This is a genomic window from Streptomyces sp. NRRL F-5122 (genome assembly GCF_001507435.1).
Taxonomy (GTDB): Bacteria; Actinomycetota; Actinomycetes; order Streptomycetales; family Streptomycetaceae; genus Streptomyces; species Streptomyces lannensis.
Genome location: NZ_LMWH01000240.1, coordinates 1 through 55,541 on the forward strand (window position 1 = coordinate 1; position 55,541 = coordinate 55,541).

General features: G+C 71.0%; 54 protein-coding genes and 4 pseudogenes (1 of these 58 running past the window's edge). 31 read left to right on the forward strand and 27 right to left on the reverse strand.

Going from position 1 to position 55,541, the window contains the following annotated elements:
- The first annotated feature begins 641 nt into the window (after positions 1-641).
- Complete coding sequence (locus ADL25_RS25925) at positions 642-3,053, forward strand: SpoIIE family protein phosphatase (RefSeq protein ID WP_267889277.1); 2,412 nt, start codon at positions 642-644, stop codon at positions 3,051-3,053.
- Positions 3,054-3,131: 78 nt separating this feature from the next.
- Here the strand turns inward: ADL25_RS25925 and ADL25_RS25930 are convergent, their stop codons facing one another.
- The 17 genes from ADL25_RS25930 to ADL25_RS26010 all read right to left on the reverse strand — a co-directional run bounded on the left by ADL25_RS25930 (position 3,132) and on the right by ADL25_RS26010 (position 22,110).
- Positions 3,132-3,476 (reverse strand): hypothetical protein, encoded by a 345-nt coding sequence (locus tag ADL25_RS25930; RefSeq protein WP_059130237.1) that lies wholly within the window; start codon positions 3,474-3,476, stop codon positions 3,132-3,134.
- Positions 3,477-3,836: 360 nt separating this feature from the next.
- Entirely contained in the window at positions 3,837-5,192 is a 1,356-nt protein-coding gene (locus ADL25_RS25935; protein WP_059130238.1) for an NAD(P)/FAD-dependent oxidoreductase, read from the reverse strand.
- Positions 5,193-5,489: 297 nt separating this feature from the next.
- Positions 5,490-6,467 (reverse strand): sugar kinase, encoded by a 978-nt coding sequence (locus ADL25_RS25940; RefSeq protein WP_059130239.1) that lies wholly within the window; start codon positions 6,465-6,467, stop codon positions 5,490-5,492.
- A 10-nt stretch (positions 6,468-6,477) separates the two neighbouring features.
- Complete coding sequence (locus ADL25_RS25945) at positions 6,478-7,383, reverse strand: SMP-30/gluconolactonase/LRE family protein (RefSeq protein ID WP_059130240.1); 906 nt, start codon at positions 7,381-7,383, stop codon at positions 6,478-6,480.
- On the reverse strand, positions 7,380-8,015 hold the full coding sequence (locus ADL25_RS25950; RefSeq protein ID WP_059130241.1) for a bifunctional 4-hydroxy-2-oxoglutarate aldolase/2-dehydro-3-deoxy-phosphogluconate aldolase: 636 nt from the start codon (positions 8,013-8,015) through the stop codon (positions 7,380-7,382). The genes ADL25_RS25945 and ADL25_RS25950 overlap by 4 nt, the downstream gene beginning before the upstream one ends.
- 26 nt (positions 8,016-8,041) lie before the next feature.
- Positions 8,042-8,839: a hypothetical protein gene (locus tag ADL25_RS25955; protein ID WP_059130242.1), complete on the reverse strand. Its 798-nt coding sequence runs from the start codon at positions 8,837-8,839 to the stop codon at positions 8,042-8,044.
- The gene (gene dgoD, locus ADL25_RS25960) at positions 8,833-9,978 is read right to left on the reverse strand and encodes a galactonate dehydratase (protein ID WP_059130243.1); all 1,146 of its coding nucleotides are present in this window, start codon (positions 9,976-9,978) and stop codon (positions 8,833-8,835) included. Before dgoD ends, ADL25_RS25955 begins: the two co-directional genes overlap by 7 nt.
- Positions 9,975-10,736 carry a FadR/GntR family transcriptional regulator gene (locus ADL25_RS25965; protein WP_059130244.1) on the reverse strand — a complete coding sequence of 254 codons (762 nt, stop codon included), beginning with the start codon at positions 10,734-10,736 and terminating at the stop codon, positions 9,975-9,977. The genes dgoD and ADL25_RS25965 overlap by 4 nt, the downstream gene beginning before the upstream one ends.
- A gap of 49 nt (positions 10,737-10,785) precedes the next feature.
- Positions 10,786-11,544 (reverse strand): SDR family NAD(P)-dependent oxidoreductase, encoded by a 759-nt coding sequence (locus tag ADL25_RS25970; protein ID WP_059130245.1) that lies wholly within the window; start codon positions 11,542-11,544, stop codon positions 10,786-10,788.
- Between the two features lie 56 nt (positions 11,545-11,600).
- Positions 11,601-13,712, reverse strand: a complete 2,112-nt coding sequence (locus ADL25_RS25975) for an alpha-galactosidase (protein ID WP_059130246.1) — start codon at positions 13,710-13,712, stop codon at positions 11,601-11,603.
- Positions 13,709-14,623, reverse strand: a complete 915-nt coding sequence (locus tag ADL25_RS25980) for a carbohydrate ABC transporter permease (protein ID WP_234381039.1) — start codon at positions 14,621-14,623, stop codon at positions 13,709-13,711. Before ADL25_RS25980 ends, ADL25_RS25975 begins: the two co-directional genes overlap by 4 nt.
- Positions 14,623-15,519: a carbohydrate ABC transporter permease gene (locus ADL25_RS25985; protein ID WP_059130247.1), complete on the reverse strand. Its 897-nt coding sequence runs from the start codon at positions 15,517-15,519 to the stop codon at positions 14,623-14,625. The genes ADL25_RS25980 and ADL25_RS25985 overlap by 1 nt, the downstream gene beginning before the upstream one ends.
- Before the next feature lie 2 nt (positions 15,520-15,521).
- Entirely contained in the window at positions 15,522-16,814 is a 1,293-nt protein-coding gene (locus ADL25_RS25990; RefSeq protein WP_059130248.1) for an ABC transporter substrate-binding protein, read from the reverse strand.
- Positions 16,815-17,161: 347 nt separating this feature from the next.
- Complete coding sequence (locus tag ADL25_RS25995; RefSeq protein WP_059130249.1) at positions 17,162-19,273, reverse strand: glycoside hydrolase family 27 protein; 2,112 nt, start codon at positions 19,271-19,273, stop codon at positions 17,162-17,164.
- 387 nt (positions 19,274-19,660) lie between these two features.
- The gene (locus ADL25_RS26000; protein ID WP_059130250.1) at positions 19,661-20,251 is read right to left on the reverse strand and encodes a flavodoxin family protein; all 591 of its coding nucleotides are present in this window, start codon (positions 20,249-20,251) and stop codon (positions 19,661-19,663) included.
- A gap of 468 nt (positions 20,252-20,719) precedes the next feature.
- The gene (locus tag ADL25_RS26005) at positions 20,720-21,727 is read right to left on the reverse strand and encodes a DUF6745 domain-containing protein (protein ID WP_059130335.1); all 1,008 of its coding nucleotides are present in this window, start codon (positions 21,725-21,727) and stop codon (positions 20,720-20,722) included.
- A 56-nt stretch (positions 21,728-21,783) separates the two neighbouring features.
- Positions 21,784-22,110, reverse strand: a complete 327-nt coding sequence (locus tag ADL25_RS26010) for a hypothetical protein (protein WP_059130251.1) — start codon at positions 22,108-22,110, stop codon at positions 21,784-21,786.
- A gap of 469 nt (positions 22,111-22,579) precedes the next feature.
- On the opposite strand from ADL25_RS26010, the gene ADL25_RS26015 reads away from it, so the two are divergent.
- The 9 genes from ADL25_RS26015 (at position 22,580) to ADL25_RS26055 (ending at position 31,093) form a co-directional block, all read left to right on the forward strand.
- On the forward strand, positions 22,580-23,533 hold the full coding sequence (locus ADL25_RS26015) for an STM4015 family protein (RefSeq protein ID WP_059130252.1): 954 nt from the start codon (positions 22,580-22,582) through the stop codon (positions 23,531-23,533).
- A gap of 7 nt (positions 23,534-23,540) precedes the next feature.
- Positions 23,541-24,506 (forward strand): STM4015 family protein, encoded by a 966-nt coding sequence (locus ADL25_RS26020; protein WP_059130253.1) that lies wholly within the window; start codon positions 23,541-23,543, stop codon positions 24,504-24,506.
- Entirely contained in the window at positions 24,487-25,644 is a 1,158-nt protein-coding gene (locus ADL25_RS26025) for an STM4014 family protein (protein WP_059130254.1), read from the forward strand. Before ADL25_RS26020 ends, ADL25_RS26025 begins: the two co-directional genes overlap by 20 nt.
- Position 25,645: 1 nt before the next feature.
- The gene (locus ADL25_RS26030; protein ID WP_059130255.1) at positions 25,646-26,452 is read left to right on the forward strand and encodes an STM4013/SEN3800 family hydrolase; all 807 of its coding nucleotides are present in this window, start codon (positions 25,646-25,648) and stop codon (positions 26,450-26,452) included.
- Positions 26,449-27,807 carry an STM4012 family radical SAM protein gene (locus tag ADL25_RS26035; RefSeq protein ID WP_059130256.1) on the forward strand — a complete coding sequence of 453 codons (1,359 nt, stop codon included), beginning with the start codon at positions 26,449-26,451 and terminating at the stop codon, positions 27,805-27,807. Before ADL25_RS26030 ends, ADL25_RS26035 begins: the two co-directional genes overlap by 4 nt.
- Positions 27,808-27,817: 10 nt before the next feature.
- Positions 27,818-28,678 carry an STM4011 family radical SAM protein gene (locus tag ADL25_RS26040; protein ID WP_059130257.1) on the forward strand — a complete coding sequence of 287 codons (861 nt, stop codon included), beginning with the start codon at positions 27,818-27,820 and terminating at the stop codon, positions 28,676-28,678.
- Positions 28,679-28,787: 109 nt separating this feature from the next.
- A complete protein-coding gene (locus ADL25_RS26045) occupies positions 28,788-29,153 on the forward strand; it encodes a hypothetical protein (protein WP_234381040.1) in 366 nt (121 codons plus the stop codon).
- Positions 29,140-29,625: a hypothetical protein gene (locus ADL25_RS26050; RefSeq protein WP_059130336.1), complete on the forward strand. Its 486-nt coding sequence runs from the start codon at positions 29,140-29,142 to the stop codon at positions 29,623-29,625. Before ADL25_RS26045 ends, ADL25_RS26050 begins: the two co-directional genes overlap by 14 nt.
- Before the next feature lie 319 nt (positions 29,626-29,944).
- Complete coding sequence (locus tag ADL25_RS26055) at positions 29,945-31,093, forward strand: glutathione-independent formaldehyde dehydrogenase (protein ID WP_059130258.1); 1,149 nt, start codon at positions 29,945-29,947, stop codon at positions 31,091-31,093.
- Between the two features lie 124 nt (positions 31,094-31,217).
- On the opposite strand, the gene ADL25_RS26060 is transcribed toward ADL25_RS26055, so the two are convergent.
- Positions 31,218-33,038: a thiamine pyrophosphate-requiring protein gene (locus ADL25_RS26060; RefSeq protein ID WP_059130259.1), complete on the reverse strand. Its 1,821-nt coding sequence runs from the start codon at positions 33,036-33,038 to the stop codon at positions 31,218-31,220.
- Positions 33,039-33,345: 307 nt separating this feature from the next.
- Positions 33,346-33,578: pseudogene (locus tag ADL25_RS48295) on the reverse strand (hypothetical protein); the annotation flags it as partial.
- Positions 33,579-33,969: 391 nt separating this feature from the next.
- On the opposite strand from ADL25_RS48295, the gene ADL25_RS26070 reads away from it, so the two are divergent.
- Entirely contained in the window at positions 33,970-34,656 is a 687-nt protein-coding gene (locus tag ADL25_RS26070; RefSeq protein WP_059130261.1) for a hypothetical protein, read from the forward strand.
- A gap of 131 nt (positions 34,657-34,787) precedes the next feature.
- Here the strand turns inward: ADL25_RS26070 and ADL25_RS26075 are convergent, their stop codons facing one another.
- Together ADL25_RS26075 and ADL25_RS26080 are read right to left on the reverse strand one after the other, a co-directional pair.
- Positions 34,788-35,348, reverse strand: coding sequence for a hemerythrin domain-containing protein (locus tag ADL25_RS26075; protein WP_059130262.1), 561 nt, complete (start codon positions 35,346-35,348; stop codon positions 34,788-34,790).
- A gap of 134 nt (positions 35,349-35,482) precedes the next feature.
- The gene (locus ADL25_RS26080) at positions 35,483-35,821 is read right to left on the reverse strand and encodes an STAS domain-containing protein (protein WP_059130263.1); all 339 of its coding nucleotides are present in this window, start codon (positions 35,819-35,821) and stop codon (positions 35,483-35,485) included.
- Between the two features lie 183 nt (positions 35,822-36,004).
- Here ADL25_RS26080 and ADL25_RS26085 point away from each other — a divergent pair, with 183 nt between their 5' ends.
- From ADL25_RS26085 to ADL25_RS26100, 5 genes and pseudogenes are all read left to right on the forward strand, one after another.
- Complete coding sequence (locus ADL25_RS26085) at positions 36,005-36,349, forward strand: helix-turn-helix transcriptional regulator (RefSeq protein WP_059130264.1); 345 nt, start codon at positions 36,005-36,007, stop codon at positions 36,347-36,349.
- Between the two features lie 242 nt (positions 36,350-36,591).
- Positions 36,592-36,879: pseudogene (locus tag ADL25_RS46495) on the forward strand (hypothetical protein); the annotation flags it as partial.
- A 1-nt stretch (position 36,880) separates the two neighbouring features.
- Positions 36,881-37,075 (forward strand): annotated as a pseudogene (locus ADL25_RS49860) (4Fe-4S ferredoxin); the annotation flags it as partial.
- A 23-nt stretch (positions 37,076-37,098) separates the two neighbouring features.
- Entirely contained in the window at positions 37,099-38,034 is a 936-nt protein-coding gene (nrfD, locus tag ADL25_RS26095; RefSeq protein WP_234381041.1) for an NrfD/PsrC family molybdoenzyme membrane anchor subunit, read from the forward strand.
- Between the two features lie 167 nt (positions 38,035-38,201).
- Positions 38,202-38,765 carry a cysteine hydrolase family protein gene (locus ADL25_RS26100; RefSeq protein ID WP_059130338.1) on the forward strand — a complete coding sequence of 188 codons (564 nt, stop codon included), beginning with the start codon at positions 38,202-38,204 and terminating at the stop codon, positions 38,763-38,765.
- A gap of 40 nt (positions 38,766-38,805) precedes the next feature.
- Here ADL25_RS26100 and ADL25_RS26105 read toward each other — a convergent pair whose 3' ends face one another.
- The 3 genes from ADL25_RS26105 to ADL25_RS26115 form a co-directional block, all read right to left on the reverse strand.
- Complete coding sequence (locus tag ADL25_RS26105; RefSeq protein WP_059130266.1) at positions 38,806-39,603, reverse strand: Fpg/Nei family DNA glycosylase; 798 nt, start codon at positions 39,601-39,603, stop codon at positions 38,806-38,808.
- A gap of 56 nt (positions 39,604-39,659) precedes the next feature.
- On the reverse strand, positions 39,660-40,688 hold the full coding sequence (locus ADL25_RS26110; protein ID WP_234381042.1) for an SDR family NAD(P)-dependent oxidoreductase: 1,029 nt from the start codon (positions 40,686-40,688) through the stop codon (positions 39,660-39,662).
- Between the two features lie 135 nt (positions 40,689-40,823).
- On the reverse strand, positions 40,824-41,957 hold the full coding sequence (locus tag ADL25_RS26115; protein WP_059130268.1) for a carboxylate-amine ligase: 1,134 nt from the start codon (positions 41,955-41,957) through the stop codon (positions 40,824-40,826).
- Between the two features lie 252 nt (positions 41,958-42,209).
- On the opposite strand from ADL25_RS26115, the gene ADL25_RS26120 reads away from it, so the two are divergent.
- From ADL25_RS26120 to ADL25_RS26145, 7 genes and pseudogenes are all read left to right on the forward strand, one after another.
- A complete protein-coding gene (locus tag ADL25_RS26120; RefSeq protein ID WP_234381043.1) occupies positions 42,210-42,539 on the forward strand; it encodes an ANTAR domain-containing protein in 330 nt (109 codons plus the stop codon).
- Positions 42,540-42,646: 107 nt separating this feature from the next.
- Positions 42,647-42,826, forward strand: coding sequence for a hypothetical protein (locus ADL25_RS26125; protein ID WP_159045006.1), 180 nt, complete (start codon positions 42,647-42,649; stop codon positions 42,824-42,826).
- Positions 42,826-43,782 carry a TIGR03557 family F420-dependent LLM class oxidoreductase gene (locus ADL25_RS26130; protein WP_059130271.1) on the forward strand — a complete coding sequence of 319 codons (957 nt, stop codon included), beginning with the start codon at positions 42,826-42,828 and terminating at the stop codon, positions 43,780-43,782. The genes ADL25_RS26125 and ADL25_RS26130 overlap by 1 nt, the downstream gene beginning before the upstream one ends.
- A pseudogene (locus tag ADL25_RS46500) lies at positions 43,769-43,903 on the forward strand (HAD family hydrolase); the annotation flags it as partial. The gene ADL25_RS26130 and the pseudogene ADL25_RS46500, both read left to right, overlap by 14 nt.
- Before the next feature lie 148 nt (positions 43,904-44,051).
- Positions 44,052-44,753, forward strand: coding sequence for a HemK2/MTQ2 family protein methyltransferase (locus ADL25_RS26135; protein ID WP_059130272.1), 702 nt, complete (start codon positions 44,052-44,054; stop codon positions 44,751-44,753).
- Entirely contained in the window at positions 44,737-44,970 is a 234-nt protein-coding gene (locus tag ADL25_RS26140) for a CDGSH iron-sulfur domain-containing protein (RefSeq protein ID WP_059130273.1), read from the forward strand. Before ADL25_RS26135 ends, ADL25_RS26140 begins: the two co-directional genes overlap by 17 nt.
- Positions 44,967-46,013: an iron-containing redox enzyme family protein gene (locus tag ADL25_RS26145; protein WP_107116706.1), complete on the forward strand. Its 1,047-nt coding sequence runs from the start codon at positions 44,967-44,969 to the stop codon at positions 46,011-46,013. The genes ADL25_RS26140 and ADL25_RS26145 overlap by 4 nt, the downstream gene beginning before the upstream one ends.
- 8 nt (positions 46,014-46,021) lie before the next feature.
- Here ADL25_RS26145 and ADL25_RS26150 read toward each other — a convergent pair whose 3' ends face one another.
- Together ADL25_RS26150 and ADL25_RS26155 are read right to left on the reverse strand one after the other, a co-directional pair.
- On the reverse strand, positions 46,022-46,498 hold the full coding sequence (locus ADL25_RS26150) for a hypothetical protein (protein ID WP_059130274.1): 477 nt from the start codon (positions 46,496-46,498) through the stop codon (positions 46,022-46,024).
- Between the two features lie 16 nt (positions 46,499-46,514).
- Positions 46,515-47,408, reverse strand: a complete 894-nt coding sequence (locus tag ADL25_RS26155) for a Rieske 2Fe-2S domain-containing protein (RefSeq protein ID WP_402527353.1) — start codon at positions 47,406-47,408, stop codon at positions 46,515-46,517.
- A gap of 317 nt (positions 47,409-47,725) precedes the next feature.
- Between ADL25_RS26155 and ADL25_RS26160 the strand changes: the two genes are divergently transcribed.
- From ADL25_RS26160 to msrA, 6 genes are all read left to right on the forward strand, one after another.
- Positions 47,726-48,049, forward strand: a complete 324-nt coding sequence (locus ADL25_RS26160; RefSeq protein WP_059130275.1) for a hypothetical protein — start codon at positions 47,726-47,728, stop codon at positions 48,047-48,049.
- Positions 48,050-48,109: 60 nt separating this feature from the next.
- Positions 48,110-48,265, forward strand: a complete 156-nt coding sequence (locus ADL25_RS49865) for a DUF6131 family protein (RefSeq protein WP_147318052.1) — start codon at positions 48,110-48,112, stop codon at positions 48,263-48,265.
- A 914-nt stretch (positions 48,266-49,179) separates the two neighbouring features.
- Complete coding sequence (locus ADL25_RS26165) at positions 49,180-49,389, forward strand: ferredoxin (RefSeq protein WP_059130341.1); 210 nt, start codon at positions 49,180-49,182, stop codon at positions 49,387-49,389.
- Positions 49,379-50,752, forward strand: coding sequence for an NAD(P)/FAD-dependent oxidoreductase (locus ADL25_RS26170; protein WP_059130276.1), 1,374 nt, complete (start codon positions 49,379-49,381; stop codon positions 50,750-50,752). The genes ADL25_RS26165 and ADL25_RS26170 overlap by 11 nt, the downstream gene beginning before the upstream one ends.
- A 27-nt stretch (positions 50,753-50,779) precedes the next feature.
- Positions 50,780-51,988 carry a cytochrome P450 gene (locus tag ADL25_RS26175; protein ID WP_059130277.1) on the forward strand — a complete coding sequence of 403 codons (1,209 nt, stop codon included), beginning with the start codon at positions 50,780-50,782 and terminating at the stop codon, positions 51,986-51,988.
- Between the two features lie 280 nt (positions 51,989-52,268).
- On the forward strand, positions 52,269-52,781 hold the full coding sequence (gene msrA / locus ADL25_RS26180; protein ID WP_059130278.1) for a peptide-methionine (S)-S-oxide reductase MsrA: 513 nt from the start codon (positions 52,269-52,271) through the stop codon (positions 52,779-52,781).
- Between the two features lie 169 nt (positions 52,782-52,950).
- On the opposite strand, the gene ADL25_RS26185 is transcribed toward msrA, so the two are convergent.
- Entirely contained in the window at positions 52,951-53,589 is a 639-nt protein-coding gene (locus tag ADL25_RS26185; RefSeq protein ID WP_059130279.1) for an HD domain-containing protein, read from the reverse strand.
- 344 nt (positions 53,590-53,933) lie between these two features.
- Between ADL25_RS26185 and ADL25_RS26190 the strand changes: the two genes are divergently transcribed.
- Complete coding sequence (locus tag ADL25_RS26190) at positions 53,934-54,881, forward strand: NAD(P)-dependent oxidoreductase (protein WP_059130280.1); 948 nt, start codon at positions 53,934-53,936, stop codon at positions 54,879-54,881.
- Positions 54,882-54,951: 70 nt separating this feature from the next.
- A protein-coding gene (locus tag ADL25_RS26195) for an SDR family NAD(P)-dependent oxidoreductase (RefSeq protein WP_059130281.1) crosses the window boundary here: on the forward strand, positions 54,952-55,541 show its 5' portion. 178 nt of this gene lie beyond the right edge of the window; 590 of the gene's 768 nt are visible here — the first part of the coding sequence; it begins with the start codon at positions 54,952-54,954; its stop codon lies beyond the right edge, outside the window.

Consider the following 55,541-nt stretch of genomic DNA (forward strand, 5'->3'; position numbering starts at 1 on the left):
CACCACAGCAATCTCGTCCGGAGTCACGCACACTCAACGCCACACCCAGCCCACAGGACACGCACCACCACAACCGACCTGACCAAGCCCTACTAGGGCGCAGGCGCCGAACTCCCGGACGGTGCGAGGCCGGGTCCAAGAGCGCCGTGCCCCCTACCACCGGACGAGTCAGTTGCCGCCGACCGTCCTGCCGTGCAATCGCCTGCCCGCTCCGCAGAATGTCGTCACCGGTGACCGATCACCGTCAGCACCTTGGTCCGGCTCGGTCCTCCTGAGTCCGCCCGGGCGCCGAAGCCGCGGATGTTCCGCAGGACCGGCTTCCCCCTGCCCGTGAACCGGATCCGTCCGGCGGCCCGGAGCCGCCCCTCACCTTCTCCGGTCGCCGACCGTGCCCCGCCGGCATGGACCGAACGCCTCCGCATCGGTCGCGGCGGCACCACGTCTGTCACAGACCCGGGTGCCACTCGGTCAGGGAACCAATAGGCGCAAATCGGGTCGTATTCGTGCCCCATCCGACTCCGTGACCGAGCACGGAGATCCGGCGCGAATTGCCGATATCACCGCTCCGTCACATACCTGAGGGCAGCAGTTTGATGATCGACACCGAGAAGGTAACCATCAGTAATCGACAGAACACACGTGTGCCGTCCGAGTCGGCGGTCGCCATGTGCGACAGGACGGGGACGGTGGTCGCCTGGACGGAGGCCGCCGAGCGGCTGCTCGGGTACTCCGCCTGCGAGGCGGTGGGCCGGTCCGCGGCACTCCTGCTGCCGCGCTCCGAGGAGGCGCCGACGGCATCGGCGTTCCTCGAGCAGTGTGCTGCGCACGACGGCTGGTCGGGCACGACCACGGTTCACCACCGGGACGGCCACCTGCTGAACGTCGTCCTGCGGGTCTCGATGCTGCGGGGGCGGGACCGGACGATCCAGTGGCTCGTGTCCGTGACCGACGTCGGTACGCTTGCTCCGGACTCCTCGGAAGCCAGGAGCAGGATGCGGGAGTCGCAGCTCACCCGTGCACCGATCGGCATCGTCGTCCGTGATGCACGTCTGCGGTGCATCTGGGTGAACGACACGATGGAGGGCCACGACGGCATCTGCCCCGAACGGCGGCTCGGTCGTCGTTTCCCCGAGGCGCTGCCCGGTTTCAAGGCGGAGGCACTCGAGACGGCGATGCGCCAGGTACTGGAGAGCGGCACCACCAGGCTCCACGAGTACCGGATGTGGCTGGCGTCGAGTCCACGCCGGGAGCACTCCATGGCCGCCTCGTGCTTCTGTCTCCAGGGAGCCCACGGCGAGGCACTGGGAGTGTGCACCATCAGCATCGATGTCACCGAGAGCCGGCAGGCGCGGGAGCGTCTCGCCGTCCTGACCGAGGCCAGTACGCGGCTCGGCGCCTCCCTGGACGTCATGCAGATCAGCCAGGAACTGGCCGAACTCGCCGTGCCGCTGCTCGCCGACTACGTCGTCGTCGACCTCGAGCAGTCGATCCCGTTCGGCGAGGGGCCCCCGGCCCGCAGCGGCCCCGTCGACGGCCGCCTTCCCGCCTTCCGGCGCGCAGGTCTCGCCTCGATCAACCACGGGGTCCCCGAATCGCCGTGGGTGCGCGGGGAGCCCGTCCCCATTCCGTCCGGCTCGCCCTTCGCCGACGTCGTGCGCACCGGGCAGTCCCATCTGGAGCCGATACTCAACACCGCTCCGGGCACCTGGATCGACGAGGACCCGGTCCGGGCGCAGATGATCCAGGACCACGGCATGCACTCGCTGATGATCGTGCCCATCCGGGCCCGGCGCGCCCTGCTGGGCATGGCGTTGTTCATCCGTGCCAAGGACCCGGTTCCCTTCCAGGAGGTCGATCTGCTCCTGGCCGAGGAACTCGTCGGCCGCGCCGCGCAGTCGTTGGACAACGCCCGCCAGTTCACACGGGAACACACCGCGGCGCTCGCGCTCCAACGCAACCTGCTGCCCCACCGGTTGCGGGGCGGCACGGCGGTGGAGGCGGCCTCGCGCTACCTGCCCGCCGACATCGACAGCGGTGTCGGCGGCGACTGGTTCGATGTGATCCCGCTGTCCGGCGCCCGGGTCGCCCTCGTCGTCGGCGACGTGGTCGGACACGGCATCAACGCCGCCGCGACCATGGGCCGGCTCCGGACCGCGGTGCAGACGCTCGCCGACATGGAACTGCCCCCCGACGAGCTGCTCGCCCACCTCGACGACACGGTCCAGCGGCTGGCCGAGGAGGACGCAGACGACCCGGACCACACCTTCACGGTCGAGGGCGCCACATGTCTGTACGCCGTCTACGACCCGGTCACCCGGACGTGCAGCATCGCGCGGGCCGGGCATCCGCCGCCGGCGATCGTCGATCCGCAGGGCCGGGTCGTCTTCCCCGACCTTCCCAGCGGAACCCCGCTCGGCATCGGGCTGGGAATCCCCTACGAGGCCGTGGAGATGGAGCTCCCCGAGGGAAGTCTGCTCGCTCTGTACACCGACGGCCTGATCGAGTCCCGCGACCACGACATCGAGATGGGGATGCACCGGCTGGCCACCGCACTGACACAGCCGAGCCACTCCCTGGAAGAACTCTGCACCCGCGCGACGGAGACCTGCCCTGGTCAGGCACCGTCCGACGACATCACGCTGCTCCTGGTGCGGACCCGCTCGCTCGACCCGGACCGGGTCGCCTCCTGGACGCTCCCGAGCGACCAGACCGCCGTCCGCAGCGCCCGCCACATGGCGGCCCACCAGCTCACCGAGTGGGGCCTGGAAAACCTCGAGGACCCCACGACCCTGATCGTCAGCGAACTGGTCACCAACGCCCTGCGCCACAGCACGGGCCCGATCGGACTGCGTCTGATCCAGCACCAGGTCCTGACCTGCGAGGTGTTCGACACCAATGTCTCCTCCCCGCGCATGCGGCACGCACAGGCCACCGACGAGAACGGCCGAGGACTCTTCCTGATCGCCCAGCTGTCCCGCAGATGGGGCACCCGCTCCGTGTCGGACGGCAAGGTCGTCTGGGCCGAAGCGGACCTGGCGCCATCGCACGCATGAGGCCGCGGGGCGGAAGCACCCGGCGGCATGCCCGGGCGCGGCCCCCGGTCCACGGCCTGCCGGGCTCCCGGGAGCCGGTCAGACGCTCATGCCGAGGACGACGGCGACACACAGGCCCATCATGACCGCGGTCAGCAGCGTCATCGCGGCCAGCGTTCCCCTGCGCCAGCGCGTCAGGCGGGTGCGGTAGCGCGCTTCCGCCGCGGCGATGCTGTCGGCGATGTGCCGGGTCACCATGTGCGCCACATAGGTCTGTTCCTCTACGTACCACCGCTCGATGTCGCCCGTCTGCTCCCGGGTCAGATCGGGCATCCGCGCGGTGAAATCCGCCACGCGCCGCTGTGCCGCGTGCAGATGGGCCTCCCTGTACAGGAAGTCCTCGATGTCGCTCAGGCCGCGTGCGGCCTCCTCACTCGCGTCCATGGTGTGCTCCAGTGCGTACGGAGAGCCCCCGCCCGGTGGTACCGGATCGGGGCAGGCGGAAGATCAGGGATGCGCGACGGACACGGGGGTCCGAGGTCGGTGGCGTCCGCACCCCACCGTCGCACCACCGTCGACAGCCGTGTCCCGGGCGGTCGGGTCGGCGACATGGCGTACCGGGCGGCAACAGCGGTGTGCCGCGGCCCGCCCGGGGGTGACTCCACAGCCCCCACCGGGCGGGCACACGCATGGTCCGACCGTTCGCCGCCGCTCACCACGGGGGCGAACGGCGCACGCTCATGCCATCACCGCACACACGCCGGTACCGCTCGGCGGCCGAGGCGATCGGATACCCCGGCGTGCTCAGGCGGCGGTGGGATCGCTCTCGCGGTTCTCGCCGGTGCGCTGCGGAATGCCCCTGGCGACGAACGCGTCGCGCGGGTGCTGCACGGAGGCGAGCGAGACGAGATCCCGGCCGAACGCGGCTGCGGTGAGCCAGACGGCGAGGACACGGACCTTGCGCTCCCACGAGGGAACGGCCAGGACGTGGTAGCCCCGGTGCATCAGCCAGGCGGGAAGTCCCTTGATGACCAGGCCCTTGTACTGGAAGATGCCCCGTCCCAGACCCAGCGTCGCCACCACTCCCAGGCTGCTGTGGCGGTAGTCCCGCACCCTGCCCCCGCGCAGGTCGGCCACGATGTTCTTGGCGAGTCGCTTGCCCTGCCGCACGGCGTGCTGCGCGTTCGGCACGGTGTGCGCCCCGGGCACGCTCGACGCCAGGTCGGGAACGGCCGCATCGTCCCCGGCCGCCCACGCCTGAGGTACGGGATCACTGTCGGTGCCCACTCGGAGATCTGCCCGGACCACGAGCAGACCGCGCTCGTCGACCGGCAGATCCGTGTGGTTCTGCACAACGGGGTTCGAGGCGTTGCCGGCGGTCCAGACGATCAGTTCCGAGTCGAACTCCTTTCCGTCGGAGAGCACCACGTGCCCGTCCACGGCGGAGACCAGTTGCGTGTTCAGGTGCACATGGGCGCCGCGGCTCTCCAGGGAACGCACCACCCAGGCACCCGGCTTGTCGCCCACCTCGGGCAGGATGCGGCCCCGGGCCTCGACCAGATGGAAGGAGAGGTCGTCCATGCTCAGTTCCGGATAGGACTTGAGCATCGCGGTCGCCAACGACAGCAGCTCACCGAAGCCCTCGACACCGGAGAACCCACCGCCCACGAAGGTGACGGTGAGCAGCCGCCGGCGTTCCGCACCGGGCGGCAGCGTCGCGGCCTGGTCGAACGCGGTCATCAGCCGGTCGCGGATGGCCACCGCCTCTTCCACGTGCTTCAGCCCGATCGCCTGCTGCGACAGCCCGGGGATGGGGAAAGTACGGGTCACGGCGCCGGCGGTGACCACCAGGGTGTCGTAACGCAGTTGCTGGTCGGGGCCGTTGACGGGACGGACGGTGGCGGTCCGGTCCGCGTGGCTGATCCCGGTCACACTCCCCGCGATCAGCCGGGTCCTGCGCAGGTGCCGCCGCAACGACACGGCGGCATGACGTGCCTCGACCGAGCCGGCCGTCACCTCGGGCAGGAACGGCTGGTAGGTCATGTAGGGGCGCGGGTCGACAACAGTGACCCGCGCCTCACCCGCACGCAGCTTCTTCTCGAGGCGCCATGCGGTGTAGAAGCCCGCGTAGCCGCCACCGACGATCAGAATCTCACGCATGCTGTCCTCTGTTCGTTGTTCGACACCCTTTAGACAGGGCGGCTCGGGGTGGTGTGACACGCGGAGACGGTGAAAAACCTCACCGGTCGCTGGGCAGGTGCGGCGCCCGCTCGGGTGTCGGCCGTGCGGCCGCACGTGCGGGTGGCCGATACGACCTCGCCCGGCGCGGGCGAACTGCACCCGCGCCGGGCGGAGACGAGCCGTTCATCGGCCGGGGATCGCCGTGCCGTGCGACCCCGGCGTGGGTGTTCCCGGCGGCGAACCGGGACGTGCGAACGCCGGCCCCTGCGAACGGCGTCAGTCGATCACGGCGGCGCGCCAGGTCTCCTCGTCGGCGTCCAGGAGAGCCGACAGGAGGGCCGGGTCCGGCAGCGGGCCGTGGTCGGCGGCCACTCTCAGGGCCGAGGCCGCGGTCAGATGACCGAGGCGCAGCGCGCCGTCCACGGGCAGTCGCCGCAGCAGTCCGCTGAGGAATCCGGCCGCGAACGCGTCGCCCGCGCCGACCGGTTCGGCGACACGCACCTTCAGGGCGGGCACGCTGTGGACGGCGTCCCCGACGAAGGCGGTGGCGGCGCGGTCCCCGTCCTTGACGACGAGGACGCGCGGGCCGGACAGGAGATCACGCACGTCCTCGGCGTCGGTGATCCCGTCGCCCCACAAAGCCTGGGCCTCGTCGAGGCCCACCAGCACGATGTCGGCGCGGTCCGCGAGCGGGCGCAGCACGTCCGCGGCGGAGCGGCCGGCCCACAGGGCGGGGCGGTGGTTGACGTCGAAGCTGACCGGCCAGGGGCGGTCGGGACGCAGCGCCCGTTCGACCAAGGCCCGGCAGCCGGGCGACAGGGCGGGGGTGATCCCGCTGAGGTGCACGAGCGCGGCGTCCGCGAGCGCCGGGTCGTCGAGCACATCGGGGGTGAGCGCCGAAGCGGCCGATCCGGCGCGGTGGTAGTGGACCCGGGTGCCCTGCGGGCCCGGGTCCTTGAGCAGCAGTCCGGTGGGTCGTTCGGGGTCGACGCGTACGCCGCTCACGTCGACGCCGCCCGCGGCGATACGGGCGCGGACGCGGCGGCCGAAGGGGTCGTCGCCGACCGCGGAGACCCAGCGGGCGGGGATGCCGTGGTCGGCGAGGTAGAGGGCGACGTTCGACTCGGCGCCCGCGACGTCGACGCGGAGCAGCTCGGCGCCGTCCAACGGCCCGAGCGGGTCGGGGGCGAGGGCGGCCATGGTCTCGCCGACACAGACCACGGGGCCGTGACGCAGTGGCCGGTGGGTGCTCATGATGGGTTTCCTAGCGTGTGTCGGCGCGGTCCGCCGGCTGCGCGGTGGCGGGGACCGCCGGGCGGTAGGGGGCGGCCGGGACGCCGGGGACGTCCACCCGGACCGCGAACACCGCGCCGTCGAGGGGTCCGGGATCGGTCAGGCCGATGAGCGCACTGGTGACCAGCAGCGTACGGCCGTCGGGGCCGCCCAGGCAGACTCCCGCGGGCTGACCCGCGGGCAGGTCGACGATGCGGTCGAGGGTGCCGTCGGGGCGGTAGCGGTGGACCTGCCTGGTGCCCCAGACGGCGGTCCACAGGCCGCCCTCGACGTCGGTGGTCATGCCGTCGGGGCTGCCGGACTCGACGGTGACGAAGGTTTCCGGAGCGCCCGGGTCGCCGCTCGCCGGGTCGACCGGGTAGCGGCGGATGACGCCGCGGGCGCTGTCGGCGAGGTACATGAGGGTGCCGTCGGTGCTGAAGGCCGGGCCGTTGGGGATCGTGACGTCCCGCAGGACACGGGTGACGCGGCCGTCGCGGTCCAGGCGGTAGAGGGAGCCCGCGCCGTCGGTGCCCTCGTACGCCATGCTGCCGGCCCAGAAGCGCCCGTGCGGGTCGGCGACTCCGTCGTTCATGCGCATCGCCACGGATGCGTCGTCCTCGGGGCGCGCGATCCAGTCGACGCGGCCCTCGGGGTCGATACGGCAGATGCCGGTGCCCGCCGCCGCGACCCAGTGGCCGGGACGCCCCTCCACCGGTGCCACGGCGCCCAGGGGGCAGGGCAGTCGAGTGATCGGGACGAGGGGTGCGTCGGGCTCGTCGGGCAGGGCGAGCAGCCGGCCACTGAGGATGTCGGTCAGCACGGTGCGGCCGTCCGTCCAGCGGATGCCCTCGCCCAGTTCCAGGCGGTCGGTCCCGAGGACCGAGGGGGCCGTCATGGACGGACCTCCGAGCGCACGACGTCCAGGAACGCGCGGGCGCGCTCGCGCAGGGCGGTGAGATCGCCGCCCGCGGCGGCGTCGCCGACCAGGGGCGATCCGACGCCGACCGCTGTGGCTCCCTCACGCAGGTAGTCGGCGGCCGCGATCGCGTCCACTCCCCCGACGGGTACGAACGGCAGGTCCGGGAAGGGGCCGCGCAGGTCCTTCAGATAGCCGGGGCCCCCGGCGCTGCCCGCCGGGAACAGCTTGAGGGCGTCCGCGCCGAGCCGCTGTGCCTGGAGGATGTCGGTGGGGGTCATCACACCGGCGAGCACGGGCAGTCCGAGTTCCCGCCCGGTGGCGATGCCGTCGCTGACCGCCGGCGTGACGATGAACGCGGCGCCCGCCTTGTGGGCGGCACGGGCGTCGTCGGAGCTGAGCACGGTTCCCGCGCCGAGCGTCGCGTCGGGGCCGAGCGCGGCACGGGCCCGCGCGATGACGTCGAGCGCGTCGCGCCCGGAGAGGGAGACCTCGACGAGGGTGACGCCCTCCTCGGCGAGGGTGAGCACGGTGTTCAGCGCGGCGTCCGGATCACTGCCGCGGACGATGGCGAGCAGCCGGTGCGCGCGCAGCGCGGCGAGCAGGTTCATCCGGCATCCCTTCTGGTGACGGGGGTTCAGGGTCGGCGGGTCGCGGTGATGGTGAGCCGCCAGGTGACCTCACCGGTCGGCGGTACGACGGCGGTGTCCCCGTCGTCGGCCGCGGCACGGTCGAAGACGCGGCCGAGCATCGGCTCGACGCCGATCGAACGGTAGGGCGCGTCCTGGGGGAAGCCGCCGAGGTTGCGCCAGAGGGCGACCGCGACCGGCTGGCCGTCGGCCTCGACGGACAGATGCAGCGTATCGGCGCCCTCGTGCACGGCCACCCGGGGGGTGAGCACGACCGCTCCGACGGCGCTCCCGTCGTCCGGGCCGAGCCGGTCGAGGGGTACGCCGTCGACGGTGGGCCAGACCCCGGCGGTCCAGCGGTCGCCCTCGTCCGGGTAGAGCCGGGTCACCGCGGGTCCGACGGCGCCGATCCGAGCGGCCTCGGAGAGGTCGAGCAGGGCGTGGGCGGCCCACACGAACCGGTACCCGGGCTCTGCGGCGAGCGTGTAGTTGGCGACGACCGCGTTCTCCCGCTCGCGGATGCGCCGGGTCAGGCGGAAGTCGGGGCACTCCACGACGTCCTCCTGACCCGCCCTGCGCCAGGGCCGCGACCAGGCGTCGCCGTGGTCGGGCAGTCCGCGCACGGTGGGCACGCACTCCTCCAGCCCTCCGGCGTCGGCGAAGGGGTCGCCGGGCCGGACCGCACGGCGACGGGGCTCGTCACGGTGCCACAGCCACTCACGGCCGCCGGCGGTGAGCGATGTCCAACGCCCGCCGTGGTCCGCGTCGGTGAGGACGCGGACGGGCAGCGGCGTGCCGCTCACCATTCGGCGAAGGAGCCGTCGGCGTGCCGCCAGACGGGGTTGCGCCAGGCGTGGCCGGACCGGTCGGCGGCCCGCACCGCGTCCTCGTCGACGGTGACGCCGAGTCCGGGCATTGCGGTGCGGTGCGCCTGGCCGTCGACGAAGCGGAAGGGCTCGGTGTCGACCAGGTAGGACAGCAGATCGGCGTCCTTGTTGTAGTGGATGCCCCGGCTCTGCTCCTGGATCAGGAAGTTGGGTGTGGCGAAGGCGACCTGGAGGCTGGCGGCGAGCGCGATGGGGCCGAGCGGGCAGTGCGGCGCCAGATGGGCCCCGAAGGTCTCCGCCAGCGAGGCGATCCGGGTGACCTCCGAAATGCCGCCGGCGTGCGACAGGTCCGGCTGGGCCACGGCGACGCCCGCCGTCAGTGCGGGCAGGAAGTCGGCCCGCCCGTAGAGCCGTTCACCGGTGGCGAGCGGCACGGGCGAGGCGGAGACCAGGCCGGGCAGCAGATGCGCCTGGTCGGGCAGGACGGGTTCCTCCACGAACAGCGGGTGCAGCGGGGCTATCTCGTGCAGCACCCGGCGCGCGTTGGCGGCGGCGAAGCGACCGTGGAAGTCGACGGCGACGTCCCGCTGCGGGCCGAGGGCCTCCCGGGCGGCCGCAACCCGCTCGACGACGGCGGCCGTGTCGGCGGCGCTGCCGATCGGCGGGGTGCGTCCGGCGGCGTTCATCTTGACGGCGGTGAACCCGGCTTCGACCTGGGCGGTGACCTCCTCCTTGAGCCGCTGGGGCTCGTCGCCGCCGACCCAGGCGTACACCCGTACCGTGTCGCGGACCGGCCCACCGAGCAGGGTGTGCACCGGCACCCCGAGGGCGCGGCCCGCGATGTCCCACAGTGCCTGGTCGATGCCGGCGACGGCGCTGGAGAGGACCGGGCCGCCGCGGTAGAAGCCGCCCTTGCTCAGCACCTGCCAGTGGTCCTGGATACGCAAGGGGTCCTGGCCCACCAGGTACTCCGACAGCACCTCGACGGCCGACCGGACCACCTCGGCCCTGCCCTCCACCACCGGCTCGCCCCAGCCGACGACGCCGTCGTCCGTCTCGATGCGGCAGAACAGCCAGCGGGGCGGGATGAGAAAGGTCTCGACGCGCGCGATCTTCACTGTGCCTGGCCGTCCTTCTGCTCGGGTGAACCGTCCGCGCCCTCGGGCACGTTCGGGCCGCTGACCTTGTCGAGATCGCGCGTCGCCTGGTCGAGCAGGGCGCGCATGGCGCGTTCCGCGGCGTCCGGGTCCCGGTCGCGCACGGCGTCGAGGACGGCGCGGTGGCTGGGGACCGGGTCCTCGCTGTGCGGGGCGCTGTGCACAAGCTGGTCGCGCTGGGCGAGGCCCGACTCGATGACCATCTCCATGCGTTCCAGCAGTTCGTTGTGGGTGGCCGCGAGGAGCGCCCGGTGGAAGGCGAGGTCGGCCTCGACGGCGTGGTTGGCACCGCTCACCTCGCCCATGGCGGTCAGTGCCGCCGCCAGGGCCTCCAGGTCGTCGTCGGTGCGGCGGGCGGCGGCGAGCCGCACGGCGGCGGGTTCGATGATGCCGCGGACCTCGCCGAGGTTGCGCAGCAGCGCCAGGTCGGCGCCGGTGCCGCTGCTCTCGGAGAACTGCCAGCGCAGCACGTCGGCGTCGAGCAGGTTCCAGTCCGAGCGGGGCCGGACGAAGGTGCCGCGCTTCTGCCGGGCGTCGACCATGCCCTTGGCCGCGAGCACCTTGAGCGATTCGCGCAGGGCCGTCAGGCTGACGTCCAGCTCGCTCTGCAGAGCCGCCATGTCGAGCGTCGCTCCCTCGGGGATCTCGCCGCTGAGCACCCGGCGAGCGAGGGTCTCCACGGTCTGGCCGTGCACTCCGCGGCGCGCGTATGGCGTCATGTGTTTGCCTTTCTTGCTGTTCGGTCGGTGGCCGGTGCGTCCGGTTCCGTCAGGCCGAGGCCTTGGTGACGCTCCAGCCGCCGTCCACGAGCAGGCTCGATCCGGTGATGTAGGAGGCTTCGTCGGCGGCGAGGAAGGCGACGGCGGCGGCGACCTCCTCGGGGGTGCCGAAGCGGCGGGCCGCGGTCTCGGCGACGCTCGATTCGCGGTCGGCCTCCGGGACACGGTCCCAGGCGGCGGTCAGGATCGGTCCCGGCAGCACCGCGTTGACGCGTACGTCCGGGCCGTACTCGACGGCGAGTTGACCGCACAGCGACAGCAGTGCGCCCTTGCTGGCCGCGTACGCCGGGTGGCCGGGGATGCCCCGGTGGGCGTGCACCGAGGAGACGAGCACCACGGCCCCGCCGTGCTCGCGCAGATCCGGCAGGGCGGCCCTGACGCCGAGGAAGGCACCGGTGAGGTTGACCGAGAGCTGCCGCTCCCAAGAGGCCAGGCTGGTCTCGTGTGCCGGTGCGACGACCACCGTGTACGCGTTGCTGACCAGGACGTCCACGGGCCCCAAGCCGTGCGCGGTGGTGATCACCCGCTGCCAGTCGTCCTCGCTCGCGACGTCGGCGGCGACGAAGAGGGCCCGGGCCCCGTCCTTGCGCAGCCGCTCGGCGGTCTCCTCGCCGCGCTCGGCGGCGATGTCGACGAGGACGACGGCCGCGCCCTCAGCGGCGAGGCGTGCCGCGGAGGCCGCGCCGATGCCCGACGCGGCACCCGTGACCACGGCGACGCGGTTGGTGAAGCGGGCGGCTGGATTCATGGGGTGGATCTTCTCCTGTTCGAGAGGCCGGTGGGGTGCAGATTCTTCCGCTGTCGTCACTGACGGGCCAGAACGGCCAACTCCGCGTCGTGCTCGGCGGTCCACGCGAACGGCAGGCCCGTATGGATCAGATACGCGCCGCTGTAACGGGTGTTGGTCACGGTGTCGGTGTAGACGGCGTCCGGGGCGAGGTCCCGCAACCGCAGGCGGGCGGGCCGTCCGGGCAAGAGGGGCGCGCCGTCCAGCGGGCCGGTGTTCCAGGCCGTCACCACCACACGGTCGCCGCCCGTTTCCTCGAACTGGACACCGCATGTCGGGTCGGCGGGGCTGCCCAGCAGATGGACCTCGCCGTGGTGGACCACGTCCCGGATCTCCTTGTAGCAGGCGATCCAGCGCGCGGCTTCGGCACGCTGCTCCGGTGTCCAGTGGCGGATGTCGGCGCCGATTCCCAGTACGCCCGCCATGGAGTTGACGAAGCGGAAGGCCAGCGAGCGCGGCCGGGGGTCGAAGACGCCGGGGGCGTCGGTGACCCATGAGCTCATCGTGTGCGGGGCGTGCGCGTGGAGGTAGCCGTACTGGGTGCGCAGCCGGTCCATGGGCGCGGTGTTGTCGCTGGGCCACACCACGTCGGTGCGGGCGATGGTGGCGTGCTCGACGCGCGCGCCGCCGCCGGCGCAGCCCTCGACCGTGACGTGCGGGTGGGCCGTGCGCAGATGGTCCAGGACGCGGAGGTAGCCGGCGACGTGCGCGGCGTCGAGGTCCTGCCGCTCCGCGTCGGGGCCCGCCGGGTGGCCGGGGCGGCCGCGTTCGGTGGGCGGCCGGTTCATGTCCCACTTGAGGTAGCCGATGGCGTGCGAGCCGAGCAGCCGGTCGAGGGTGGCGATGACGAAGTCCTGGACGTCCTCACGGCCGAGGTCGAGCAGGAGCTGGTTACGCACGAGCGTGGCCGGGCGGCCGTCGATCCGGTAGACCCAGTCGGGGTGTTCGGCGTAGAGCTTCGAGCGGGGGCTGATGCCCTCGGGCTCGACCCACAGCCCGAAGTCCATGCCGAGAGCGCGGACGTCCTCGATGAACCGGTTGAATCCGCCGGGGAATTCGGCCGGGTCGGGGTCCCAGTCGCCGAGGCCGCCGGTGTCGTCGGGGCGCCCGGTGAACCAGCCGTCGTCGACGACGAAGAGTTCGGCGCCGAGCTCGGCGGCGACCTTGGCGAGCTCCAGCTGGTCTTGGGCGTCGACGTCGAAGCCGGTGGCCTCCCAGGAGTTGTAGAGGACCTTGCGCGGCCGGTCGATGCGCTCGCCGGTCAGGTGCCGCTCGTAGCGGTGCCAGACGCGGGCCAGGCCGTCGAGACCGTCCGGGCTGAAGGCGCAGGCCAGACGGGGCGTGACAAGCGTGGTGCCGGGGGCCAGCCGGACGGCCCCTTCGTGGGGCACGCGGCCGGCCCGTACACGCACCGCGCCGCCGGGCTCGGCATCGGCGGTGATCCGCCAGTTGCCGGACCACTCCAGCGCGATGCCGTAGGTGGGGGTGGCTCCCTCGGCGGGGGCGGCGGCGTCCTGGATCGCGAGCCAGGGGTGGTAGGCGTGGCCCGCCGAGCCCTGGGTACTCTCCATCTCGAACCGTCCGCGCTCCAGTTCCACGTCCTTGAGCTGGAACTCCTGCGACCACTGGCCGGCCAGATACGTCAGCCGCGCGCCGCCCTGGACGGGCACGTTGACCGCGGCGGAGTCGAAGCGTTCCAGGCGCACCCCGTCGTCACCGGTGCAGGTGAGCTCCGTCCAGCGCAGGACGACGTCGGTACCGGGCACCGTCTCGTAGCACAGGGTGGTGTGCAGCCCGATGAGGTCGTCGGCGAACTCCAGGCGCAGCGCACGGTCGCCGTCCTGCGTGGCACCGGTGAACCGCCACCAGCTGCCGCGGTCGCCGCCGGGGCGGGCGGCGACCAGGTCGGCACCGGTGAACGGCCGCAGCCCGTACGGGATGTACTCGGCCGGCGCGGCGTCGGCGGGGGTGATGAAGTGGGTGCGGCGCGACCACTCCATGGGCGACGGTCCGTCCTCGGCGCCGTGCGGCCCCCAGGCGGCGAGTTCGGCCCAGCGTCCGTCGCCCCCGAGGGCGACGGCGTAGGTGGTGGTGTCGGTGCGCAGCAGCCACCGGTCGGGCGCGGTCACTTCACGGCTCCGAGGTTCAGTCCGGCCACGAAGTGGCGCTGGAAGCGGAGGAAGACGGCCACCGTCGGGGCGGCGGCGATCACCGAACCGGCCGCGATGACGTTCCACATGGACACGTACTGGCCCTGCAGTCCGATCAGCGAGGCGGTGATGGGCATCTGGCTGTCGGTGCGCAGCACCGTGATGGCCCACAGCAGGTCGTTGAAGATCCAGGTGAACGACAGGGCGGTCAGCGCGGCCAGCGCCGGGCGGGCCAGCGGCAGGATGATCCGCCAGTAGATCTGCCACGGGCCCGCGCCGTCGATGACGGCGGCCTGCTGGATCTCACCGGGGATCGACCGCATGAAGCCGTGCAGGACGAACACGTAGAAGCCGACGCCGAAGCCGACCTGCACCCCGATCAGGGCGTACAACTGGTCGTAGATGCCGAGCACTTCGCTCAGCTTGGACACCGGGATCAGCAGGATCTGCGGGGGCAGCAGGTTGCCGCCCAGCATGAGCAGCAGCAGGACACGCCTGAAGGGCATGTCGTAGCGGCTGAGCGCGAAGGCCGCCATGGAGGCGAGGCCGAGCGACAGTGCCACGGTGGGGATGGTGACCAGCATGCTGTTGATGAGGGCGCGCTGCTGGCCGCCGTCCACCCACGCCTGGCGGAAGCTGTCGAAGGTGAACGAGTGCGGCCAGCTGCCCACTCCGTGCGCGGCGATGTCGTCGAACGTCCGGGTGCTGGTGATGAGCACGAGGACGATCGGCAGCAGCCACAGTGCGGACAGCAGGCTCGCGGTGAGGTGGAAGCCGGTGGTGCGCAGCTTGCGGCTGTGCAGCCAGGAGCGGCGGGGCGCCGCGACCTCGGCGGGGCCGGCCTTGCTCTCGGTGTCCTCGCTGTGCGCGGTGGCGTGGGTGGCGGTCATCAGTCGGCCTCCCGGAAGGCGCGCACGAGGTAGCTCACGATGACGCCGAAGGCCAGCACGAAGATGACGACGGCGAGTGCGGAGCCGTATCCCAGCCGCAGGGACTGGAACGCGGTGGAGTACATGTAGGTGCTCAGCAGTTCGGAGGAGTGGTAGGGGCCGCCGCGGGTGAGCGCCCACACCACGTCGAACGAGCGCAGCGAGTCGATGACGATCACCGACAGGACGACGGCGTTGACGCTGCGCAGCTGTGGCAGTGTGACGTACCGGAACTGCTGCCAACGGGAGGCGCCGTCGACCTTGGCCGCCTCGTAGAGGGCGGGGTCGATGCCCTTGAGGCCGGCCAGGTACAGCACCATCACATAGCCGACCTGGCGCCACAGCGCGGGCACGATCACCGCGTAGAAGGCGGTGTCCTGGTCGGCGAGCCAGGCGTGCTTCCAGCCGCCGAGACCGATGGCCTCCAGCACGTTGTTGATCAGGCCGTCCGGCTGGTACATGGCCTGCCACACCAGCGCGGTCGCGACCAGTGAGAAGACCACCGGCAGGAACAGCGCCGCCCGGTAGAACCCGATGCCGCGCCGCTCCTTCTGGAGCAGCATCGCGGCACCGAGCCCGAGTGCGGCGGAGAGCCCGCCGAAGAGCAGCAGCCACAGCACCGTGTTGATCGCGGCGGTGCGGAAGACCGCGTCGTGCACCATCTCGCTGTAGTTGCCGAGGCCGACGAACTTCGGGGCGGCCAGGCCGTCCCAGGACGTCAGGGAGAGGTAGAAGCCCTGGAGCGCCGGCCAGAAGACCCAGAACGCCTCGGCGAGCAGCGGGATGAGAACGAAGGCCAGGACCACGGGGGGCACCCGCGTGGCCCTGGACCGTCGTGTGGAGCCGATCAGCGCCATTGTCACTGGCTCCAGATCTTCTGTGCGCTGCGCTGCCACGTGGTGAGGATCGAGCCGATCTCCTTGGGCTTGGCCAGGTAGTGCACCAGCGCCGTGTCGGCGGTCGGCTGGAGGGCGTCGCTGGAGTCGCGGTTGAAGAACTGGGTGATCTCGGCGGCGCTCTCGACGAGCTTGCGGCCCTTGGCGACGAGCGGGGTGCCGGCGTCCTTGGCGTCGGGGTGGGTGGGCAGCACGGTGCCCGAGGAGCTCTTGATGTACAGCTCCTGCGACTCGGCGGTGGCCAGGTAGCGCAGCAACTCCTTGACGCCGTCGGCGCGCTTGGTGCGGGCGCTGGCGAAGTAGCCGTCGGTGGGCGCCTCCTCGGCGACCGGCACCTTGGGGTCGATGATGGGGAACTGGAAGAAGTCCAGGTCGCCCAGTGCGTCCTTGGGTGCGGCGTCGGCGAAGAAGGTACCGATGAGCATCATGCCTGTACGACCCTGGAGGAGGGCGGTGGTGGCGTCCTGGAAGGGGATCGCCGTGCCGTTGGGGTCGAAGTAGGGGCGGGCCTCGTCCCACTTGTCGAAGACCTTGCGGACCTCGGGGTCGTCGAACCGGTGCTTCCCGGCGAGGAGTTCGCGGTGGTACGTGGCACCGTTGACGCGAATGTTGAGGTAGTCGAACCATGCGGAGGCGACCCACGGGGTGTCGCCGCCCGCGCCGAGGCCGATCGGGGCGACGCCCTTGCTCTTGAGCTTGTCGCACAGGTCGAGGAACTCGTCCCAGGTCTTGGGCTCCTGCACGCCCCACTTCGCGAAGTTGGACTTGCGGTAGAACATGCCCCACCAGTAGTAGCTGGTGGGCACGAAGACCTTCTTGCCGCTGGAGGCCGAGGTGCACAGCTTCTTGAGCGCGTCGGAGTAGCCGGCGAGCTCGGGCTTCGTCCAGATGTCGTCGAGCTCGAGGAGCAGGTCCTTCTTCGCGTACGACTCGGCGACGGAACCGGGGTACCAGGTGTAGGCGTCCGGCGGGTTGGCCGACGTGAGGTAGGTCGGCAGCTGCGTGCGGAAGGTCTCCGACGCGACGGTGTTGAGCTGCGCCTTGGTGTCGCCGCGCTTGCCGAAGGCGGCGACGATCTGCTCCATCGCGGTCTTGGCCTGCGGCGAGGAGAGGTTCGACTGCAGGGTCACGGGGCCGCCGGACTTTCCTCTGGAGGCGGACGGGCTCTGGGTGACGCAGCTGCTGAGCAGCGCGCCGGCGCCGACTGCGCCCGTTCCTATGAGGAATCTGCGGCGGGTGGCGTTGAAGGCGGTCATCTGTGCACTCCCTTGGTGCCCACGGAACGGAGCTTGAGGCCCCCTGACGGCCCGGCTCCGGGCGCGGCAGGCACAGCCTGGCGCAGTGGTCAGGGGGCCGTCAAGATTAATTACTAATTTATTTTCGGAGAGTGTGCCCCCAGGGCCGGAGAAGACCCCGAGGCACACCTGTCACTGCCGGGCGATGCCGGGTCGAGCGGTCGTACGGTGATGCGGTCTTGCGGTGATGCGGTCTTGCGGTAGGCGGGTCGACGCAGGTGGAGCGGGTCGACGCAGGTGGAACAGGGTGGAACAGGGTGGAACGGGTTGACGCGGGTGGAACAGGGTGGAGCGGTTGGGCGCCGAGCTCAGAGCTTGGTCTGGTGGACGCGCCCGTCCACTCCACGGAAGGCGGCCAGCACGCCGCCGTCCGACCCGGCCACGGCACCGAGCGCGCCGTCGAAGGCACCGCTGACGAACTGGTCGACCTTGCTCCAGCCGGCCCAGTCGCCGGACGCCGTCCAGCTGCGCTGCCAGAGCGTGTAGTCACCGGCACGGGCGTACAGGTGCAGCGTGTCCCCGGAGACCACGAGCGTCGGGCTGCCGCTGGTCGTGCCGCCGAGAGCCGTCCATTCCGACCAGGTGCCGGCGGCGTCGCGGGTCCGCGTCCATACGGAGTCGTCCGGGGTGCGGACGGCCACGTGCAGCCGGCCGGCGTCGTCCACGACGCCCGAGGGACGGCCGTAGAACGCCTTGTCCTGCGGGGCGCCCTGCGAGGTCCAGCCGGAGGCCGGGCCGCGCGACCACAGTTTGCCGTCCGCACCGCGGGCGAAGAGCGTCCAGTCGTCAGGACCGGCGAACGCGGCGGTCGGCGCGTCCGTCAGCCTGCCGCCCAGGCTCTGCCAGCGACCCCAGTGCCCGTTCGTGAACACGCGCCGGTAGGCGGCATCGTCGGTGCCGCGTACGAAGACGTCGATCCGTCCGCCCGACGAGGCGTACGCGGCGGGCTGGCCGAGGAAGCGGTCGTGCGTCGGGCCGCCCAGTTCGGTGGTACGGGACTTGGACCAGTCACCGCCGCGCGCGGTCTGCGCCCGCAGCGACCCGTCCGCGCCACGGGTGAAGGCGGTCAGGGTGTCACCGTCGCGCACCAGCGCCGGACTCGCCGAGGAACGGCCGGGCAGCTGCGCACCGGGGGCCTCGTCGGTGCCGGTCAGCTTGAGGAAGGCGGTGCCGTGCGCGGGGACGTGCACCGTGTACGAGCCGGAGAACGTGCCGCGGGAGATGCGGGCCCGCAGGTCACGAACGGAGACCTTGCCCGCCAGACCGGCGTCGGCGAAGTTCACCGTGCGGTCCTGCGCCTGGTCGGACCGGTTGAGCAGGACGACCGCCCGCTTGCCCGCGCCCTGGAGCACCTTGCTGTAGACGTCACCGACCGAGTCGGTGGCCACACGGGCACCCTGGATGCCCAGCGGGTCCTGGTCGACGGCAAGGATCTCGGGGTTGCGCAGGGTGTCGAGCATGGACTCCGGCAGGGTGCGCGGGTCACTGCCGATGACCAGCGGCGACGCCATCTCGGCCCACATCACGAACTGCGTGGTGGACTCCTCCTCCGTCAGCTCGTAGCCGCCCTCGGCGAGCTTGCGCATCGGGACGAGGTAGTCCGGGTCGTTCCAGTGCCCGGGCCCCTGGGCTTCGGGGTGCCAGGCGTTGGCGTCCATGCTGCGCAGGATGTTCGGCCACTCCCCCGCGGTGGGGTTGCCCCAGGCCAGGTCGGTGCCCGTGCGCCAGGAGTCGGCGGTGGTGGGCCCGTAGACGAAGGCGTTGTGCGCATCCTGCTCGGGGGTGTGCGGCATGCCCCAGTCGTCGGTGAGCGGGTTGCACAGGTTGAGCAGCATCTTACGGCCGGTCTTGGCGACGGCGTCGCTGAACTGCTTGAAGGCCGGGCCCGGGTCGAGCCCCGCGCCGATGCCGCAGAGGAAGTCGACCTTGATGGCGTCGACCTTCCAGCCGGCGAACTGGCGGGCGTCATCGTCGTAGTGGCCGCGGCTGCCCAGGCCGCACCACTTGCCGCCGTCGTACTCACCCGCGTCGGTGTAGATGCCGGCCTTCAGGCCGCGCTTGTGGAGGTAGTCCACCAGCGCGGGTATGCCGGAGGGGAAGCGGGTGGGGTTGGCCACGAGCCGGCCCGTCTGCGGATCGCGAGGCTGGTCGGCCTGCCAACCGCCGTCCAGCCACACGATGTTGTAGCCGCTGTCGCGCAGCCCGCTGCTGACGAGGTAGTCGGCGACCTTCTTGACCTGGTCCTCCGTCGGGGCGCCGAGCCCGTAGTAGGTGTTCCATCCCATGTACGGCGTGGGGGCGAGGCCGCTGTCGTAGAACTGCGGCGCGCCCTGGTCGTCCGCGGCGTGCGCCGCAGGAACGGCCGACCCGACCAGTACCGCTGCGCCGAGCACCGCCGCGGTTCGCCGCACGCGCGCCATGTCTGCACGATGCGAAGCCACTGAAGTCTCCCGAGAGTTGGGGGTGCGAGACACCCCGCTCCGTTCATCCCGGGCGCCGGTGCCACGGCGGAAACTGTGCCCAGAGCCCTCAAGCCTGTCAATATTAATTGCTAATTAACTTAAAAACGGGATCTCGAAGTGACGTAGCCGCTGCGCCGTCGAGGGTTCCCGCGGGCCATGGCGATGCCCTGCCCCGCGCGGGTACGCCGAAGCCGCCGTACGACCTGCCTCATGGCCGTACGGCGACTGTGGCGCCCGTCAGGTACTGTCCGGGCCACATCCCCTCACGCGGTGACGTGTTGCCCGGACTGCGCACGGTCCGCGAGCGGCGTGCGGGCCGGAGCCCACGCCGGGTCGGGGTTGCGCTCAAGCACCGACGGCGGTACGTCCGGCCATGTAGATGCGGGTCTGTTCGGCAACGCGGCGGCCCAGGTGCTCGGCGGTGGCTATGTCCGCCTTGTGGACGTCCTCGGGACCGTGGTCGGTGTGGGTCTGGGCGCCCGCGCCCAGGTAGAAGCCGAGGCGGTTGAGATCGTCCTCGGAGGCGGTGGAGCTGTTCCAGCCCGGGTGCAGGCCGAGGTTGACCCATGTCATGCCGTGCTGGGCCGCCAGGACGGTGAAGTACTGGAGTGTGTGCAACTTGTCACCGCTCTTGGCTCCGGAGTTGCTGAAGCCGGCGGCGAGCTTGTTCTTCCACGAGTGGACGAACCATCGCTTGGAGGTGGTCTCGGCGAACTGGTGGAAGGCGCCGGACGCCGTACCCATGTAGGTCGGCGAACCGAAGACGATCGCGTCGGCCGCGTCGAGCAGCCCCCACTGCTCGTCGGTGATCTCGTCGACCTTGATCAGGTGGACGACGGCTCCGGCCTCCGCGGCGCCGTCACGCACGGCCTCGGCCAGCACCGTCGTGTGGCCGTAGCCGGAGTGATAGGCGATCGCGACGACAGGGGTAGTCATGAAGGTTCTCCTCCTGGCAGTGGGGGGTGACGACTCCCTCCGGGAGCCGAAGGCCGACGCTCGTCCGTCAGGACGGCTCGGAATCGGCCTGCTCCAACCAGGACCGGACAGCCTCCCCATCCGTGACAGCGGAGGAGGCGTGTGAGGAGGAGCACCTTTCGTACCAGGGGCGGGCCCCACGTCGGGAGCGAGCACCACGTTCGGCCGATGGCGAGGCTCTGCTGCGAGGGGTGACCGTCACTCGACCGTCAGTCACCGCTCCAGGACCGCGCCGGGATACGGGAAGGCGTTCACCACCGGCCGGAACCGGCCGGGGACGCCGGTCCGGGCAGGCGGACGGGCTCACCGGCTGAGGTTGCCGCCCCTGGCAGGCTCCGCGGTTCAGGCGCAACCCCGGGCGGGCTCACCGGCTGGGGCGCCACCCCGGCCAGGGCGACGTCCTGCCGCCCCGGGCACGAGGGAGCCGTCTCACGTCTCCCTCTCCGGCATGTACTCGCCCTCCTCGAGGCCGAAGGTCCAGGCGACGCCTTCCCGGGCGGTGCGCATACGCGGCGGTACTCGAAGCCAGTACGTGCGGTGAGTACCGTCGGGCTCGGGCGTCGAGTTGACCACCTCGACCATCACCAGCGGCTCGTCCCCGTCCAGTTCGATGCGCCACAGCACACCTGTCTCGTCCCGCTGGACCGGCTCGGCCCCGGACTCCTCCAGGTACCGGTCGTAGCCGTAGTGCTCCAGCATCACGCGGCGCAGTTCGGCGTTCTCCTCCTCGCGTATCCGCTGCGGGGTCAGCCCGGCCAGCCCATCGAGGAACTCGGCGGGGACGGGCATGCCGCGCCACGCGTGCAGCGCAAATCCGTCGGGGAAGGCGAGCGCCGGTCCGTCGCCGCGATCGAGCCTGCCCGCCTCGTCCCGGTGCAGTTCCACCGGGCGTTCGCAGACGATCACGGTCCTCTCGTACGGCCACCACCAACCCGCGGCCCGGGCGACCGCGGCGACACCGTCGAGCGCCTCACCCCCGTCCTGGCCGTCGAAGGCGGCGAGCCACGCCGCGTCGTGCTGGCCGAGGACCGCGTCGACCAGCACCAGCCTGACGGCCTGCTCGTCCCCAGCCGTACCGGCCAGGGCCTCGACCACACCGGTCCGTATGCGCTCGGTCAACATGACCGTGCCGTCCCACAGCTGAGCCCCCGTCAAGGACCAGTGTCCCGCCCACCCGGCCGGCCCGAGCCGGTCGAGGACACCCTTCCGAGCGGCGGCCCACGGCCATGTACGCACCGCCTCGCGCACACTGCGACCGGTCGTACCCTCCGCCGTGAGGCGTGCCGCCAGGGCGGCCCCTTCACGGGGCGATCCCGCCCAGACGACGGTCTCCGGCTCCTCCAGGCCCGCCAGCCGGTAGGCCAGGCGCAGTCCTTCCTCCGCGGCCCCCCGGTCCGCGGGGCCGGTCGCCGCCGCCACCTCTCGCCACTTCGCCATCGTGTCCGCCTGTGCGGTCTCCATCGGCGTGCTCACCCTTCCGCTCCCCCGCCGTCTCAGTCCGCCACGACGCGCACCGCGCCGGGCACGTACTCACGCTGCCGGACCACGCGGTACCAGCCCTTGGGCAGCGGTATGGCCGCGTGCTCTTCGTGCACCACCCGTCCGCCGTCCGGGAGATGGAGGTAGGAGACCGCGAACGGCCCGGTCTCACGCATGAGCGTCCCCGGCCCGACCACCGCGTGGGCATGTCCGGTGACTTCGCCGAGAGCGAGCACGAGCCGCCCTCGCGCGTCCCTCGGCTGTTGCGGCAGCCCCTCCGTGCCCGGTGGCAGCGCCGCCTCCGGGACGGGCATGATCAGGACGTCCCCCTGCCGGTACATGCGTGTCTCCCTTTCCCGTCGGCGCCTCGCCGATCGATGTCCACGACGTTATGCGGGGGGTCTGACAACGAGGTCCCGAACAGCATCGGCCGGAGTGCGGCTCCGCGTCCGACCTGCGCTTCCGCACCACCGCCGCATCCACCACATCGCGGACCCTCACGGGCGGCCCCGGCCGGAGTCCCCTCACGACACCGACCGACCGCGGTCGCTGTCCCCGGGCTCGAGCGATGCGGCGGCCGCCGGACGATCGGCGCCCTCGTGCCACGACATCGCCAGTCGCGCGGGGCGGCCGTCCCGCCCCCGTCGAACCGGGTCGCGGACGGCTCCTGTTGATGGCGCGGGCCGGCTCGACGACCCGTCGGGCTCCCGCACGCCGGCCCCGCACGGCCCGTTGCCGGCGGTGTCAGTGCCGCTTGGTAGAACTCTTCGCGAGCAACGCACCGCGTCCGCATCCCAGGAGGCCAGCGACATGTCCCCCGTCGAGCATCTTCAGGAACTGCACGGCCTCCCGGCCTTCGACTTCCCCGATCCCGGGACCCACTGCGAGCTGCCCGCCGCGGGCGATGTGGCCTGGCGGCTCGCTGTCGACGCCTACGGAGACTCCTCGGAGGGTTTCGCCGACCTCTGGGACCGATTCCTCGGCTCCGTGGACGCGTCCGGCGTCCGCGCGATCGTCGTGGGTCAGTGGGGCGAGGCGTACGACAACGACTCCAGCATCATCGTGCAGCGCCTCGTGGATGCCCGGGACCGGATGACCGCTCTTCGGGCCGTGTTCATCGGGGACCTGGAGATGGAGGAGGCGGAGATCTCCTGGATCGAGCAGTCCGACGTCACACCGGTCCTCGAGGCCTATCCGCTGCTGGAGGAGTTCGGGGTCCGTGGCGGCTCCGGACTGCGCTTCCCCGCCGTCCGGCACAAGCATCTGCGCAGGCTCCGGTTCGAGGCCGGCGGCCTGCCTGGGGAGGTCGTACGCGGTCTCGCCGCCGGCGAGTTCCCCGCCCTGGAGAGCCTCGACCTGTGGCTCGGCGTGGAGGAGTACGGCGGCGATGCGACGGTCGCCGACCTCGCTCCGATCCTGGCAGGTGGACGCTTCCCGGCGCTGCGCCATCTCGGCCTGCGCAACAGCGAGATACAGGACGAGATCGCCGCCGTCGTCGCCGGGTCCCCGGTCGTCGCCCAGCTGACGTCGCTCGACCTGTCCCTCGGCGTGCTCACCGACGAGGGGGTGACGGCGCTCCTCGGCGGCCAGCCCCTCACCCACCTGACCCGGCTCGACCTCCACCACAACTTCGTCACCGAACCGGTCGCCGAGCGGATCCGCGCGGCCCTGGAGCCGTCCGGCGTCGAGATCGACCTGTCCGAAGTAGGCGACTCCTGGGAGGACGACGGCGTCGTCCACCGTTTCACCGCCGTCGCGGAATGAGGACACGATGACGTTCGCCGATCACTTCGAGACCTTCCACGGACTGCCCGTCCACACCCTTCCGGAGCGGCCCGAGGAGGCACTTCCGGCAGGGGGCGACGTGGCCTGGCGACTGGACTGCTACGTGGCCGAGTCCATGTCGTTCGACGACCTGTGGCAAAGCTTCGTGGACCGGGTGCCGAGCACCGAGGTACGGGCTCTGGTCATCGGACCCTGGTGGTACGACGAGTACAGCGAACTGCGCCCGGCGCTCGAGCTCATCCTCGCCGACGCGTCGCGATTCCCCGCGCTGCGGGCCCTGTTCCTCGCCGACGTCACCGGCGAGGAGTGCGAGATCTCCTGGCTGCAGCTCACCGATGTCACTCCCGTGCTGGAGGCCTTCCCGCTGCTGGAGGAGCTGGCCGTCCGCGGCGGCGACTCGCAGGGGCTCGGCGAGGAGCCCCTGTCGCTGCGCCCGGTGCGCCACGAAGCGCTGCGCGTGCTGCGCTTCGAGTCGGGCGGCCTGCCCGCGCAGGTGGTCCGCGCGGTCGCCGCCAGCGAACTGCCCGCGCTGGAGCACCTCGAGCTGTGGCTCGGTGTGTCCCAGTACGGCGGTGATGCGACGGTCGCCGACCTCGCGCCGGTCCTGGCCGGGGGACGCTTCCCCGCGCTGCGCCATCTCGGCCTCCAGGACAGCGAATTGCAGGACGAGATCGCGGCGGCGGTGGCCTCGGCGCCCGTCGTGGCACAGCTGGAATCGCTGAGCCTGTCCATGGGGACCCTCACCGACGCGGGTGCCGAAGCCCTGCTCCGGGGTCAGCCGTTGTCCCATCTGAAGCGGCTGGACCTGCACCACCACTTCCTCGGCGAGTCGGTGGCCGACCGGGTGCGCACCGCCTTCGGCTCCGCCGGCACCGAGGTCGACCTGTCGGACCAGTGCGCCCCGCACCGCTGGCGGGACGAGGAGTGGCGCTATGTCGCTGTCTCCGAGTAGTCCGGTGCCGCGCACCGGTCTCCGGTTCGCCGTCGTCGGCAATCCCGAGAACCGGCGGACGTCGATGTTCGCCGACGCCGTCCGGGCCGCGGGAGACGCGGCGCCCCGTGTCCTCGCATGGCGGGACGTGCTGCGCGGGCGGTACGCCTTCATGCCGGGCGAGTGGGTGCGGATCGACTCCCCCGGCGAGAACGCCGAGGTAGACCGGCTGTTGCGGGCCACCGACGACCCGGCGCGCGTCGAGGGAACGGCTCTGTGGCACCACCGCTTCACCGCCGTACTGCGGGACGTGGCCCGTGCGGCGCACCGTGCGGGCGCGGTGACCTCCGCCGACCCGGAGGACGTCGCGGTCATGTTCGACAAGCGCCGCTGCCACGCCCGGCTGAGCGCCGCGGGAGTGCCGGTGCCTCCGGCCCTGACGGGTGCGGTCGGCGGCTGGGACGAGCTCAAGGACCGGCTGAAGCAGGCCCGCATGGCGCGGGTGTTCGTCAAGCCGGCACACGGCTCGTCGGCCTCCGGGATCGTGGCGCTGGAGACGGCAGGCCCCGGCCGGATCAAGGCGACGACCGCCGTGGAGACCACGCCCGACGGCCGCCTGTACAACTCGCTCCGGGTACGGCACCACACCTCGGAGCCCGAGGTCGCCGCCCTCATTGACGCCCTGGTCCCGGACGGCATCCACGTCGAACGGTGGCTGCCCAAGGCCTCGCAGGGCGGCCGGGCCTGCGATCTGCGGGTGGTGGTCGTCGCGGGGCGTGCCACACACGCCGTCGTACGGACCAGCCGGCACCCCATGACGAATCTCCATCTGGGTGGCGCCCGCGGCGACCTGGACGCGGCACGCGCGGCGATCACGGCCGCGGGAGGCAGGTTCGCCGACGTGCTGGAGACGGCCGAACGGGCAGCCGCGTGTTTCCCGGGCACGCTGTGCGTCGGTGTGGACATCCTGCCGGCCGGGGGGTGGCGGCGGTTCACCGTCGCAGAGGTGAACGCCTTCGGCGATCTGCTGCCCCGCCTGACCGGCCTGCCCGGCAGTGGCGCCGAGGGCCTGGACACCTACGCGGCACAGGTCGCCGCGGCACCGGTCGCCGTACGACGTACGGAACGCAAGGAGCACCACCATGACACCACCGCTTGACATGAACGACATCGTGGGCAGCCACGACCTGCTGCTGGTCACGCTGGACACACTCCGCCACGACGTGGCCGAGGAGCTGGCCGCGGCCGGCCGCATACCGAACCTGGCACGCCATCTGCCCGGCGGCGGCTGGGAACGCCGGCACGCTCCCGGCAACTTCACCTACGCCTCGCACCAGGCCATGTTCGCGGGATTCCTGCCGACACCGGCCACGCCGGGACCGCACCCGCGGCTCTTCGCCGCCCGCTTCGCGGGCAGCGAGACCACGGCGGACGGCACCTTCGTCTACGACACTCCCGACCTGGTCTCGGGGCTGGCCGCCGTCGGCTACCGCACCGTGTGCATCGGCGGGGTGGGCTTCTTCAACAAGCAAGGGCCGCTGGGCTCCGTCCTGCCCGGAATGTTCCACGAGAGCCACTGGGAGCCGGAGTTCGGGGTGGCCTCACCCACCTCCTTCGAGGCCCAGGTGACCCGCGCCGAGAAGGTCGTCGCCGAACTCCCCCCGGAGCAGCGCCTGTTGCTCTTCGTGAACGTGGCCGCCCTGCACCAGCCCAACTGGTTCCATCTGCCCGGCGCCACCCGAGAGGCCGGCGACACCCGGGCCACTCACGCCGCCGCCCTCGAGTACGTGGACCGGCACATCGGGCGGCTGTTCGGCGCCGCGAGCAGCCGCCGTCCGTGCTTCGCGATCGTCTGCTCCGACCACGGCACCGCCTACGGCGAGGACGGCTACACCGGCCATCGTGTCGGCCACGACGTCGTCTGGACCGTTCCCTATGCCCACTTCTTCCTCGATGAGGCCGCATGACCACCGCCGAAGCCGCGGCCCTGCCCGCCGTCCGCCCGTACCAGCACTACGTCTACGCCTATCCGCACAAGACCGCGTACCGGCCCCTGCCCCGGGAGCGCGCCCTTCTGCGCGAACTGTGGGCCGATGAACCGAAGAACGCCCTCTCGCTCTACTTCCACATCCCGTTCTGCGAGGTACGGTGCGGCTTCTGCAATCTCTTCACCCGGATCGGGGCACCGGACGGTCTGACAACGGCCTACCTGGACGCGCTGGAGCGTCAGGCGGTCGCGGTGCGTGAGGCGCTGGGCGACGATGCGCGGTTCGCGAATGCGGCCTTCGGGGGTGGCACTCCGACCTTCCTGGAGGCCGCGGAACTCGAGCGCCTGTGCGATCTGGCCGAGCACGGCCTGGGCGCCGACCTGCGGGCCGTCCCGTTGTCCGTGGAGGCCTCGCCCGCGACCGCGACGGCGGACCGCCTGTCCGTGCTGGCCTCCCGCGGCACCACACGGCTGAGCCTCGGGGTGCAGAGCTTCGTCGACTCCGAGGCCCGGGCGGCCGTGCGTCCCCAGCGCCGGGCGGACGTCGAGGCGGCGCTCGCCCGGGTCCGCGACGCCGGAATCCCCGTCCTGAACATCGACCTGATCTACGGCATCGAGGGGCAGACCGAGAAGTCCTGGAGCCGTTCCCTCGACGCCGCTCTCGCCTGGCAGCCCGAGGAGCTGTATCTGTATCCCCTCTACGTCCGCCCGCTCACCGGTCTTGGCCGGCATCACGGCCGGCCCACCGAGGAGGCCGACTGGGACGAACTGCGACTGCGGCTGTACCGACACGGCCGCGACCACCTGCTCGCGCGGGGCTATGAGCAGGTCTCGATGCGCATGTTCCGCCGTGCGAACGCCCCGTCGACCGGCGGGGAGGACTACGCGTGCCAGACCGACGGCATGGTCGGCCTCGGCTGCGGCGCCCGCTCGTACACCACGAAGCTGCACTACTCCTTCGACTACGCGGTGGACATGCATCGCATACGCGCGATCATCGACGACTACACCGCCCGCGCCACCGACGGCTTCCGCCGTGCCGACTACGGCTGGGAGATGAACGCGGACGAGGCCCGACGCCGTCATCTGCTGCAGTCACTGCTCCAGGCCGAGGGCATGCCCCTCGCCGGCTACCGGACCCGATTCGGCACTGCGCCCGAGGACGATTTCCCCCACGAACTGGACCGGTTCCACGACCGGGGCTGGCTGGACGACTCCACCGGTCCGGCGCTGCTGCGCCTGTCTCCCGAGGGCCTGGCCCACTCCGATGCGCTGGGACCCGAATTGTTCTCCGCCGCCGTGCGGGAGCGCATGACCGCGTACGAACCGAAGTGACGGAGCCCGCATGGACCTGACGATCCTCTACCGCGGCCCGCTGGCGTCGTGCGACTACGACTGCCCCTACTGCCCCTTCGCCAAGCGGCGGGACAGCCGCGCCCAACTGACTGCGGACCGCGCCGCACTGGAGCGTTTCGCCGATTGGGCCGGCGCGCAGCGCGAGGACCGGCTCTCCCTGCTGTTCACGCCCTGGGGTGAGGGCCTGGTGCGTTCCTGGTACCGGCGCACCCTCGTGGAACTGAGCCGATTGCCGCATGTGAACCGGGTGGCGATCCAGACCAACCTCAGCTGCCGCACGAACTGGCTGGACGAGGCCGACTTGGACACCATCGCCCTGTGGTGCACCTTCCACCCCGGGCAGACGCCGTACGACCGCTTCCTGGCCAAGTGCCATGATCTCGCCTCCCGCGGCGTCCGGCACAGCGTCGGCGTCGTGGGCCTCCCCGAGCACCTGGAGCACGCGCGCCGCCTGCGCGCCGACCTCCCCCCGCACGTCTATCTGTGGATCAACGCCGCCGAAGGCCACACCTACACCGATGCCGAGGCCGACCGATGGACCGACCTCGACCCGCTCTTCCCGTACAGCCGCCACCCGCACCGCAGCGGCGGTCTGCCCTGCCGTACGGGAGAGTCCGTCATATCGGTGGACGGAGAGGGCACGGTGCGGCGCTGCCATTTCGTCCGGTCGGAGTTGGGCAACCTGTACGACGGCTCATACCGCCGAGCACTGCGTCCACGCGCCTGCCCGTTGGCCGCCTGCGACTGCCACATCGGGTACGTCCACTTGGAGACGCTGCCTCTGTACGACGTGTTCGCAGGCGGGGTCCTGGAGCGGATCCCCGCCGCGCTCCCGCCGGTCCGCGTCTGACGGCTCGGCCGATCCGCCACCACCTCCTGTTCCTCGCCCATGGCACGAGCCGGCCTGTTCGGCGTCAACGCCGACGCCGAGCCGTCAACCTGTCCGTGATACTCGGGCGATGGACAGCTACGAGGGCTCCGCGACCCTTGAGTGGTGGGCCAACCGCTCGACGTGCTTGGCCCGGTTCGGTGTGCGAGTCGCGATCCACGTCACCGGCGATGACTGGACGTGTGAGGCGATCCTCGAGCCTCCACTGTCCGCGGAGGACCGGGAGAGTTTCGATTTCCTGATGAAACTCGACCCGGTCTTCACCCTGGGTTTCGACGAGGAGACCACGCTGCTGGTCAACGTCGTCCCAGCAGGGGACCACGGACGACTCATTCTCACCGCTTTCCAGGGACGGGCGGGAGTCGACAGTTCGCACAACAAACGCCGTGCGGGGCAGGGAAGGCCCGTGCCATCCTGTGGCGGTGCTCCTGAGTGATCACGCGACGAGTGTCGAGCTCGGCCCGTTGCGCTATGAGTTCCCCGTGGTCCGCGGCGACGTGCACGACGACAACTGGCTGGTCATCACCGGCGCGGTCACGACTCCCGAGGGCAGTTGGTCCTTCACCGATCCATGTCTGCTCACGGGTGAAGCCCGCGAGGTGGCCGCCTGGCTGCGCGGTGTGGCTGCGGGGACGGTGGCGGTGAGCGAACCTGCCGCCGAAGACGAGTGGTTGTCCCCCGACACGTGGTTCATCGAGCCGGTCCTGGCCTTCAGTCTCGCCGACCGACGCGAGGACGGGGTGGTGATCCGCGTTCACCTGTCTTTGGAGGCGGCACCGCCATGGCAGCAGGGTGACAACCGGACCGACATCTACCAGTACTTCGTGAAGGTGCGCGTCGATACGGCTGCACTGCTCGACGCGGCGGACCGGTGGGACCTTGCTCTGGCCTCCTTCCCGAACCGTTGATCACCATCGGTTCGCCTTCGGATGCGGGTCTCGACGACGGTGGCCGACCGGGAAGTGCGCGGCGCGGTGCGGGCATCCTGCCCCCGCCGATCCCGCATTCGCCCAGGTCACAAGCTTGATCGTCCCCTCACGCGACGGTCGGCCGCCCGCAACGTCCACCCTCGGGAACCTCACCTCCCCTTTTTTCAGGTTTCGTGCATTTTTGCCCCCGAGTGGGCTACTCGCTCCGGAGGCCGGGCCCGATGGCGGCAGCACAGCTTGCACGGGTTGTCCGGCCGGCCGGGACACAGTGCGTACCGCTCGGACGGAGGGAATCCCGATGAAGGCTCTGGTGTACGAAGGTCCGCGCGAGGTCGTGGTGAGGGACATGCCCGATGCCAGGATCGAGCGACCCACCGATGTCCTGGTGAGGATCACCACGACCAATATCTGCGGTTCCGATCTGCATATGTACGAAGGCCGTACCGACCTGGAGTCCGGCCGCATCCTCGGCCACGAGAACATGGGCGAGGTCATCGAGGTCGGCGACGGCGTGGACAGGGTCAGGGTCGGCGACATGGTCAGTCTGCCGTTCAACATCTCCTGTGGTTTCTGCCGCAACTGCGAGCACGGGCTGACCGGGTTCTGTCTGACCACTCCGGACGATCCCACGATGGCAGGGGCGGCGTACGGATTCGCGGGCATGGGTCCCTACAGCGGGGGACAGGCCGAGTTCCTGCGGGTGCCCTACGGCGACCACAACTGCCTGGTCCTGCCCGAGGACGCCGCCGAGCGGCAGAGCGACTACACGATGCTCTCCGACATATTCCCCACGGGCTGGCACGCCACCCAGCTGGCCCGGGTGGAACCGGGCGACACCGTCATCATCTACGGTGCCGGTCCGGTAGGGCTGATGGCCGCCCTGTCCGCGACGCTGAAGAGCGCGGCGAAGGTGATGGTGGTCGACCGCCATCCGGACCGTCTCGCGCTCGCGGAGCAGATCGGCGCCATCGCCATCGACGACTCCAAGGGCTCACCCGTCGACCGGGTCCTGGAGGAGACCAAGGGGCTCGGCGCGGACCGGGGCTGTGAGTGCGTGGGCTACCAGGCACACGACACCCAGGGCAACGAGCACCCCAACCTCACGCTCAATCGCCTGGTCGACTCGGTGAAGTTCACCGGCACGATCGGTGTGGTCGGAGTCTTCGTCGCACAGGACCCGAAGAGCCCCGACCCGCTGTACAAGGAGGGCGAAGTCGCCTTCGACTACGGCAGGTTCTGGTTCAAGGGCCAGAGCATCGGCAATGGACAGGCCAACGTCAAGGACTACAACCGACAGCTGTGCGGGCTGATCGAGCAGGGCAAGGCGAAGCCGTCCTGGATCGTCTCCCATGAACTGCCCCTCGACCGGGCGCCCGAAGGCTACCGGCACTTCGACGCCCGGGACGACGGCTGGACGAAGGTCATCCTCCACCCCGAAGGCGCCTGACCGGACACCCGCGAACGCCCGCGGACGCCCATCCGTTTCACCCTTGGCGCGCCGTCCGCCCGGGCAATATCCGTGGACAGGGTGAACACGGCGCTGTCCACCCGCTCCACGACCGGAGTGTCGCTCACCGCTCGGTCCGCGAGGGCCGTTCGTTGCGGTGGCGGTGACCGGGCAGGAACTCCTGGACCTTGGCCTTGAAGCCCTGGCGGACCATGGCCGCGCGATCGCTGTCGCCCTTGATGACGGAGGCCGCGGCCGCCTCGATCTGGTCGAGGGTGGCGTGCGGCGGGATGGGGGGCACGGCCGGGTCGGTGACGAAGTCGAGCACACAGGGCCGGTCGGTGGCGAGTGCGGTCTCCCAGGCACCGCGCACATCGACCGGCTTCTCTACCCGCAGCCCCTCCAGGCCGATGAGACGGGCGAAGTCGGCGTAGGCGACATCGGGGATCGACTGGGAGGGCAGGAACTGCGGGGCGCCCTCCATGGCGCGCATCTCCCAGGTGACCTGGTTGAGGTCGTGGTTGTTGAGGATGGCGACGATCAGGCGCGGGTCCTCCCACTCGCGGTAGTACTTCGCGACGGTGATCAGCTCGGCCATGCCGTTCATCTGCATCGCACCGTCGCCCACCAGGGCGATCGCCGGACGGTCGCCGTGCGCGAACTTGGCACCGATGACGTACGGCACTCCAGGACCCATGGTGGCGAGCGTGCCGGACAGCGAGCCGCGCATGGCGCCGCGCAGCTTCAGGTGACGGGCGTACCAGTTGGCGGCGGAGCCGGAGTCCGAGGCGAGGACGACGTTGTCGGGCAGCAGGTCGTTGAGGGCGTGGGCGACGTACTCGGGGTTGATCGGGTAGGCGGCGACGGCGGCACGCCGCTCCATGACCTCCCACCAACGGGCCGTGTTCTTCTCGATCTTCCTGCGCCAGCCCTGGTCCTTGGCGGTGTCCAGCAGCGGCAGCAGCCGGTCGAGCGTCTCGCGGGCGTCGCCGACGAGGTTCACCTCGAACGGGTAGCGCAGGCCGATCATGTGCGGATCGATGTCGATCTGCACGGCCCGGGCCTGCCCGAACTCCGGTAGGAACTGGGTGTAGGGGAACGACGAGCCGATGACCAGGAGCGTGTCGCAGCCCTGCATCATCTCGTACGACGGCCGGGTGCCCAGCAGCCCGATGGAGCCGGTGACATACGGCAGGTCGTCGTCCAGGGCGTCCTTGCCCAGCAGCGCCTTGGCGACGCCCGCACCGAGCCGGTCGGCGACGGCCATGACCTCCTGCCGTGCCCCGCGGGCGCCCTGACCGATGAGGATCGCGACCTTGTCGCCCGCGTTGAGTACGTCGGCGGCCCGTGTGACGTCCTCGTCGGACGGCACCGGCGCGTAGTGCGGCATGCCGAGGCTCGACGGCACCATCTTGAACGCGTGCTCGGGCGGCGAGTAGTCGAGCTCCTGCACATCGGCGGGGATGATGACGGCGGTGACCGAGCGTCGTGCCATGGCCGTGCGCATCGCCCGGTCCAGCACGTTGGGCAGTTGCTCGGGGACGGTGACCATCTCGCAGAAGTCGGAGGCGACGTCCTTGTACAGGCTCAGCAGGTCGACCTCCTGCTGATAGGAGCCGCCCATGGCGCTGCGGTTGGTCTGCCCCACGATCGCCACGACCGGGACGTGGTCGAGCTTGGCGTCGTACAGACCGTTGAGCAGGTGGATGGCGCCGGGCCCGGAGGTGGCGGCGCAGACGCCGACCCTGCCGGAGAACTTGGCGTAGCCGACGGCCTCGAAGGCGGCCATCTCCTCGTGCCGGGCCTGGATGAACCGGGGTTTGTCGTCGGCCCGGCCCCAGGCCGCGAGCAGGCCGTTGATGCCATCGCCGGGATAGGCGAAGACATGCTCCACCCCCCAGTCACGCAGTCGCTCCAGGACGTGGTCGGAGACCTTCATCGACATGTTCGAAGACCTTTCCGGAGGTTGCTGTGAAGGGACACGGTCACTGACGGCGCAGTGCGCGGAGGGCTCTGTGACCGGCGGCCGTTGCCACCGCGGCCGTGAGGGCGGCGCCCGCGGTGGTCGCGCACCAGGCCGCGAGGGAGGGGCACTCGGCCGGACGCTCGGGGTCCTGGCCGGGCAGGTTCCCCCCGATGCCGAGCGCAAGCACCTCGGCCAGATGCAGGGCCCGGCGTGCCGTGCGACGGTCATGGAGACCGAAGTCGCCGACCGGACCGCAACAGCCCTCGTCCAGGACGTCGGCGTCCAGCGACAGGACCGGGGCGCCGAAGGGGGCGCACACCCGGACCGCGTGGGCACCCGGCTCCACGCTGCGCGGGACGACCACGCCGATCGGCACCTGCCGGTGGTCGGAACCGTCCGTGGCACAGGGCCCCTGCTGCCCGCGCCGAATCGGATCTCGGCATCCACCGCCTCACGCAGCGCCGCCTCCAGACCGGCGGCAGCCACCGTGGAGGCCCCGGATGAGGAGGCACGAGTCATCGGGGAAACCGCCTTCGTTGGTTCCAGGACATGCAGGGCATCCGGCCGTACGAGCGGCACCCCGACGGTCGGATCGTCGAGTACCCGCCCTTTCCGGGCGCAAGGCGTCTTTTCCGTATTCATGATGACCTATGGGCGCTCGGCAACGCCGATCGCACGGCTCCGGCGACCGGAGGACCTGTCCCGCTGCGGTGAGCGGCCCGGCCACCCGGCGCACGAATCTCGCGGACGACTGCATGGGCCCGGGCCGCGCACGGGTTCCCGGGGCCGCCGACGGCAAGCGGCCGCGTCGAAGGCGGCTCGTGCGGGTACCCGGATCGGACCCGACGACGGCGTCCGGCGGAGGAACCGCAAGGCGTTGATTCGGCAAACGTTGAATCGGTGACCGCCCATGACCACGAAGACCGGCAGGAAAACGGCTCGGTCCGGGAGGACCGGCGAGGCGACGGACAAGGCCACGGTTCGAGCCCTCCTCGAACGCCGGCGGCACACCTACGCCGCGGAGGCCGGCATCCGGCTGCGCAACACTCCGGCCCCGCTGTACCAGATGCTCGTCCTCGCGACACTCCTCAGCGCCCGTATCAGGGCCGGCACGGCCGTGGCGGCGGCCCGGGCGCTGTTCGACGCCGGGTTCCGAAGTCCGCGGTCGATGGCGGACGCGACCTGGCAGCAACGCGTCGACGCGCTCGGTGAGGGCGGCTACCGGCGCTACGACGAGCGCACCTCGACGATGCTCGGCGAAGGGGCCGAGCTGGTGCTCGAACGCTACGGCGGCGATCTGCGCAGGCTGCGCGAGGAGCCCGACCCGAGGGCGGCACTGTTGGACGTGCCCGGGATCGGGCCCACCGGTGCCGACATCTTCCTGCGGGACGTACAGAGCGTCTGGCCCGAGTTCGCGCCGTACATCGACGACAAGGCCCGTGACGGCGCCCGGCGGCTGGGGCTGCCCACGACGCCCGGGAAACTGGGCGGTCTCGTCGACGAACGCGAGCTGCCGAGGCTGGTGGACGGCCTTGTGCGCACGGCCCTCGACAAGGCCTTCGCCGACGAGGTGCGCGCGGCGGCCCGGGCGGTATGAGCGGCCCCGCCTTCACAGCGGTCTCTCCCTGCGCCCCGCAGTCGCGGGCCCCGGCCGACGGCTTACAGGCCCGCCTCACCGCGCGTCCCGGGACCGCCGCTCTGTGCGAGCGGTGGCCCCGGGGCAGGCGTTCATGCCTTTCCGCGGCCGGTCACAAAGTCACGCACGCGATCGACCAGACCTGCGCCCGGTGCCAGGAGCTTGTTACCGGGCGGAGTGTCCGGGGCACCGGGGTGCGGGCGTGTCGGCGCGACCTTCTTGGCACGTCGGATCCGGTCACCGAGCCTGTCGAGCTCCTCCGGTGTGCAGACCTGCGCGAGGCTGGGGAAGAGCTGTTGCTCCTCCTCCGACACATGCGCGGTGACCTCCATGATCAGCTTCTGGGCGAGGTCCTCGAACACGGGGTCGTCGACGTCACGGTGCTCCAGGTCCTTCAGGATGCGTTCCACCTCGGCGTGATCGTGGATCTCCTTGTCGGCCAGGGCGTCGCCGCCCGGCAGGTACTCCCGCACCGCCGGGTAGAGATACATCTCCTCGGCGACGGAGTGCCGCACGAGCTCGATGGTGAGTTCGTCCACGACGGTCCTGCGGTCCTTGTGGCCTGCCGGCAGCGCGCGCAGACGCTCGAAGAACTCCTCGACTTCGCGGTGGTCCGTGGTGAGTTCGTCGATGACATTGCCACCGTGTCCCATCGCACACCTCTTTCGGATCGGGTTCGGTCGTCGTGCGTGGGGTTCCCCGTCCCGTGGCAGTCAGGCATGCCCCCATCGGCCGCGTCCCTGGGCGGCTGCCTCGGTCAGCACCATGGCCGCACCGGGCAGCGCACTCATCGCTCGGCGGAGGCGGCGAAAAGCGGCAGTGTCTCCGTCAGCTCACACACGCGTTCCACCACCGGGCTGGCCGCCCGAATGGTCACGGTCTTGCCCTCCTGCAAGGCCGTCCGGCGCACCGCGAGCAGGACGTTGAGACTGGAACAGTCCCAGAAGGTGACCTCCCGCAGATCGAGGTCGATCCCCCGGAGGGAACGGCCGAGGGCCCCGACCAGGGAGCGCCTGAGCACGTCTTCGGACTCGTAGTCGATCGCGCCGCGCAGCACCACGACCATCCGGTCGCCACTGCGACGACTGTTGACGGTGATGAGATTCAGCGGGCTCGGGAGCGCCATGGCTCATCCCTCGCGTTGTGTCGACGACTTCACCCCGTGGGCCGGCTCCGGCGTCGCGGCCTGTGCAAAGGGCACCGTCCGTCCTCCCCATGGGGACTTTCCGTGAGAACACGCCATTGGATACGTGAAATATATGTCGCCTGTCTGTCCCACGCCAAGAGCCTCGGACCATAGGATTGAGACATGGATGAAGTGCCCGCGTCTCACACCGGATGGACGTTCCTCACCAATCACGCCCGCGTGCTGGCGGCCATCGCCGACGATCCGAACGTCCGCATCCGTGACATCGCCGCGTACTGCCGGCTCACCGAGCGCGCTGTCCAGCGGATCATCTCCGACCTCGAGCAGGACGGTTATCTGTCCCACACCCGTGACGGGCGGACCAACACGTACCGCATCGAGCCGGGCAAGGTGCTTCGGCATCCGGCCGAGGCGGGCCTCACCGTGGCCTCCCTTCTCTCCCTGCTCGTCCAGGACGAGACCACCCGCGCCTCGCAGCCGGCCGTACAGGCGCGTCACGAGCAGTGACGTCGGCACCCTCGAGTGCGGGCGGACGACGGCGCCTCTCCCGCCCACGCCGCTGAGCAGGGCCGGACGCGGGAGCGCCGGGAGCGGCGGCCCCCAAGCGTCGGGTTTCGCCGAGCACGTTCCCGGTACCCAGGCACGGGGGCACCCGTCAGCAGGTGCGGGCCACGACGGACGGGCGAACGCGCCCGTGCAGGCCGGCCGAAGCCGACGGGTCCCCGGTCCGATCCGTCTAGGGAGCGCTCATGGGTCTGTCCGACCGTTTCCGGGAAAGGCCCGTCTACCGGCAGTTGAAGGGGGAGGATCGCCTGGGCCGGGGCAGCGCCGCCAAGTCCCGGCACACGGAGCGGTTGCGTCCACGGACCGACACCGCCGACCATGTGACGCAGTCGATCAGCCCGTACTGCGCGGTCGGCTGCGGGCAGCAGGTGTACGTCAAGGACAACAAGGTCGTTCAGATCGAGGGTGATCCCGCTTCGCCCGTCAGCCGCGGGCGGCTGTGCCCCAAGGGCTCGGCGACCCTCCAGCTCACCCACCGAGGCCCGGCTGTACGGACACGATCCAGACAACGGAGTGGGGGGCGACGGCGCGTTCTTCCTGCTGCTCGACCGGCCCGAGGTCTACGGGCCGCCCCCGGACCCCGTCGTCACCACGCGTGACCTGCCGACGATGTGGAAACACGCGGGCGCCGCCGCGCTCTCCCTACTGGGCGGTCTCGCGCTCTCGTTCGCGCTGTCGGGAACGGGGCGGCGATGACCGGCACCCGGGGCGCGGGGCGCCGGCGGGCCCGCACGGGCGAACAACTGATGGTGCCCAGGGCGGAGTTCGACTCCTACTGCGGGCGCCTCGTCATCAAGGCGCCCTCCTGGGCCGCACGCGACATCGCCGGGTACTTCTTCCTCGGGGGTCTCGCGGGCGCGGGCTCCGTGGTCGCGGCGGGAGCACACCTCACCGGCCGCGGCCGTACAGCGACCGCGATGAAGGTCTCCTCGCTCACCGCGGTCTCCCTCTCCGCCGCCGCACTGATCCACGACCTGGGCCGCCCCGAGCGCTTCGCGAACATGCTGAGGGTCTTCAAACCCACCTCTCCCATGAGTGTCGGCTCCTGGCTGCTGAGCGCCTACGGTCCGGCGGCGGGGGCAGCCGCCGTCAGCGCGGTGACAGGGCGGCTACCCCGGACGGGGGCGGCCGCGACCGCGGCGGCAGCCCTGCTCGGCCCGGCCGTGGCCGCCTACACCGGGGTCCTCGCCGCGGACACGGCGGTACCCGCCTGGCACGGCGCGCACCGCGAACTGCCCTACCTCTTCGCCGCCTCCGCGACGGCCGCAGCCGCCGGCATGGCCCTCGTGGCCGGACCTGTCCGGGAGAACGCACCTGCCCGCTGTGCCGCCGGGCTGGCCGCCCTCGCCGAGACGGCGGTCACCGAGGCGGCGGAACACCGCCTCGGAACGGTCGCCGAAACATACCGGGAGGGCCGCGCGGGGACACTTCTGCGGGCGTCCCGGGTCCTCACCCTCGCGGGCGGCCTCGCAGCCGCCTGCCTCGGCCATCGCCGGCCCGCCGCGGTCGCATCCGGTCTGGCGCTGCTGGCGGGGTCCGTGTGCACGCGTTTCGGTGTCTTCGCCGCGGGCGTCGCCTCGGCCGAGGACCCGAAGTACACGATGGTGCCCCAGCGAGAGGGGACGTAGCAAGGCGCGAGCGGTCACGTGCGGCGGCGGTGCGACGGCACGTTCCAGCCAGCTCCACCCGGGTACTCGGACCGTCGTCGACAAGCACGATGACGACGGTGGCATGCGATTGTCCCGCGCCGGGGTGTTCCCGCGACCGACGGCACGAGGTGGTGGACGGGGTGCACATGCCCGAAGGGCAGGGGGGCAGCGCACTCGTGGTGATCGACATGATCAACACGTACGAGCACAAGGACGCCGAGCTGCTCGTGCCGTCCGCCGAGCGTGTTGTGCCGGTCCTCGCGGAGCTGATCGGCAGAGCCCGCACGAGCGACACGCCGGTAATCTACGCAAACGACAACTTCGGACTGTGGCGTTCCCACCAGGGAGAACTTGTGGAGGCCGCGCTGGCCGGTCCCCGCCCATATCTGGTCGAGCCGATCAGGCCCGACGACGACTCCCTCTTCGTGGTGAAGGCGCGCCATTCCATCTTCTACGAGACGCCCATGTCCTACTTGCTGTGGCAACTGGACGTAGGGCATGTGGTGCTGTGCGGCCAGGTCACCGAGCAGTGCGTTCTCTACTCGGCCCTGGACGCCCACATCCGCCACCTGGACGTCACGGTCCCGAAGGATGCCGTCGCCTCCATCCACCCCCATCTGGAGGGTGCGGCCCTGGAGATGATGGAGCGCAACATGGCGGCCCGAATCGTCAGGGCGCAGGAGGTCGGTTTCACGCCCCCGGCCGGCTGACCCGGTCCCCCGACCGGGCGTCGACGCGCGGCCCGCCCGCTCACCGGTCGCCCTTCGCCGAGATCTGGCACCTCGGGCACCACAGTGTTCTGCGCCCGGCGACACGGGTCGAGCGCAGGGATGCGCCGCAGCGGGGGCACGACGGTTCGTCGTCGTCCCTGCGCCCGGTGAGCCAGGAGCGGCGAGGGGGCACGCGACCGACCCGCACGGACGCCGTGAGTACCCGGCCCATCGCGGAGTGGATGCGGCGCAGTGCCGTCCCGCCCAGGTCCCGGGCCGGCGTCCGGGGATCCACCCGAGCCCGCCAGAGGATCTCGTCGCACAGGAGGTTTCCGAGACCGGCGATCACGGACTGGTCCATCAGCGCGCTCTTGACTGCGCCACGCCGCCCCGACAGCAGGTCCAGGAACTCCGCTCGGTCCACGGTCAGGGCGTCGGGACCCAGACCCTCCACGATCCGGTCGACGGTGTACTCGTCGGCCAACCGTACGCCCTGAAGCTTGCGTTGATCGTGATAGCGCAGCTCGCGGGCCTCGTCGAGGGTCAGCACGATGCGGTCGTGCGGTTCGACCGGCTCGTCGGGGCGGCAGCATCTCAGCGATCCGGTCATACCGAAGTGACAGACCAGGGTGGACTCGCCGTCGGTCGGCACGAACAGCCACTTGCCGTGACGCCAGGCCTTCCCCAGACGTCGGCCCGTCAGCTCCCTGCGCAGCCGCTTCTCGGTGACACCCCGCAGCACCCCTGCGTCGCGCACCTCGATGTCCGTGACACACCGACGGCGACCGCAGTTCATGAGCACCTGGCGGTACGCCTCGACATCCGGGAGCTCGGGCATGGGCTCGTTTCCCGTCTTTCCGCGTCCCCCCGGCAGTCGGCCGGTCCCGCCGCCTGCTACCCGCCGCCGTGCGCGTGGTGCGCCCGCTGGTTCAGCCGTCGGGCCGCGCGATCGTTGAGAGCGCTGCCCCAGTCACGCAGTCGCGCTGCCACCGGATGCCCCGACCTGTCCGGGCCCGGTTCGATGTCCCGGCCCGGGTGCAGACCCCCGGCCCCGCTCCCTTCCGGGGAGCGCGGCAGTGCCCGGGCCGCCAGCGCGCTGAGCCGGGTGGTCAGTGCAGGGGCCACCCCGTGGGTGAGGCCGGCCGCCTTCGCCATCGGGGTGAGCACGATACGGGCCCGGCGCCGCTCAACGGCGGTCACGATGCGGTCGGCGGCGCGGCGCGCGTCCATCGAGACCACTGGGCTGCCCGCGAGCGCCGAGAACCAGGCGAACTCCGCGCCCTCGTTACCGCCGAACTCCGCGGCCAGGTGTGAACCGGTCCGCATCAGCCCGGGGTGGACCGCCGTCACGCTCACGCCGTGGCCCCGTAGTTCGGTGTGCAGGCCCTCGGCAAGGGCGGCGACGGCGGATTTGGCACACGAGTAGGGCAGCAGGTGCGGTACGGCGAGGAGTCCGCCGACCGAGCCGATCAGTGCCAGGCGTCCGTCGCCCCGGCCGCGGCGCAGCCATGGCAGGGCTTCGAGCGAGGTGTGCACGGCACCCATGTACATGGTCTCCATGGCCGACCGGAACTCGTCGACCCCGATCGACTCCACCGGCGCGACCTGGATGATGCCCGCGTTCGCGATCACCACGTCGATCCCGCCCTGTGCTTCGGCGGCGTGCGTCATCAGTGAGGCGACCGTCGCACGGTCGGTCACGTCACAGGGCGCGGTGCGCACGCGTGCGTCGGGGCACCTCTCGGTCAGGAACTCCCGCGCCCGGCCGAGCTCCTCCTCGTCCCGGGCCGCGATCGTGACCGCGCACCCCCGGATGAGCAGTTGTTCGGCGAGCAGCAGTCCAAGGCCGCGTGAGCCGCCCGTGACCACCGCGGAGAGTCCTGACATGGAATCTTCGTGCGAGCGGGACAGAAGCAACGTCATCACGTCCACCTTCCGGGCCTGAGTGGGGCACCGTGGTTGCGGGTACCGCGGTGGCGCAGGCTCACACGGCGTGCCGACCGAGGGTCGCCTGCCGGGCCGGCCGGGCGCCGGAAGAACAGGGATGTGCGCACGGTGTCACCGCGGCAGGTCGGTGGCCGCTCCGGCCGCGTCCTCGGTGACCAGGTCCAGGAGTGCGTGCAGACCGCCCCTGCGGAGGGCGGCACGCTGCCGGTCGGCTCCCGTACCGGCGTCGAGCATCCTGTGCAGGCCTTCGGCGACCCAGTCGTGGTCACCGAACCTGCGCAGGGCGGGGGCAACATGGTCGTACAGCGTCTCGGCAACCTGTCCGGCCGGTGCGGGCTTTCCGCTGCGCGGATCGACCAGCACATCGCTCAGACCGTGACGGGCCGCGTGCCAGCCGGCCGCGGTGAGGATGCCGGCCGGCGGATTCGGGGCGACAAGACCCGAGTGGGTCTCGTCCAGACCGGTGGCGACCAGTGCTCGGACCAGACCGGCGAGCGTCACCGCGCTGTCCACGTCGATCTGCACGTCCGGCGCCCGGACCTCCAGCGTCGGATAGCAGTCGGAGAGCCGGGCCTGCCAGTACAGCTGACCCCGATCCGGTATCACGCCGGTGGCCAGCAGCTCCCCGACACGCTGCTCGTACTGCGTGGCGTCCGCGGCGAACGGCGGCACACCGCTGGCCGGCCACCGGCCGAACACCACCGTGCGCCAACTGGCGAACCCGCTGTCCTTGCCCTGCCAGAACGGGGAATTGGCACCGAGCGCGACCAGTACCGCCAGCCACGGCCGCAACCGCGCCAGCGCACCGGCCCCCAGCGACCGGCCGGGAACGGCCACGTGCACGTGCATACCGCAGATCAGCTGCTCGTCGACCAGAAGCGCCGCCTCACTGTGCATGTCCTCATAGCGAGGCAGCGGCGTTACCGGCACCGCGGTGCGGGCGGCCACAGGGGCGGCGCCGGTCGCCGCGGCCACGCAGCCGCTGCGCCGTGCCGCCCTGCCCACGGCCTCCCTCAGCCGCACCAGATGCGCGGCCACCTCCGCCAGGTCCCCGCACACCGGTGTGGCCACCTCGATCTGCGCCTGCAGCAACTCCCTGTCGACCTCGCCGCCCGCCAGCGTGGGCTCCAGACCGGCCGCGACCTCCACCTGTCCCGCCGTCGGTGCGGGCAACCCACTGCGCGCGTCGAGCAGAACGTACTCCTCTTCCACACCCAGCGTGATGGCACTACCGGCTGCGCCCATGTACGACCCGTCCTCCCGCGTTGGTGTGCCTCGGACACGGCACCGGGTACCCCGAGGGGGCAACTGATGCAGTCCTTGTGATGCCGCCTTCCGAGCCTCGGAGCGGCGGCCGTCGACCGGGCTGTTTTGCACCGCGGCGGCTTCGGTGCAACGGTGAAAGGGAACCTTCATGGGTCAAGCAGCGCGTGCGCCGCGCTGGACAAGGCAATATCGGCCTTGGAGTCCCGACCACTCCCATGTCACGGAGGCGACGTGGACGCTCACGCCGGCAGGGTTCCTGGAGTGGTCCAGGAGCTGGAGTCACGCTCCGACCGCATCAGGGAACTGGAGACCGAGGTGACTCACCTGCGGCACGCAGTCACCGCACACGCGTTGATCGACCAGGCCATCGGCGTCCTCGTCGCCGTAGGACGGATCACGCCTGAAGAGGCCTGGGACGCGCTCCGTGAGACTTCCATGTGCACCAACACCAAGCTGCGCCAGGTTGCGGAGCTGGTGGTGGACTGGGCTCAGAACGAGCACCTCCCGGCGGACATCCGCGATGAACTCGCACCCCGGCTGCAGTCCCGAGCGGCCGAGTGAACGGTGCCTGACGCCTTGGTCTTCAGCCGGTTCACGGACCGCCTCCCGTGATCGTCCCCGCGCGGGAAGGGCTCCGCACCCTCACATTCACCGCTGGTCGTCCGTGCTTGACCGTGAACGGCTGGATCCACCCCCACATCGATCGCCTCGACCGGGAGACGGCCGCCCGCCCCTCCGACGCCCGGGTACCCGAGGCCACCGTCCCGGCACGGCTCAGGTTCAGCCCGGCGCTTCGCCGGGTACCCGGCCGCACCGTCGAACGGCACGTGATCTACCAGGAGGCGTGATGACCCAGTTCGGGTACTTCCTGTCATGCGAGGAGCACAGCCCGCATGCGCTTGTCGAACAGGCGCGGATGGCGGAGCAGGCGGGCTTCACCGCGTTGTGGATCTCGGACCACTACCATCCCTGGAACGACGAGCAGGGCCAGAGCCCTTTCGTCTGGTCGGTGATCGGCGCCCTCTCCGAGGCCGTGTCCCTCCCGGTTGAGACGGCCGTCACCTGCCCCCTCGTCCGCACCCACCCGGCCGTGATCGCACAGGCCGCGGCCACCGCCGCGGTGCAGTTGGGCGGCAGGTTCCGGCTGGGGGTGGGTACCGGTGAGGCCCTGAACGAGCACATCCTCGGCGGCCCTTGGCCCGAGGCTCCGGTTCGCCTGGAGATGCTCGAGGAGGCTCTGCAGATCATCCGGCAGTTGTTCACCGGGGAGCAGGTCAGCCATCGCGGCACGCACTACACCGTGGAGAACGCCCGTCTGTACACCCGGCCCGAGGAGCCCGTACCGATCGACGTCTCCGCGTTCGGGCCGCACGCCGCCGAGGCCGCCGCGCGCATCGGGGACGGGCTGATCACGATGATGCCCGACGGCGACATGATCGACCGCTTCCGGCGGAGCGGCGGCGGCACCAAACCCGCGTACGGCGGGCTGAAGGTCTGCTGGGGGCCGAACAAGGACGAGGCCGTACGGACCGCCCACCGTCTGTGGGCCAACGAGCAACTGCCCGGGGAACTCGCGCAGATACTCCCCACGCCCCGCCACTTCGAGCAGGCCTCCGCGCTCGTCACCCGGGAACAGGTCGAGAGGGCCGTCTGCTGCGGCGACGATCCGGACACGCACATCGAAGCTCTGACCGCGTACGCCGAGGCCGGATTCGACACCGTGTACGTCAACCAGATCGGCCAGGACCAGCAAGGCTTCTTCGACTTCTACCGTACGAAGGTGCTTCCCCGTGTTCGCCACTGAGGGCGGGCAGGGCTCCGGGACAGGACGAGCCGCGGTGTTCGACGTGGACGGCACCCTCGTGGACACCAACCACCTGGACGTGGTGCCGTGGTGGGAGGCGTTCCGCCGGGCCGGCGGCCGACGAGGGGCCCCACCGCTCACGTAGCGCAACGCCCCAAACGCCCCATGTGAAGGGATTGCCCCTGCTCAGAAGGGGTACGCAGGGTGGAGACCCGAGCCTGCGGCCACTGCCCGTAGGGTCTCCTCGGGGCCTGAACGGAGGTGCCTCGATGACGGTACCCACCGCACCCCCTTGGCTTGCGTCACTCGCGACTCCGCCAGGGGTGTACGCACCTCAAGCCGACACGCTGTTCCTGGCGACGGCTCTTTGGAGGGAGGCACTCGCACCGGGGACGGACGTCCTCGACCTGGGCACGGGCAACGGCACGCTGGCCGTCTACGCCGCGCAGCAGGGCGCTCGCGTCACCGCGACGGACATCGCCCGGCGTGCCGTGGCCACCGCACGTCTGAACGCGCTGCGGGCAGGACAGCACATCGATGTCCGCCGTGGGGATCTGCTGTCACCGATACGGGGCCGACGATTCGACCTGGTGGTCTGCAACCCGCCCTATGTCCCCGCCCCGGGGTCTCCCCCTCATGGCACACACATCGGTGACGGCCGCACCGCACTCGGCTCGGCGTGGAACGCCGGCCAGGACGGGCGGGCGGTCCTCGACCGCCTCTGTGAGGAGGTACCGCAGGCGCTGCGTCCCGGCGGCGTACTGCTGATGGTGCAGTCTGCACTGAGCGGACCCGACACAACCCTGCTCAGACTGTCCGGATCCGGACTCCGGGCCGCCGTCAGCGATCGCATCCGCATACCGTTCGGCCCCGTTCTGCGCTCCCGGCTCCCCTGGCTGCGCGACCGCCGACTGGTCACGCCCCAGGACATGTTCGAAGAGCTGGTGATCATCCGTGCCCAGCAAGCCTGAACGACCGTGCCGCGTCGTGCTCACCGACGACGGCCCGCTGCTCGTACCGGGCCCGGTGGAGGTCACTCTCGCCGACGGGACGGTGGCCGTGTCCACTCGGTTCGTCGTCGCCGTGTGCATGTGCCGACGCAGCGCCATCTACCCGTGGTGCGACACCAGCCATCGCCGCCGGACGGCCGGATGCCCCGGAACACACGAGGAGGGCGAAGCGTCATGATGGCACCCCCGCCGTCACCCGTGCGCGTGGGCCCGGCGCCGCCGCGCCCACGGGGCGACATCTCGTCCGCCGTCGTGGTCGTGTCGAGGGGAGACTCGGGTGAGCTGCCGACGTCCGCCGAAGTCGTGCGAGCGGATCCGTACGGCGACGATCTGCAACTGGCCCTCTACAGCCTCTACGAGCTGCACTACTGGGGCTTCGAGGGTGTGGACCCCCGCCGCGAGTGGGATCCCCGTCTGCTGAGTCTGCGCGCCACACTGGAGGACCACTTCGTCGACGCCCTCCGCCATGATGTCGCCCGAGCAGGCAGATCCGTGGGCCGGGCGCTCGACGACCTCCTGGCGGAGCCGACTCGGGACGACGGGAGCAGTGTCACCCACTTCCTCCAACACCACGGCGAACTCTGGCAGTTGCGTGAATACGCGGCGATCAGGTCTCTCTACCACCTGAAGGAGGCCGACCCGCACGCGTGGGTCGTCCCGAGGCTGCGCGGCAGGGCCAAGGCCGGCATGGTGGCCGTGGAGTTCGACGAGTTCGGGGCCGGTCGCGCCGAGGACATCCACGCGACCCTCTTCGCGAATCTCATGGCCGACCTGGGGCTGGACAACACATACGGCCACTACCTGGACGCCGCGCCCGCCGAGGCACTGGCCACGGTGAACCTCATGTCCCTGTTCGGGCTGCATCGCCTCTGGCGTGGTGCGCTGGTCGGTCACTTCGCCGCGGTCGAGGTGACCTCGTCCCCCGCTTCGAGGCGCCTGGCCCGGGCCATGCGCCGCACCGGCGCGGGCCCCGCCGCCGAGCGCTTCTACGACGAACACGTGGAGGCCGACGCCGTGCACGAACAGGTCGTTCGCCGTGAGGTCATCGGCGGTCTGCTGGCCGACGAGCCGGGCCTGGAGGCCGACGCCGTGTTCGGTATCGACACGACCGCAGAACTCGACCGTCGTCTTGCCGCGACCCTGCTCGAGGCGTGGCGGCACGGCCGGAGCGCCCTGAAAACCCCTCTGACCGCGCCACCGCAGTCGCAAGCGCCCGAGTGAGCGTCCTGTCAGCCGAAGACGGTGACCGCCCCTTCACGGCGCATGCCCTCGACGGTGTCGATCTGGTGCCGCGCACGGTCCAGAAGGTCCTGCAGCCGTGCCCGGTCGAGGCCCTTGGCCGACGGGAGCGACAACAGGGTCTGCCACAGCAGGCTCTTGCCCTCGATGCCCAGGCGCAGGGTCTCCAGTTCAAGGACGCTGCTCAGCCCCGAGCGCCGGGTCACCCGCCCGTTGAGTTTCAACTGACATGCCATCTGGCCGAGACGAGCGGCGTACACCTTGTAGCGGTGGGCCGGTACGCCGAGGGCGTCCATCATCTCCAGGAGGTACCGCCGATCCTCGGCGATCTCGTCCGCCACGTGGCGCAACGCGCCGCCGTGCGACGAGGAACGGTGGTGCTCGGCCAGGTGACGTGACATGAACTGCCCCGCGGTCGCACCGGCCAGATGGTCGTTGAGATAGATCTCCAGAGCTTCCGGTCCCATGGCGTCTCCCTGCCGTTCAGGCCGTCACCGGCAGGCGGACGTCGACGTCGCCACCGGCGGAGACCCGGCACTCGAAAGAAGGCTGCGGCGCGGTGGCGGGACCGTGCACGTTCACGCCGTCCGACAGCCGGAACTCGCTTCCGTGCCATGGGCAGGTGACGCAGCCGTCGAGCACGTTGCCCTCGTGGAGCGGCCCGTCCATGTGGCTGCACCGGTCGGCGAGGGCGTTCAGCCGGCCGTCCCCGTCACGCACCACGAGCAGCGACACCTCGTCGGCCGTCCGCCGTACGGGCTCGCCGACCGGGAATTCGTCCAGCACCCCGATCCGGTGCCATCCGGGCTCGACCAGAACCGGCACGGCCTCCGCATGGTTGACGCCGGCCGCCTGCCGGTAGGCGAGATGGCCGCCGAGCGTGCCCCCGACCGTGGCCATCGTCAGACCCGCGAAGCCGAGCATGCGGCCCACCATGTTGCGATGGCGCCTGCGCGCCGCGAGGGAGGCGGCGTACGCGCTTACGGCGGCGAGGTTCGACGCGGCATGGACGAGACCCACGCGGGCCTGGCGCGGACGCTGCTCCGCCCAGTCCACCCAGCCGGTCAGGGCCGCCGGTGCCGCACCGAGCAGACCGGCCACCACCAGACGGCGGGCCGCACGGCTCTCCCCGGGGAACAGGTCGAGGATCGCGGCCGAGGTCCAGGCGCCGATGGGCAGTTGGACCATGACCGGGTGAAGCGGATGACCGAGCCACAGGCCGCGCAGGGCGTCCCGGCCCCGGCCCATGGGGACAGCACGTACAACCTTGCGTATCCCCGCGGCGAGGCCGTCGAGCCACTGCTGATCTTCGATGGCGTCCATCGCGGTGGCCAGGGGGTCGCCCAGTGGTGTCTGCGCTGCGCTCGTCAGCCTCATGAGGGACACCTCCCCTTCCCGTTCGGGAGAAATCGAACTCTTGGTCGTATTGCGGTAGGCCTTGTCGCCACCTCTTCGAGGCCGTACGCAACGCGTGGTGCGCTCGGCCCGAACGGCGCTTCGACCGCGAGTACCCCGACCCTTACGGCCCATACTCGGACCCCTTCCCCGGATCGCCGCCCCGCCGGGCGCCCGCCCGGGGGATCGGCACAGAGCCGGGCTTCTCGCGGTCGCGTTGCCGGAGCAAAGCCGTGATGATCCGGATGTACGGGGTACCCGACGCAGAGAACTCAAGGGAAGAAAAGGGGTGACATCCGATGCCCGCAGGGTCGAGCCGTAAGCGTGAGCGGCAGTACGAGCACATCAAGGAGAGCGCCCAGGACCGGGGCGAGAGCGAAAAGCGCGCCAAGGAGATCGCCGCGCGCACCGTCAACAAGGAACGTGCCCGCTCGGGTGAGTCGAGGACCACGAGTCGCAGCTCCACCCAGGACATGTCCTCCGGCGAGCGGGGTGGTCACCGCTCGGGCAAGGGTCCTCAGGGCCCGACCTACGACCAGCTCTACGCCGAAGCCAAGCGGCGCAACGTGGAAGGCCGCTCCCACATGAACAAGGCCGACCTGAAGCGGGCACTCGGAAGCTGAGCGGGCTCGCACCGAGCCCGGGCCCGCGCCTTCAAGCCGACGCCACGAACGGAGGACAGCATGCTCATTGTCGGCGTTATCTTGCTGATCATCGGATTCCTCACCGGAATCTCCATCCTGTGGACCATCGGAGTCATCCTGGCGGTCATCGGTCTCGTGCTCTGGGTGTTGGGTGCCACGGGGCGTGCCGTCGGTGGTCGTCGGCACTACTGGTGACGAACATGCCGCTGCGGAAACGGTCCGGAGGACGGCCCTCGGGGGAGACGTATACGTCTCCCCCGTGACCTGCCGCAAAAGTGATCGCTGACTCGCGCATCGGGTAAATGATCATCCCCCGGATACGCGATGCTGCGAGGGCCCGGGAGCTCGGTTGGGCTTTCGGGCCCTCACTCTGCCGCCATGGGGCGCCTGCCCCCCGGAACCGGACACTTCGCTTGCCGTCCCGCCGAATGCCGCAGCCGGTCGCCGGAGGCCTGCGGCCGGCGTGCAGGGTGGTGGTACCCCGACTGGCCGACTCGTGCGCCATGGATCTGTTGGAGGGCGGCAAACGACTCCGGCGCGTGTGTGCACCCTTCGCTGCTGCCGCAGGGGGGTGTCCGCCCACGGTTCCCCGCGACGCCGTCGGCCCGCGTGCTCCGTGGGGCCAACCCCTTCCTCGCCCCCCAAGCCGGCTGAGCGCCGGAAGGCACCCATGTGAGGGTGGAACCCGCCGGAACAGTCGAACGCGACCTCGGCGGTCATCGCCCCCTGCACGCCTGCCGGCGTGCAATGAGAGCTGTCGCGCCCGCACGGACCTCTCGCGAACAGCCCTTCCGCGAAGACGACCTCGGGCCGGCCGGGGAACTGTCGCACAGCATCGCCCTGCAAGCCCCAACACCCGCCTGCACCGGGCGGTGCAGTCCACAGCGGAACACCGCCGGCGAGCTCTGCTCCCTCAGCTGCCCCGCATCGACGGCCCGGAACCCACCGGATCCCAGGTCGTCGCGTTGTCCGAGGAGCAGCGATCTCCCCGGGCACCGGGATGTGCGCACCGAGGCGGCTCGCCGGGGCCCACCGCGGTGGCCGGGCGAGCTCACGTTCCTTCCCGCATTCTGAAGGCGAGGGGTGAGGCGACGGAGGGAGTGATGAGGATGCAGATCGTCGTGGACCTCACGCGCTGCCAGGGTTACGCGCAGTGTGTGTTCCTCGCTCCCGGGGTGTTCCGGCTACACGGGGACGAGGCGCTGCTCTACACCCCGGCCGTCCCAGGTGATCAGGTGGAGCGGGTGCGTCAGGCTGCGGCCGCGTGCCCGGTCCAGGCGATCCTCCTCGGTGAAGGGGTGAGCGCCGGTGGCCGGTGACCTGTGGGACGGCCGGATCGTCGTCGTCGGCGCGTCGCTGGCCGGACTGAGGGCCGCCGAGGCGCTGCGTGAGGAAGGCTTCACCGGCCCTGTGACCGTGATCGGGGACGAGCCCCATCCGCCCTACGACAGGCCGCCACTGTCCAAGCAGGTGCTGCTCGGCCAGGCCGCCGCCGACACCACCGGGCTGCCGATGCGCCGGGATCCGGACGCGGAGTGGCGGCTGGGGGTGCCCGCCACCGGGCTGGACCCGATGGGGAAGCGGGTGCTGCTGGCCGATGGGGACGCGGTGCCGTTCGACCGGTTGCTGATCACCACCGGGACGCGGGCGAGGCCCTGGCCGCAGCGGGAGGAGGCCGCCCTGGACGGGGTGTTCACGCTCCGCACCCTCGACGACGCCGGAGGGCTGGCCGAGCGACTGGCCGCGGGACCGCGGCGGGTCCTGGTCATCGGCGGCGGATTCACCGGCTCGGAGATCGCCTCGGCCTGCCGGGAACGCGGCCTGGAGGTGACGGTCGCCGAACGTGGCCCCGGACCGCTGGTGGGCGCCCTCGGCGGAACGCTGTCGAAGCTCGCCGCCGCGATGCACCGGGCCCACGGAGTCGACCTGCGCTGCGGGGTCACGGTGACCGCACTGCGCGGGGACGACGGCGGCCGGTTCACCGGTGCGGATCTGTCCGACGGCAGCCGTGTCGATGCGGACGTGTGCGTCGTGGCGCTGGGGGCCGTCCGCAACGTCGAGTGGCTCGCGGACAGCGGACTCGCGGCCGGACCACGCGGCATCGCCTGCGACGCGGGGTGCCGGGCCTTCGACATGTACGGGATCGTCACCGACGACGTGTTCGTGGCAGGCGACGTCTCGCGCTTCCCGCACCCGCTGTTCGAATACCAGATGCTGTCTCTGGAGCACTGGGGCAACGCCGTCGCGCAGGCCGAGGTGGCGGCCCACAACATGGTCCATGCGGGGCCGATGCGGCGCCCGCACCTCTCGGTCCCGATCTTCTGGTCGAGTCAGTTCGGGCACAACATCAAGTCGGTGGGTGTGCCCACCTTCTCCGACCAGGTGGTGATCGCCCAAGGCTCGCTGGAGGCACGCCGGCTGGTGATGGTGTACGGCTACCGGGGCCGGGTCACTGCCGCGGTGACCGTCGACATGGCCAAGTCGCTCGAGTACTACGAGCGCCTGATCGAGACGGCCGCGCCGTTTCCGCCCGCAGCGGGCGCGGCGGACCGCCCGATGGCCGCCGAGGTGCCGATCCCCTCCGACGTACCGGACCCGAAGGGGCTGTACCACGGCCCCACCGTGGCGCTCACCGGTCATCTGCCGGACCGCCGGCTGACCGTGGTGCGGCCCACCGGCTGACCCGCCCCTCGACAAGGAGCGATACGCATGACCGCCGACACCCTGCTCGAGCGCATCACCGACTACGGCAACCGCCCCGACCCCTACCCGCTGTACGCGGAGCTCCGCGAGGCCGGTCCCGTGGTGCGACAGTCGGACGGCAGCTACCTGATCGGGACCTACCACGAGGTCGCCGCCCTGCTCCACGACCCGCGGATCAGCGCGGACCCCCGCAGCCGTACCGCCCCCTCGCCCGGTCCGTCGCAGGACGCGCCGAAGCCGCCGTTCCTGCGGCTCGACGATCCCGAGCACCATCGGCTGCGCACCCTGGCCATGCGGCCCTTCGGCCCGCCGCACACTCCGGGCCGGATCGACGCCATGCGCGGCGAGATCACCCGGATCACCGAGGAAGTGCTCGGGAGCCTCGGGACCGGGCGGCAGATCGACGTCGTGGACGATTTCGCCTACCCGCTGCCCGTCACGGTCATCTGCCGGCTGCTCGGCGTGCCGCGCAAGGACGAACCCCTGTTCCGCGGGTGGACCGACGTGCTGGTCGCCTCCGCCGATGTCAGGCCGGCGGACGACACCACCACCGAGCGTGACCGTGCAGGCCGGCAGGCGCGGACCGAGATGGGCCAGTACCTCGTGGACCTCGCGGAGCAGCGCCGCGGCCACCCCACCGACGACATCCTGTCCGAGTTCGTCAACGAGCCGGACCCGGCCCTGCGACTCAGCCGCGAGGAACTCGCGCAGACCGCCGTCCTGCTGCTCATCGCCGGGCACGAGACCACGGTCAATCTGATCACCAACGGGGTGCTGACCCTGCTGCGCCACCCGGACCAGCTGGACCGGCTGCGTCGCGAACCCGAGCTGCTGCCGAACGCGATCGAGGAGCTGCTGCGCTACGAGCCCCCGGTCCACATGCGTGAGCGCATCCCGCTCTCGGACGTCGAGGTCGCCGGCACCACCCTTCCCAAGGGCACATCGGTCGTACTGGCCCTGGCCTCGGGCAGTCGTGACCCCAAGCGGTTCGACCAGCCCGACCGGTTCGACCCCGCCCGCCCGGACAACGAGCACTTCGGCTTCGGCAGCGGCGTCCATCTGTGCTACGGCGCTCCACTCGCCCGCCTCGAAGCCCAGGCCGCGCTGGGCGCGCTGCTCCCCTACCTCGGCACGGCGGCCCTCGTTCAGGACCCGCCTCTCTACCGGCAGAACGCCATGCTCCGCGGCCCCCGCCATCTGCCCGTACGGTTGTAGGGCGCGCCGTCGGCCTCGCGCCGCCCGCACCACAAGTCCGACCTGCACGAACGACGTTTCTCGGCGAGGGCGAGGCAAGGGCGCGTCACCGCACCACCCGGCACGCCCCCTCGCCGAGGCGCTCGCAGGCCGCCCGACCGCCGTCGGGCGAGGGCAGCGGGCCGGGCATGGAATTGTTCGGCACGCCGGCGCGCTGATGAGTGTGGAGGGTATGCGATGCCGGCTCTGTGCGGGCCGAGCAGCCCGAATGACCGAGGCGACACACATTGGAGGGGCCGACATGGCAGCGCAGACGCAGAGGGCCGTGCTTGCGGGCGGATGCTTCTGGGGAATGCAGGATCTGATCCGCAAGCTCCCGGGCGTGACGGGGACCCGGGTCGGATACACGGGCGGTGACGTGCCGAACGCGACGTACCGCAACCACGGGACGCACGCGGAGGCGATCGAGATCCTCTTCGACCCCGAGAAGACCGACTTCCGCACGCTCCTGGAGTTCTTCTTCCAGATCCACGACCCCAGCACCAAGAACCGCCAGGGCAACGACATCGGTCTCAGCTACCGCTCGGCGATCTACTACGTGGACGACGAGCAGAAGCGGATCGCCGAGGACACCATCGCGGATGTGGACGCCTCCGGACTGTGGCCGGGCAAGGTCGTCACCGAGGTCGAGCCGGTCGGCCCCTTCTGGGAGGCCGAGCCGGAGCACCAGGACTACCTGGAGCGCTACCCCGACGGCTACACCTGCCACTTCCCGCGTCCGGGGTGGCGGCTGCCCGCCCGCACGGAGCGCTGAGCGCGGGTAGCGGGCCGGGGCACGGCTTCGGGTGCCGGAGCGCCGGGTGGCGCACGGCGCTCGCGCCGCGGTGCCCGCACGGCCGGGCGACCCGGCCCGGGGTCGGGTCGCGATGCACACCTGGGGATCCGCTCCGGCCGAGGCCGGGCTGCGAGGTCCCCGGGCACGGCTACTGCGGCCAGGAGCTGTTCAGGATGACCTCGACGAAGTCGATGCGCCGGAATCCGGGCACGAAGTGGGCCAGCACATCGGCGTTCACCGTGCCGAAGGTCGTGTCGGGCCGGTCCTTGAAACCGTCGGTGAAGGCCTCCAGGATCCGGCGCTTGAAGTCGGGGCGCGGATGCGCGTCGGTGACGGCTCTCAGGTCCTCGGGATCCAGGTCGTCACGGCCGATCCCGAGCACATCGGTCTCCACGCCAGCAGTCACCAACGCGATCTCGGGCTCCATGAACTCCGGGACACCGGGCGTGGTGTGCAGCGCGATGGCGGTCCATACTCTGCGGACGTCGTCGGGGCCCACCTCGTGGTCGGTGAGGAACCGGCGCGCCTCGTTCGCCCCGTCGATCTCGAAACGCTGATCGGTCGTCCGGTAACGCCGGGTCAGCCCGAGATCGTGGAACATCGCCCCTACATAGACCATTTCCGGGTCGGGCTTCAGACCGCGTCGTTGCCCCTGCAACATCCCGAACAGGTACACCCTGCGCGAGTGGTCGAACAGCAGCGGCGGCTCGGCTTCCCGGACGAACTCCGTGGCGTCGGCTACCAACCGCGTATCGGGGACGTCCACACCGGCGATCTTCTCGCTCATCACTGATCCACTCCTCCACGCAGCCCGTGGACGCCCGTGCGTCTACGGAGCCGTGTGAGGTGCCGTTCAGATTGGCGGTAGGCGCGGCGCCCTCGTCAACAAGGTCTCACCAGCAGCATTTCACCGTTGCCGACGCCTGTCCTGCCGGCGCCGGTCGCCGTCCGGAGGGCAACAGGACAGACCTGGCCGGTCGGCATAGCGTGGTGGGAGGTCCACACGGAACCGCCGAGGCGTCCGGGAGGACGGTGTCGACACGTGTGTGTGGCCACCGGCCGTGTCCCCGGGAAACGGCCTGGCCGTGTCCCCGGAACTGCCGGGCCGCCTTCCGGGGGTGAGGAGACACCATGACCCATGTCGCCACTGACCGTCCCCGCATCGGCTGGATCGGTGCAGGCCGCATGGGGTACCGGCTGGCGTCCAGACTGCTCGACGCCGGCCATGATGTCGCGGTCTACAACCGGACCCGCGCCAAGGCCGAGCCGCTGACCGAGAAGGGCGCGACGGTCGTCGACCGGCCGGAGGAACTGGCCGACCGGGACGTCGTCTTCACCATGGTGGCCACGTCTCCCGACCTGGAGTCCGTCACCACCGGCCCCGGGGGCGTACTGACCGCGGGCAACGCCTCACCCGGTGTGCTGATCGACAGCTCCACCGTGTCCGCCCAGGTCTCCGCCCTCGTACGGGCGGCCGCCGCCAAACACGGCACCGGTTTCCTGGCCGCACCGGTCAGCGGCAACCCGAAGGTCATCGAGGCGGGCGAGCTGACCGTCGCGGTCTCGGGTCCGCGCGAGGTCTTCGACGCCGTCCAGCCGCTCCTGAGCCAGCTGGGACGTGCCGTGACCTATGTGGGTGCGGACGAGGTGGCCCGTCTGGTCAAGATCGCGCACAACGTCTTCCTGGGCGTCGTCACCCAGTCGCTGGCCGAGATCACGGTCCTCGCGGAGAAGGGCGGCGTCACGCGGTCGGCGTTTCTCGAGTTCCTCAACAACTCCGTGATGGGCTCGGTGTTCACCAGGTACAAGTCCCCCGCGCTGGTCCACCTGGACTTCACGCCGACCTTCACCAACGTCCTGCTGCGCAAGGACTTCGACCTGGGGCTGGCGGCGGCACGCGAGCTGGAGGTCCCCATGCCCATCGCCTCGGCCACCGCCCAACTCGTCCAGGCGGCCGTCGGCGCGGGCCTGACGACGGAGGACTTCGCGTCCCTGATCCTCGAGCAGGCGCGCAACTCCGGAATGACCCTCGAGCCCGAGAACGTGGCAGTGGACGACGGCCTCGGCGGCCGCTCGTGAGCACTCGACCCGAGCCCGCATCCACCGCGCTGTCCGCGCCCGATGCGACCGGCCGTCCGGGGGGAGACCGATGAGCGGACGGCTCGCCGGCCGAAAGGCCCTGGTCACCGGTGGCTCACGGGGGATCGGCGCGGCGACCGCACGCAGACTGGCCGCCGACGGAGCCGATGTAGTGATCGGCTTCCGGAGCAGCGGCGACGCGGCCGAAGCGCTCGCCGCCGAGATCTCCGCCACCGGCCGGCGCGCAGCCGCAATCAAGGCGGACGTCGGCGATCCGGATCAGATCCGGCGCATGACGGATCGGGCCGCCGACGCTCTCGGGGGGCTCGACATCCTGGTCAGCAACGCGGGGATCGAGCACTTCGGCAGCCTGGACGCCGTCACCCCGGCCGAGTTCGACGAGGTCTTCGCCGTCAACACCCGAGCCCAGTTCTTCGCCGTGCAGAACGCGGTGCGGCACATGGACGACGGCGGCAGGATCGTCCTCACGTCATCGGGCAGCGCCCACAGGGCGGTCTTCCACCACGCCCTTTATGCGGCGAGCAAGGCCGCCGTCGAGTCCATCGCGCTCAACCTCAGCCCCGAGCTCGGCAGGCGCGGCATCACCGTCAACGCCGTCGCCCCCGGCGGAACGGTCACGGACATGTCCGCCCACGCCGG

Bases quoted from the DNA above. Each gene is read 5' to 3' on its own strand.
- ADL25_RS26020 (WP_059130253.1), top strand. From the start codon at position 23,541: ATGACGTTCGCCGATCACTTCGAGACCTTCCACGGACTGCCCGTCCAC.
- ADL25_RS26185 (WP_059130279.1), bottom strand. From the start codon at position 53,589: ATGAGCGAGAAGATCGCCGGTGTGGACGTCCCCGATACGCGGTTGGTA.
- ADL25_RS26035 (WP_059130256.1), top strand. From the start codon at position 26,449: ATGACCACCGCCGAAGCCGCGGCCCTGCCCGCCGTCCGCCCGTACCAG.
- ADL25_RS25955 (WP_059130242.1), bottom strand. From the start codon at position 8,839: ATGGTGAGCGGCACGCCGCTGCCCGTCCGCGTCCTCACCGACGCGGAC.
- ADL25_RS25970 (WP_059130245.1), bottom strand. From the start codon at position 11,544: ATGAATCCAGCCGCCCGCTTCACCAACCGCGTCGCCGTGGTCACGGGT.
- ADL25_RS26160 (WP_059130275.1), top strand. From the start codon at position 47,726: ATGCCCGCAGGGTCGAGCCGTAAGCGTGAGCGGCAGTACGAGCACATC.
- ADL25_RS26130 (WP_059130271.1), top strand. From the start codon at position 42,826: ATGACCCAGTTCGGGTACTTCCTGTCATGCGAGGAGCACAGCCCGCAT.
- ADL25_RS26025 (WP_059130254.1), top strand. From the start codon at position 24,487: ATGTCGCTGTCTCCGAGTAGTCCGGTGCCGCGCACCGGTCTCCGGTTC.
- ADL25_RS26040 (WP_059130257.1), top strand. From the start codon at position 27,818: ATGGACCTGACGATCCTCTACCGCGGCCCGCTGGCGTCGTGCGACTAC.
- ADL25_RS26070 (WP_059130261.1), top strand. From the start codon at position 33,970: ATGACCACGAAGACCGGCAGGAAAACGGCTCGGTCCGGGAGGACCGGC.
- ADL25_RS26155 (WP_402527353.1), bottom strand. From the start codon at position 47,408: ATGAGGCTGACGAGCGCAGCGCAGACACCACTGGGCGACCCCCTGGCC.
- ADL25_RS26000 (WP_059130250.1), bottom strand. From the start codon at position 20,251: ATGACTACCCCTGTCGTCGCGATCGCCTATCACTCCGGCTACGGCCAC.
- ADL25_RS26030 (WP_059130255.1), top strand. From the start codon at position 25,646: ATGAACGACATCGTGGGCAGCCACGACCTGCTGCTGGTCACGCTGGAC.
- ADL25_RS26015 (WP_059130252.1), top strand. From the start codon at position 22,580: ATGTCCCCCGTCGAGCATCTTCAGGAACTGCACGGCCTCCCGGCCTTC.
- ADL25_RS26110 (WP_234381042.1), bottom strand. From the start codon at position 40,688: ATGACGTTGCTTCTGTCCCGCTCGCACGAAGATTCCATGTCAGGACTC.
- ADL25_RS26105 (WP_059130266.1), bottom strand. From the start codon at position 39,603: ATGCCCGAGCTCCCGGATGTCGAGGCGTACCGCCAGGTGCTCATGAAC.
- ADL25_RS26175 (WP_059130277.1), top strand. From the start codon at position 50,780: ATGACCGCCGACACCCTGCTCGAGCGCATCACCGACTACGGCAACCGC.
- nrfD (WP_234381041.1), top strand. From the start codon at position 37,099: ATGACCGGCACCCGGGGCGCGGGGCGCCGGCGGGCCCGCACGGGCGAA.
- ADL25_RS25980 (WP_234381039.1), bottom strand. From the start codon at position 14,623: ATGACCGCCACCCACGCCACCGCGCACAGCGAGGACACCGAGAGCAAG.
- ADL25_RS26060 (WP_059130259.1), bottom strand. From the start codon at position 33,038: ATGTCGATGAAGGTCTCCGACCACGTCCTGGAGCGACTGCGTGACTGG.
- ADL25_RS26075 (WP_059130262.1), bottom strand. From the start codon at position 35,348: ATGGGACACGGTGGCAATGTCATCGACGAACTCACCACGGACCACCGC.
- ADL25_RS26080 (WP_059130263.1), bottom strand. From the start codon at position 35,821: ATGGCGCTCCCGAGCCCGCTGAATCTCATCACCGTCAACAGTCGTCGC.
- ADL25_RS25945 (WP_059130240.1), bottom strand. From the start codon at position 7,383: ATGACGGCCCCCTCGGTCCTCGGGACCGACCGCCTGGAACTGGGCGAG.
- ADL25_RS25930 (WP_059130237.1), bottom strand. From the start codon at position 3,476: ATGGACGCGAGTGAGGAGGCCGCACGCGGCCTGAGCGACATCGAGGAC.
- ADL25_RS26100 (WP_059130338.1), top strand. From the start codon at position 38,202: ATGCCCGAAGGGCAGGGGGGCAGCGCACTCGTGGTGATCGACATGATC.
- ADL25_RS26045 (WP_234381040.1), top strand. From the start codon at position 28,788: ATGGACAGCTACGAGGGCTCCGCGACCCTTGAGTGGTGGGCCAACCGC.
- ADL25_RS25935 (WP_059130238.1), bottom strand. From the start codon at position 5,192: ATGCGTGAGATTCTGATCGTCGGTGGCGGCTACGCGGGCTTCTACACC.
- ADL25_RS26005 (WP_059130335.1), bottom strand. From the start codon at position 21,727: ATGGCGAAGTGGCGAGAGGTGGCGGCGGCGACCGGCCCCGCGGACCGG.
- ADL25_RS26055 (WP_059130258.1), top strand. From the start codon at position 29,945: ATGAAGGCTCTGGTGTACGAAGGTCCGCGCGAGGTCGTGGTGAGGGAC.
- ADL25_RS25965 (WP_059130244.1), bottom strand. From the start codon at position 10,736: ATGACGCCATACGCGCGCCGCGGAGTGCACGGCCAGACCGTGGAGACC.
- ADL25_RS25995 (WP_059130249.1), bottom strand. From the start codon at position 19,273: ATGGCGCGCGTGCGGCGAACCGCGGCGGTGCTCGGCGCAGCGGTACTG.
- ADL25_RS26085 (WP_059130264.1), top strand. From the start codon at position 36,005: ATGGATGAAGTGCCCGCGTCTCACACCGGATGGACGTTCCTCACCAAT.
- ADL25_RS26010 (WP_059130251.1), bottom strand. From the start codon at position 22,110: ATGTACCGGCAGGGGGACGTCCTGATCATGCCCGTCCCGGAGGCGGCG.
- msrA (WP_059130278.1), top strand. From the start codon at position 52,269: ATGGCAGCGCAGACGCAGAGGGCCGTGCTTGCGGGCGGATGCTTCTGG.
- ADL25_RS25990 (WP_059130248.1), bottom strand. From the start codon at position 16,814: ATGACCGCCTTCAACGCCACCCGCCGCAGATTCCTCATAGGAACGGGC.
- ADL25_RS26190 (WP_059130280.1), top strand. From the start codon at position 53,934: ATGACCCATGTCGCCACTGACCGTCCCCGCATCGGCTGGATCGGTGCA.
- ADL25_RS26145 (WP_107116706.1), top strand. From the start codon at position 44,967: ATGATGGCACCCCCGCCGTCACCCGTGCGCGTGGGCCCGGCGCCGCCG.
- ADL25_RS49865 (WP_147318052.1), top strand. From the start codon at position 48,110: ATGCTCATTGTCGGCGTTATCTTGCTGATCATCGGATTCCTCACCGGA.
- ADL25_RS25950 (WP_059130241.1), bottom strand. From the start codon at position 8,015: ATGAACCTGCTCGCCGCGCTGCGCGCGCACCGGCTGCTCGCCATCGTC.
- ADL25_RS25985 (WP_059130247.1), bottom strand. From the start codon at position 15,519: ATGGCGCTGATCGGCTCCACACGACGGTCCAGGGCCACGCGGGTGCCC.
- ADL25_RS26135 (WP_059130272.1), top strand. From the start codon at position 44,052: ATGACGGTACCCACCGCACCCCCTTGGCTTGCGTCACTCGCGACTCCG.
- ADL25_RS26165 (WP_059130341.1), top strand. From the start codon at position 49,180: ATGCAGATCGTCGTGGACCTCACGCGCTGCCAGGGTTACGCGCAGTGT.
- ADL25_RS25940 (WP_059130239.1), bottom strand. From the start codon at position 6,467: ATGAGCACCCACCGGCCACTGCGTCACGGCCCCGTGGTCTGTGTCGGC.
- ADL25_RS26115 (WP_059130268.1), bottom strand. From the start codon at position 41,957: ATGGGCGCAGCCGGTAGTGCCATCACGCTGGGTGTGGAAGAGGAGTAC.
- ADL25_RS26150 (WP_059130274.1), bottom strand. From the start codon at position 46,498: ATGGGACCGGAAGCTCTGGAGATCTATCTCAACGACCATCTGGCCGGT.